53 protein-coding genes and 1 pseudogene (1 of these 54 cut by a window edge) are annotated in these 56,242 nt (G+C 72.0%); 27 read left to right on the top strand and 27 right to left on the bottom strand.

The features are described from left to right. The 6 genes from MTP10_RS29100 to uppS form a co-directional block, all read right to left on the bottom strand. A partial coding sequence (locus MTP10_RS29100) for a hypothetical protein (protein WP_310713091.1) occupies positions 1 to 290 on the bottom strand: 290 nt, incomplete at its 3' end. Positions 291 to 542: 252 nt separating this feature from the next. After that, on the bottom strand, positions 543 to 1,415 hold the full coding sequence (locus MTP10_RS29105) for a CU044_5270 family protein (RefSeq protein ID WP_310713092.1): 873 nt from the start codon (positions 1,413 to 1,415) through the stop codon (positions 543 to 545). Further along, a complete protein-coding gene (locus MTP10_RS29110; protein ID WP_310713093.1) occupies positions 1,408 to 1,959 on the bottom strand; it encodes an RNA polymerase sigma factor in 552 nt (183 codons plus the stop codon). Before MTP10_RS29110 ends, MTP10_RS29105 begins: the two co-directional genes overlap by 8 nt. Before the next feature lie 96 nt (positions 1,960 to 2,055). Beyond that, the gene (locus MTP10_RS29115; protein ID WP_310713095.1) at positions 2,056 to 2,712 is read right to left on the bottom strand and encodes a maleylpyruvate isomerase N-terminal domain-containing protein; all 657 of its coding nucleotides are present in this window, start codon (positions 2,710 to 2,712) and stop codon (positions 2,056 to 2,058) included. A gap of 45 nt (positions 2,713 to 2,757) precedes the next feature. Further along, positions 2,758 to 4,176, bottom strand: coding sequence for an EF-hand domain-containing protein (locus tag MTP10_RS29120; protein ID WP_310713097.1), 1,419 nt, complete (start codon positions 4,174 to 4,176; stop codon positions 2,758 to 2,760). Beyond that, positions 4,173 to 4,910, bottom strand: coding sequence for a polyprenyl diphosphate synthase (uppS, locus tag MTP10_RS29125; protein ID WP_310713099.1), 738 nt, complete (start codon positions 4,908 to 4,910; stop codon positions 4,173 to 4,175). Before uppS ends, MTP10_RS29120 begins: the two co-directional genes overlap by 4 nt. Before the next feature lie 300 nt (positions 4,911 to 5,210). On the opposite strand from uppS, the gene MTP10_RS29130 reads away from it, so the two are divergent. Continuing rightward, on the top strand, positions 5,211 to 6,797 hold the full coding sequence (locus MTP10_RS29130; protein WP_310713100.1) for a hypothetical protein: 1,587 nt from the start codon (positions 5,211 to 5,213) through the stop codon (positions 6,795 to 6,797). Positions 6,798 to 6,975: 178 nt separating this feature from the next. Here MTP10_RS29130 and MTP10_RS29135 read toward each other — a convergent pair whose 3' ends face one another. Both MTP10_RS29135 and MTP10_RS29140 read right to left on the bottom strand, forming a co-directional pair. Further along, a complete protein-coding gene (locus MTP10_RS29135; protein WP_310713102.1) occupies positions 6,976 to 7,461 on the bottom strand; it encodes a MarR family transcriptional regulator in 486 nt (161 codons plus the stop codon). A gap of 36 nt (positions 7,462 to 7,497) precedes the next feature. Then, positions 7,498 to 8,913 (bottom strand): M1 family metallopeptidase, encoded by a 1,416-nt coding sequence (locus tag MTP10_RS29140; protein ID WP_310713104.1) that lies wholly within the window; start codon positions 8,911 to 8,913, stop codon positions 7,498 to 7,500. A 219-nt stretch (positions 8,914 to 9,132) separates the two neighbouring features. Here MTP10_RS29140 and MTP10_RS29145 point away from each other — a divergent pair, with 219 nt between their 5' ends. Genes MTP10_RS29145 through MTP10_RS29155 form a run of 3 tightly spaced genes read left to right on the top strand, consistent with a single transcriptional unit; the run spans position 9,133 to position 12,689 of the window. After that, positions 9,133 to 10,491: a discoidin domain-containing protein gene (locus MTP10_RS29145; RefSeq protein WP_310713105.1), complete on the top strand. Its 1,359-nt coding sequence runs from the start codon at positions 9,133 to 9,135 to the stop codon at positions 10,489 to 10,491. Continuing rightward, positions 10,492 to 11,736 (top strand): MFS transporter, encoded by a 1,245-nt coding sequence (locus tag MTP10_RS29150; RefSeq protein ID WP_310713106.1) that lies wholly within the window; start codon positions 10,492 to 10,494, stop codon positions 11,734 to 11,736. Then, positions 11,733 to 12,689, top strand: coding sequence for a hypothetical protein (locus tag MTP10_RS29155; protein WP_310713107.1), 957 nt, complete (start codon positions 11,733 to 11,735; stop codon positions 12,687 to 12,689). The genes MTP10_RS29150 and MTP10_RS29155 overlap by 4 nt, the downstream gene beginning before the upstream one ends. A 116-nt stretch (positions 12,690 to 12,805) precedes the next feature. On the opposite strand, the gene MTP10_RS29160 is transcribed toward MTP10_RS29155, so the two are convergent. Continuing rightward, positions 12,806 to 13,450 (bottom strand): hypothetical protein, encoded by a 645-nt coding sequence (locus MTP10_RS29160; RefSeq protein WP_310713109.1) that lies wholly within the window; start codon positions 13,448 to 13,450, stop codon positions 12,806 to 12,808. A 177-nt stretch (positions 13,451 to 13,627) separates the two neighbouring features. Here MTP10_RS29160 and MTP10_RS29165 point away from each other — a divergent pair, with 177 nt between their 5' ends. The 5 genes from MTP10_RS29165 (at position 13,628) to MTP10_RS29185 (ending at position 18,267) form a co-directional block, all read left to right on the top strand. Continuing rightward, a complete protein-coding gene (locus MTP10_RS29165; protein WP_310713110.1) occupies positions 13,628 to 14,395 on the top strand; it encodes a GntR family transcriptional regulator in 768 nt (255 codons plus the stop codon). Between the two features lie 69 nt (positions 14,396 to 14,464). Then, complete coding sequence (locus MTP10_RS29170) at positions 14,465 to 14,695, top strand: hypothetical protein (protein WP_310713111.1); 231 nt, start codon at positions 14,465 to 14,467, stop codon at positions 14,693 to 14,695. Then, the gene (locus tag MTP10_RS29175; protein WP_310713112.1) at positions 14,692 to 16,680 is read left to right on the top strand and encodes a GH36-type glycosyl hydrolase domain-containing protein; all 1,989 of its coding nucleotides are present in this window, start codon (positions 14,692 to 14,694) and stop codon (positions 16,678 to 16,680) included. The genes MTP10_RS29170 and MTP10_RS29175 overlap by 4 nt, the downstream gene beginning before the upstream one ends. Positions 16,681 to 16,771: 91 nt before the next feature. Continuing rightward, the gene (locus MTP10_RS29180) at positions 16,772 to 17,578 is read left to right on the top strand and encodes a sugar isomerase domain-containing protein (protein ID WP_310713113.1); all 807 of its coding nucleotides are present in this window, start codon (positions 16,772 to 16,774) and stop codon (positions 17,576 to 17,578) included. Then, a complete protein-coding gene (locus MTP10_RS29185) occupies positions 17,575 to 18,267 on the top strand; it encodes an SDR family oxidoreductase (protein ID WP_310713114.1) in 693 nt (230 codons plus the stop codon). The genes MTP10_RS29180 and MTP10_RS29185 overlap by 4 nt, the downstream gene beginning before the upstream one ends. An 81-nt stretch (positions 18,268 to 18,348) precedes the next feature. Here MTP10_RS29185 and MTP10_RS29190 read toward each other — a convergent pair whose 3' ends face one another. Further along, entirely contained in the window at positions 18,349 to 19,176 is an 828-nt protein-coding gene (locus tag MTP10_RS29190; protein WP_310713115.1) for an alpha/beta hydrolase, read from the bottom strand. A 72-nt stretch (positions 19,177 to 19,248) separates the two neighbouring features. Here MTP10_RS29190 and MTP10_RS29195 point away from each other — a divergent pair, with 72 nt between their 5' ends. Further along, the gene (locus MTP10_RS29195; protein WP_310713116.1) at positions 19,249 to 20,598 is read left to right on the top strand and encodes a M28 family peptidase; all 1,350 of its coding nucleotides are present in this window, start codon (positions 19,249 to 19,251) and stop codon (positions 20,596 to 20,598) included. Between the two features lie 4 nt (positions 20,599 to 20,602). On the opposite strand, the gene MTP10_RS29200 is transcribed toward MTP10_RS29195, so the two are convergent. Both MTP10_RS29200 and MTP10_RS29205 read right to left on the bottom strand, forming a co-directional pair. Then, a complete protein-coding gene (locus MTP10_RS29200) occupies positions 20,603 to 21,793 on the bottom strand; it encodes an MFS transporter (RefSeq protein ID WP_310713236.1) in 1,191 nt (396 codons plus the stop codon). 26 nt (positions 21,794 to 21,819) lie between these two features. Next, complete coding sequence (locus MTP10_RS29205; protein WP_310713117.1) at positions 21,820 to 22,707, bottom strand: MBL fold metallo-hydrolase; 888 nt, start codon at positions 22,705 to 22,707, stop codon at positions 21,820 to 21,822. A 143-nt stretch (positions 22,708 to 22,850) separates the two neighbouring features. Between MTP10_RS29205 and MTP10_RS29210 the strand changes: the two genes are divergently transcribed. Next, complete coding sequence (locus MTP10_RS29210; protein ID WP_310713118.1) at positions 22,851 to 23,279, top strand: MarR family transcriptional regulator; 429 nt, start codon at positions 22,851 to 22,853, stop codon at positions 23,277 to 23,279. Positions 23,280 to 23,322: 43 nt separating this feature from the next. On the opposite strand, the gene MTP10_RS29215 is transcribed toward MTP10_RS29210, so the two are convergent. Beyond that, on the bottom strand, positions 23,323 to 24,159 hold the full coding sequence (locus tag MTP10_RS29215; RefSeq protein WP_310713119.1) for a phosphotransferase: 837 nt from the start codon (positions 24,157 to 24,159) through the stop codon (positions 23,323 to 23,325). 298 nt (positions 24,160 to 24,457) lie between these two features. Here MTP10_RS29215 and MTP10_RS29220 point away from each other — a divergent pair, with 298 nt between their 5' ends. The 4 genes and pseudogenes from MTP10_RS29220 to MTP10_RS29235 form a co-directional block, all read left to right on the top strand. Next, complete coding sequence (locus tag MTP10_RS29220; RefSeq protein WP_310713120.1) at positions 24,458 to 25,876, top strand: hypothetical protein; 1,419 nt, start codon at positions 24,458 to 24,460, stop codon at positions 25,874 to 25,876. A gap of 211 nt (positions 25,877 to 26,087) precedes the next feature. Continuing rightward, positions 26,088 to 26,483: a hypothetical protein gene (locus MTP10_RS29225; RefSeq protein WP_310713121.1), complete on the top strand. Its 396-nt coding sequence runs from the start codon at positions 26,088 to 26,090 to the stop codon at positions 26,481 to 26,483. A gap of 66 nt (positions 26,484 to 26,549) precedes the next feature. Further along, entirely contained in the window at positions 26,550 to 27,293 is a 744-nt protein-coding gene (locus MTP10_RS29230; RefSeq protein ID WP_310713122.1) for a glucose 1-dehydrogenase, read from the top strand. Between the two features lie 23 nt (positions 27,294 to 27,316). Continuing rightward, positions 27,317 to 27,736: pseudogene (locus tag MTP10_RS29235) on the top strand (transposase); the annotation flags it as partial. A 228-nt stretch (positions 27,737 to 27,964) separates the two neighbouring features. Here MTP10_RS29235 and MTP10_RS29240 read toward each other — a convergent pair. After that, positions 27,965 to 28,852: a LysR family transcriptional regulator gene (locus tag MTP10_RS29240; RefSeq protein WP_310713123.1), complete on the bottom strand. Its 888-nt coding sequence runs from the start codon at positions 28,850 to 28,852 to the stop codon at positions 27,965 to 27,967. A gap of 119 nt (positions 28,853 to 28,971) precedes the next feature. On the opposite strand from MTP10_RS29240, the gene MTP10_RS29245 reads away from it, so the two are divergent. The 5 genes from MTP10_RS29245 (at position 28,972) to MTP10_RS29265 (ending at position 34,235) form a co-directional block, all read left to right on the top strand. Beyond that, positions 28,972 to 29,742, top strand: coding sequence for an SDR family oxidoreductase (locus MTP10_RS29245; protein ID WP_310713124.1), 771 nt, complete (start codon positions 28,972 to 28,974; stop codon positions 29,740 to 29,742). Positions 29,743 to 29,939: 197 nt separating this feature from the next. Continuing rightward, on the top strand, positions 29,940 to 31,166 hold the full coding sequence (locus tag MTP10_RS29250; protein ID WP_310713125.1) for a serine hydrolase domain-containing protein: 1,227 nt from the start codon (positions 29,940 to 29,942) through the stop codon (positions 31,164 to 31,166). A gap of 81 nt (positions 31,167 to 31,247) precedes the next feature. Beyond that, positions 31,248 to 31,652: a hypothetical protein gene (locus MTP10_RS29255; protein ID WP_310713126.1), complete on the top strand. Its 405-nt coding sequence runs from the start codon at positions 31,248 to 31,250 to the stop codon at positions 31,650 to 31,652. A 79-nt stretch (positions 31,653 to 31,731) separates the two neighbouring features. After that, entirely contained in the window at positions 31,732 to 33,612 is a 1,881-nt protein-coding gene (locus MTP10_RS29260; protein WP_310713127.1) for a CocE/NonD family hydrolase, read from the top strand. A 110-nt stretch (positions 33,613 to 33,722) separates the two neighbouring features. Then, a complete protein-coding gene (locus MTP10_RS29265; RefSeq protein ID WP_310713128.1) occupies positions 33,723 to 34,235 on the top strand; it encodes a GNAT family protein in 513 nt (170 codons plus the stop codon). A gap of 279 nt (positions 34,236 to 34,514) precedes the next feature. Here MTP10_RS29265 and MTP10_RS29270 read toward each other — a convergent pair whose 3' ends face one another. The 5 genes from MTP10_RS29270 to MTP10_RS29290 form a co-directional block, all read right to left on the bottom strand. Beyond that, positions 34,515 to 34,766, bottom strand: a complete 252-nt coding sequence (locus tag MTP10_RS29270) for a hypothetical protein (protein WP_310713129.1) — start codon at positions 34,764 to 34,766, stop codon at positions 34,515 to 34,517. Positions 34,767 to 34,945: 179 nt separating this feature from the next. Continuing rightward, the gene (locus tag MTP10_RS29275) at positions 34,946 to 36,250 is read right to left on the bottom strand and encodes an aspartyl protease family protein (protein ID WP_310713130.1); all 1,305 of its coding nucleotides are present in this window, start codon (positions 36,248 to 36,250) and stop codon (positions 34,946 to 34,948) included. A gap of 821 nt (positions 36,251 to 37,071) precedes the next feature. Next, positions 37,072 to 39,309: an Orn/Lys/Arg decarboxylase N-terminal domain-containing protein gene (locus tag MTP10_RS29280; RefSeq protein WP_310713131.1), complete on the bottom strand. Its 2,238-nt coding sequence runs from the start codon at positions 39,307 to 39,309 to the stop codon at positions 37,072 to 37,074. A gap of 213 nt (positions 39,310 to 39,522) precedes the next feature. Further along, positions 39,523 to 39,885, bottom strand: a complete 363-nt coding sequence (locus tag MTP10_RS29285; protein ID WP_310713132.1) for a hypothetical protein — start codon at positions 39,883 to 39,885, stop codon at positions 39,523 to 39,525. A gap of 198 nt (positions 39,886 to 40,083) precedes the next feature. Beyond that, the gene (locus MTP10_RS29290; protein WP_310713133.1) at positions 40,084 to 40,431 is read right to left on the bottom strand and encodes a metalloregulator ArsR/SmtB family transcription factor; all 348 of its coding nucleotides are present in this window, start codon (positions 40,429 to 40,431) and stop codon (positions 40,084 to 40,086) included. A 173-nt stretch (positions 40,432 to 40,604) separates the two neighbouring features. On the opposite strand from MTP10_RS29290, the gene MTP10_RS29295 reads away from it, so the two are divergent. After that, on the top strand, positions 40,605 to 41,510 hold the full coding sequence (locus tag MTP10_RS29295) for a zinc-binding dehydrogenase (RefSeq protein WP_310713134.1): 906 nt from the start codon (positions 40,605 to 40,607) through the stop codon (positions 41,508 to 41,510). A gap of 45 nt (positions 41,511 to 41,555) precedes the next feature. Here the strand turns inward: MTP10_RS29295 and MTP10_RS29300 are convergent, their stop codons facing one another. The 3 genes from MTP10_RS29300 to MTP10_RS29310 form a co-directional block, all read right to left on the bottom strand. Continuing rightward, positions 41,556 to 42,122, bottom strand: coding sequence for a GNAT family protein (locus MTP10_RS29300; protein WP_310713135.1), 567 nt, complete (start codon positions 42,120 to 42,122; stop codon positions 41,556 to 41,558). Between the two features lie 70 nt (positions 42,123 to 42,192). Next, a complete protein-coding gene (locus tag MTP10_RS29305; RefSeq protein WP_310713136.1) occupies positions 42,193 to 45,744 on the bottom strand; it encodes a hypothetical protein in 3,552 nt (1,183 codons plus the stop codon). 101 nt (positions 45,745 to 45,845) lie between these two features. Further along, a complete protein-coding gene (locus tag MTP10_RS29310) occupies positions 45,846 to 46,367 on the bottom strand; it encodes a hypothetical protein (protein WP_310713137.1) in 522 nt (173 codons plus the stop codon). Between the two features lie 135 nt (positions 46,368 to 46,502). On the opposite strand from MTP10_RS29310, the gene ligA reads away from it, so the two are divergent. After that, on the top strand, positions 46,503 to 48,605 hold the full coding sequence (gene ligA / locus MTP10_RS29315; RefSeq protein ID WP_310713138.1) for an NAD-dependent DNA ligase LigA: 2,103 nt from the start codon (positions 46,503 to 46,505) through the stop codon (positions 48,603 to 48,605). A 218-nt stretch (positions 48,606 to 48,823) separates the two neighbouring features. Here the strand turns inward: ligA and MTP10_RS29320 are convergent, their stop codons facing one another. Continuing rightward, the gene (locus tag MTP10_RS29320; protein WP_310713139.1) at positions 48,824 to 49,624 is read right to left on the bottom strand and encodes a maleylpyruvate isomerase family mycothiol-dependent enzyme; all 801 of its coding nucleotides are present in this window, start codon (positions 49,622 to 49,624) and stop codon (positions 48,824 to 48,826) included. A 183-nt stretch (positions 49,625 to 49,807) separates the two neighbouring features. Between MTP10_RS29320 and MTP10_RS29325 the strand changes: the two genes are divergently transcribed. Then, positions 49,808 to 50,005 (top strand): hypothetical protein, encoded by a 198-nt coding sequence (locus tag MTP10_RS29325; protein ID WP_310713140.1) that lies wholly within the window; start codon positions 49,808 to 49,810, stop codon positions 50,003 to 50,005. 158 nt (positions 50,006 to 50,163) lie between these two features. On the opposite strand, the gene MTP10_RS29330 is transcribed toward MTP10_RS29325, so the two are convergent. After that, entirely contained in the window at positions 50,164 to 50,478 is a 315-nt protein-coding gene (locus MTP10_RS29330; RefSeq protein ID WP_310713141.1) for a hypothetical protein, read from the bottom strand. Between the two features lie 183 nt (positions 50,479 to 50,661). Here MTP10_RS29330 and MTP10_RS29335 point away from each other — a divergent pair, with 183 nt between their 5' ends. Then, positions 50,662 to 50,991, top strand: a complete 330-nt coding sequence (locus MTP10_RS29335) for an STAS domain-containing protein (RefSeq protein ID WP_310713142.1) — start codon at positions 50,662 to 50,664, stop codon at positions 50,989 to 50,991. 42 nt (positions 50,992 to 51,033) lie between these two features. Here MTP10_RS29335 and MTP10_RS29340 read toward each other — a convergent pair whose 3' ends face one another. Beyond that, positions 51,034 to 51,942 carry a LysR family transcriptional regulator gene (locus MTP10_RS29340; protein WP_310713143.1) on the bottom strand — a complete coding sequence of 303 codons (909 nt, stop codon included), beginning with the start codon at positions 51,940 to 51,942 and terminating at the stop codon, positions 51,034 to 51,036. Between the two features lie 224 nt (positions 51,943 to 52,166). Here MTP10_RS29340 and MTP10_RS29345 point away from each other — a divergent pair, with 224 nt between their 5' ends. After that, positions 52,167 to 53,873, top strand: coding sequence for a SpoIIE family protein phosphatase (locus tag MTP10_RS29345; protein ID WP_310713144.1), 1,707 nt, complete (start codon positions 52,167 to 52,169; stop codon positions 53,871 to 53,873). A 48-nt stretch (positions 53,874 to 53,921) separates the two neighbouring features. On the opposite strand, the gene MTP10_RS29350 is transcribed toward MTP10_RS29345, so the two are convergent. After that, entirely contained in the window at positions 53,922 to 54,542 is a 621-nt protein-coding gene (locus MTP10_RS29350) for a TetR/AcrR family transcriptional regulator (protein WP_310713145.1), read from the bottom strand. A gap of 90 nt (positions 54,543 to 54,632) precedes the next feature. On the opposite strand from MTP10_RS29350, the gene MTP10_RS29355 reads away from it, so the two are divergent. Further along, a complete protein-coding gene (locus MTP10_RS29355) occupies positions 54,633 to 55,340 on the top strand; it encodes an SDR family oxidoreductase (RefSeq protein ID WP_310713146.1) in 708 nt (235 codons plus the stop codon). Positions 55,341 to 55,361: 21 nt separating this feature from the next. Here the strand turns inward: MTP10_RS29355 and MTP10_RS29360 are convergent, their stop codons facing one another. Then, complete coding sequence (locus tag MTP10_RS29360; RefSeq protein WP_310713147.1) at positions 55,362 to 56,018, bottom strand: helix-turn-helix domain-containing protein; 657 nt, start codon at positions 56,016 to 56,018, stop codon at positions 55,362 to 55,364. Positions 56,019 to 56,159: 141 nt separating this feature from the next. Here MTP10_RS29360 and folE point away from each other — a divergent pair, with 141 nt between their 5' ends. After that, positions 56,160 to 56,242: the start of a GTP cyclohydrolase I gene (gene folE / locus MTP10_RS29365; RefSeq protein ID WP_310713148.1), read on the top strand. 559 nt of this gene lie beyond the right edge of the window; 83 of the gene's 642 nt are visible here — the first part of the coding sequence; its start codon is at positions 56,160 to 56,162; its stop codon lies off the right edge, out of view.

A 56,242-nucleotide genomic window follows, 5' to 3' on the forward strand; every position in this document is an offset into this window, starting at 1 on the left:
ACCGTCGCCGTGGAGTCCCAGCGGACGCAGTAGTTGATGGAGCCCTTGTTGGCCATCACCTGGTCCCAGCCGTAGTTACGGAAGCCGTACAGGTCGTTGTACGTGCTCTCCTGGTGCTGCCAGACCTGGTTCAGCGGCGTGACCAGGCTGGCCGGCGGGCTCCAGGTCGCCGGGGCGGCGGCGGTGGCGGCCGGGGTGACGTGGCTCGACGCCGCCTGGGCGGGTAACGAGGGGACGAGGAGCAGACCGAGGAGCAGGAGCGGGGCGATCGACGCCCACCGTCGTCTCACGTTCGGAACCTCCGGGTGCGGTGTGGTAGCGCTAACATTTTTGGTGCCAGCGATATGTCACATTGCTCGGATCTGGGGCACAGTGTTGGCCCGGCCGCCCATCCCTGTCAAGGCTCAGCTCGTCGGCGGTCAAGGATCGCCGTCAACGAGCTGGAAGAATCGCCGGCGGCGTGAAGGTTGCAGAGCGGCCACCGGTGGTGGTCCCGGGCTGTCCGCCACTCCCGGGACCACCGCGTCATCCTGTCCGTCAGCTCATTCGGCGGGAAGGTGGTCGGTCCATTCGGCGTCGATCGTCACCCCGCCGTCCTCGACGTACGCCGCTCCTCCCGTGAGGGGGAACCAGAGGCGGGTGTTGCGGACCCGCGCGGTGTCGGGGTCCACGACCACGGTGTCCGCGCCCGGATGCGCCAGGGGAAGCCGCAGGCGTCGCCCGCCGTCGGTGTCGCCGAGGTCCACCACGCCCGGCCGCGAGGCGAGCGCCCGGTAGGCGGCGGCGCGGACCTGGGGCGACACGGGCGCCTCGCTGATCAGCGAGACCAGCGCCTCGACGGCGAAGCCGTCCTGCTCGGTGGTGGTCGCCGGTCCCCCGCTGGTGCGGAGGTCGCTCTCGGTGACGGCCGACCGTAGCCGGTCGTACAGGGCGTTCTCGTCGTCGGGCAGCCGCCGCAGCTCGTCGAAGGTCATGCGCAGCGGCCCCACCGCGAACGGCTGCGGCTCCCCGGGGAACTTGAAGAGCTTGCCCTGGCCCTTCAGCCCCTTGCCCTTGAGCCAGAAACTGCCGTCTCGCCGGTACCAGTACTCCTCCACCGGATACTTCTCATGGGTGACGGTGATGTGCCAGTACGTCCCGGAGCCCTCGGGGGTGCGTTCGGCCGAGACGGCGGCGACGAGCAGGACCTCCCGCCCGTTCTTCGACGCCGGCGCGGGCTCGCCGGAACCGGCGGGCACGATCACGAACGCGGCCGCGGCGGCCGCGGCGGCCACCGGGACCAGGAGCCACCTCGCCCGTCTCATGGGGGCACTGCGGCGCATGCCGGCGCGGACCTCCTGACGCCGCCGGGCGACCACCTCGGGAGAAGGGTCCGGCTTGGCGAGCAGTGTCCGGATCTCGCGAAGGTCATCCATGGTTGTCCTCCTTGGCCATCGCCTGGTGGATCTTCTTGCGGGCACGGTTGAGGCGGGAACCTACGGTTCCGTAGGAGATGCCGAGGGCGTCGGCCACCTCCTGGTGCGTGAGCTCCGGCAGGTAGACCAGCGTCAGCACGTCGCGCTCGCCCCGGTTGAGCGCGGCCAGGGCCCTGGCCAGGCGAGGCCCCATGCGCTGTGCCGTGACGGAGTCGACCACGCGGCCCTCGTGACTGTCGGCGGGAGGCTCGGCGCTCGTCCGGGCCAGCGCCCGGTAGTGGCGAGCCTCCTTGCGGCGGTGGCGGGCGATCAGGTTCGTGGCGATGCCGAACAGCCACGGCCGCAGCCCTCCGCGGGCGGGGTCGAAGCGCCCACGGTCGCGGAAGGCCAGGCAGAACGTCTCGGCCGCGATGTCCTCCCCCGCCTGGACGTCCAGGCGGCCGGCGGCGTACAGGTACACCTCGCGGAAGTAACGGTCGTAGACGGCCGTGAACGCCTCCGCGTCCGACCGGAAGCGGGCGACGAGCTCTTCGTCGTCGCCCACGTGTTCTCGTGACTGGGTCGCCACACTCTCACCCTCCTGCGAACGGTTGTCACCCTCCCTTCGCCGCATCCCGCAGGAGCTTTCCCACCCAGCGGATCAGCCCAGGACGAGCGGGAGCCGCGCGGCGAGACCGCCCAGCGCGGCGTCCTCCGCGCCGGTCGGCGGGCGCCGTCCGGTGCCGACCAACAACGCGTCCTTGTCGGAGAACGAGGCCGGAAACGGGGCTCCGGCGATCTCCTCCAGCGACGCGCGGGCCGCCGCGAGGGTCGCGGCGGGTGGCTCGGCGGCCGACGGCAGGTGCGCGATCAGGTCGAGGTGGTGCAAGGTCCATTCGAGGACGTACACGGACAGGTAGTCGCCGACGGTCAGCACCTCGTCGCGGGTGCTGACGCGGCCGCCCGGATCGGCGAGTTCGGCGGCGCGGCCCGCGGCGGAACCGACGTCGTCGAGGTGGAACTTGAGCAGCCGCGGCTCACCGTAGGCGGCGGCCAGCCGGGGGATCAGCGCGTCGAGCGGGTCCTCGCCGGTCGGCGGCGTGTCGGCGACGTGCCAGTAGGTCACCGCGTCGCGGGTCGGCTCCGTCGCGGCGGGCGTGACCAGGGTGATCAGGACGTCCTGGGCGTCGAGGACCAGGTGGCACACCAGGTCCCGCACGAGCCAGCCGGTGCAGCCGGACGGCCGCTCGAAGTCCTCGTCGGGGAGTTCGGCGACCGCCGCGCGCAATGCGGTCCAGGAGCGTGAGAAGAGATCCACCGGGGCACGGTAGTGCGGGGCCGGGACGGCGGACAAGCGCCGCGGTCAGGACAGGAGCGTGTCGTAGGCGGTCGAGTGCTGCTGCCCGGACATGAAGGACAGGAACTGCCTGACGAAAGCACTGCGGGAGTAATCGCCGGCGCCCCGGTCGGTCAGGTCCCGGCGGAAGGCCGAGCGGAACAACGTCTGGTACTCGTGGGCGTCGATCGTCTCGTCGTCGTTGACGTCGGTGACGTCGAACAGCAGGTCGGCGACCTTGACCAGGCCGGCGCTGGGCAGGACGGCGGCCGAGGCGGCGTACTCCTGGCGCGTGACGCGGCCGTCGCCGTCGGCGTCGAGGTTGGTCTGCAACTCCCGCCACCAGGCGGCGTAGGCGTCGTACAGCCGCTCCTCGTCCTTCTCGTCCAGGTCGAGCCGGGTGGCGATCTCTCTGGCCATGGCCGCCAGGTCGGGCCAGGTCAGGTGGCCGTCGCCGGTCTGGTCGAGGACCTCGGCGAAGAACCGGTCGGCCGAGCGGGTGACATGGCCGGCCTCGTCGGGAGCCGGGGTGATGAGGCGGATCATGGCCGCGGCCTGGCCGGCCTTGCGGCGTACGCTCTCCCACGGTCCGGCGTCGCCGGCGTGGCCCGGGTCCAGCAGGCTCATGAACGAGCCGACGCGTGTCCAGCCGTCCGGCAGCAGGCGGGTGGCGCAGCCGATGGCGAGGTAGGCCGCGTGCATGAGGGTCCGCGTCCCCGGCAGGTCGGGCAGGGCGAGGCGCCGGCAGAAGGACTCCGGCAGCGACGCGATGGTGATCGCGGCGGCCACCGGGCCCGCCACGGCCCGGCCCGCGGCCCACACCGCGGGGTGATCGCGCAGCAGGGGCGGCGCGGGCACGTCGGCGAGGAGCCGGTAGAGGATGACGCGCACCGCCTCGGTGTTCTCCAGACGGTGGTCGATCATGTCGTCGAAGTAGGGCCAGAACTCCCGCAACGTCGCGGGGAGGTGGGCACTGTCGCCCTCGATCACGGCCAGGACCATGCGGAACTCGCCGTAGAGCCGTTCCAGCGCGGGCCCGTCGAGCGACTCCCCGCTCAGCCGGTACATCGTCACCGCCGACTCGAACAGGGTCGCCACCACCCAGGCGCGGGCTTCGGCGTCCGTCGCGTCGTAGCGGCGGCCCTGCGGGTCGGTGCCCGAGATGCGGGCGTGCAGGCGGTTGAGGCGCGCCGCCTCCCGAGTGCGAACGCGGTGGTCCGGGTCAAGGATCCGCTGCGTGCTCACCAGCGTGTTGCGCAGCCGCCGCCACGGATGCGCCACGAACGTCGAGTTGCCGATCAGCGCCGCGCCGATCTGCGGGTGCGCGGCCTCCAGAACCGTGGCGCGGGTCACCGCGAGGCCCCACCGTGCCTCGTTGACGAGGCTGCGCAGCATCGAGTCCGGCCCGAAGACGTCGGCGGTCTCCTCTGCGGCGGTCTGGCTCATCGAAGTCCCTCTCCTGTGGTGGTGGTCGATCGGCGGACATCGCCGAACCGGCGCTGGCGCCGCCGGTAGAGGTCAAGGCATTCCCAGAGGTGGGTCGCGCGGAAGTCCGGCCAGAGCACCTGCGGGAAGACCCATTCGGCGTAGGCCACCTGCCAGAGCATGAAGTTGGAGATGCGCTGCTCTCCGGAGGTACGGATGACCAGGTCGACGTCGGGCGTGTCGGAGTAGGGCAGGTGCCGGGCGAAGGTGTCCTCGGTGACGTGCTCGGCGGACACGTCGGCGCGGATCAGCGAGCGGGCGGCCTCCACGATGTCGCGGCGTCCGCCGTGGTCGAAGGCGACCGTCAGCGTCATCCTCGTGTTGTCGCCGGTGAGCGTCGTCAGATCGGCGATGTCCTGGGCCAGGGGTGGCGGGATCCGCGGATCGGACATGCCCAGGAACCTGCACCGGACGCCTCGCGCGTGCAATGCCGGCGCGTGCTTGCGGATGGCCCGGCGCACCAGCCGCATCAGGAGCTCGACCTCGCCCGCCGGTCTCCGCCAGTTCTCCGTGGAGAAGGCGTACAGGCTCAGCCACCTGATGCCGGCCGACCGCGCCGCCTCGATGACGTCGATCACCGCGGCCTCCGCCGCCTCGTGGCCCGCGGTGCGCGGCAGCGACCGCTGCGCGGCCCACCGGCCGTTCCCGTCCATCACACACGCCACGTGACGTGGCAATCCGCCGATGATTTCCATAGCTCAACGTGACTCTACCATTACGGAACGTAGGACAAGTCTCGCCGAGCGCGCCTCGCTGTCTCCCCCGGCCATCGCCCAGGCTCGGGGGCGCGCTGTTCACCCTCCCGACCGCACCACCGCAGGACCTCAGCGAGGACGCGATCCGAAGCGTCGCCCATGCCGTCGTCCGGGGCGCGCCGGGCGAGGCCCCCGGGTGGTGAGCCGGTCCTCCTCAGCAGCCCCACACCCTGGCTCAGCCCCTGCCGGCCGTTTACGATCATCTGTACCCCCGTCCACGGCGATCCTCTGGAGGCCACGGTGCCGGTCGGCGTTGCGCGTTCGAGAGCGTTCCCCGGCATCCGGTCAGGGGCGCCGGCGGTGATCGCCCGCCTGCTCACCGCCGTCGCCCTGGTCCTGGGAAGCACCCCGGCTCCGGCGTCGGCGGCGGCCGGCGGCGTGTGGCTCGGCCGCTACGAGGAGCTCGCGGCGCGAATCGGCGACAGCCTCCTCCAGGACGGCGACAGCGCCACCCTCGCCTGGGGCGAGAGCTACGTCATGCGCAGCCACCTCGACATCTACCGCAAGACCGGGGACGCCACCTGGCTGGACACCTTCGTCCGGCACGCCGACGCGGTGATCGGGCATGCCGACGACATCGACGGAGATGGATACCTCGGCTGGAGCACCAGCCGCTACTCGCCGGTCGAGTCGCTCAACCCCGGCTTCGAGACCGCCGCGAGCGGCGACGCCACGCTGCCCGCCGGCTGGACCCGCTTCCAGGACTCGGGCAGCCATGTCCACCGCACCACCGACGTGCCGTCCGGGACCGGGACCCGGTCCGTGCGCGTGGTGTCCGACCTGACCAGGTGGAAGAAGCTCCACCAGCCCGTCAACGCCCGTTACGCCGGCGGGACCACGCACGTCCTGCGCGGCTGGGGCAAGCGGACAGGATCGGTGGCCGGCCGGATCGTGGTGCGGGACGGCTCCACCACGCTCTGCATGCTGGAGTACACGACAAGCACGTGGACCTACAAGGAGACCTCCTGCGTCCTGCCCGCCGGCCGCTCGCCGGAGGTCTGGCTCGAACACGACACCTACAAGGTGAGCGGGTCGGCGTACTTCGACGACGTGAAGCTCAGCGGGCGCTTCCCCTACATCGTCCACGACGCCATGATCGGCATCCCGATCGCCGAGTTCGTCCGGCTCGTCGCGCAGGACGCCGCCCTGTCCCGGTACGGCGCCAAGGCGGCGGCGTACCGCGCCTTCCTGGAGAACCACATCGTCCCCCGCTGGGAGTCCAGCACCTACCTCGGCGACACCTGGCGGCCCCTCGGCGCCGCTGAAGGCGTCTACCTGCAGTCACCCAAGCTCGACACCCTCAGCCATACGAGGCCCAGCGACGAGCTGCCGTACAACATGGCGCTGGCCTTCGCCAACCTGCTCCTGGTCCTGCACAGCGTGAACGGCGACGCCGCCTACCTCGACCGGGCCACCCGCGTCGCCCGGTGGGCCAGGAACGATCTGACCACCTCGGGCGGCGCCTACACCTGGAACTACGCCACCTACACCACGACCAAGGAGGACGTGTCCCACGCCAACGTCGACCTGTCGGCGTTCCTGGAGTTCCAGCGGCAGGGGTACGTCTTCACGGCGTCGGACATGGCCGCCTTCAAGAACACCTTCAAGACCAGGATGTGGAACGGCTCGACGACCGCCCCGGTGTTCAGCCTCCGGGTCGACGGCACCGGGAACGCCGACGGCGCAGACTCCTACCTGCACTCCTGGCTGGAGCTGACGGACTGGGATCCCCAGGTGAAGGACCTCGTCGCGGCGAAGTACACCGGTTTCACCGCCACCAACGCCGGCCACCTGATCACGCTCGCCCGCCTCGCCGCCCGGGAGTGACACCGGCCGGCAGGGCCCGCCCGGCGGTCCGGCCGAGGTGCGGCAGCGCCGCGGGATCCACCTCGCGGACGTACCCGCCGGCGCTCCGCTCCCCCGCAGGGGCGCCCGTTCCGGGTGGAGACGATGTGCTGCTGGTGCGGCCCGAGGGCGTGGCCGGGGTGGCGTTGCCGGACGGAGGTCAGGCCCAGGACTCCAGCAGGCCGCGCAGGATCCGGTCCAGCGCGGCGGCGTCCTCCGGTCCCAGGGCCGCGCCGAGATCGGCCAGGTTCGCCGCGTGCTCGGTGAGCGTCTCGTCGATCACCGACCGGCCCTTGTCGGTCAGGAGGATCCGAAAGCTGCGCCGATCAGCCGGGTCCAGCCTCCGCTCGACCAGCCCGGCCTGCTCCAGGCGGTCCAGCCGGTTCGTCATGCCGGCCCGCGACATCATCAGCACCGCCGACAGCTCCGACGGGATCATCGTGTACGGCGGCCCGGACCGGCGCAGCGCCGCCAGCACGTCGAACTCCCCTGGACGCAGGCCATGACGGACGAAGACCTCCTCGACCGCCGCCTCGACCATGCGGGTCACCCGCCCCAAGCGCGCGAAGACCCCCATCGGGGCAAGATCCAGATCTGGCCGCTCGCGCCGCCACTGGCCGAGAATCGCATCGACCGCGTCACCCATGTCCAGCACTATATTCGACCCAGGATAATCGCCGATCTAACTACCGCGCGGGCTGGTCCTGGAGTCGAGCCAGGTGTCGATCAGCTCCGTGAAGTCCTCACCCGTGTGCTGGTTGACCCAGGCGGTGAAGGACGCCCGGTCCTGGCTGGTGTTGCGGTGCTCCTGGACCCACGCGCGGGTCATGGCGAAGAACCGCTCGTCGCCGACGCGCTTCCTGATCTCGTGCAGCATCAGGGCGGGGCCGTAGTAGACGTTGGCGCCCGCGAACCAGTCCCGGCGGTAGTCGCCCGGCGGGCCCATCTCCTTACGCATCGCCTTCTCCCGGCTGCGGATCTCGGCCATGTGATCGTCCATCGAGCCGGGGCTGTGGTCGGCGGTCCACTGGATCTCGAAGTACATGGCGAAGCCCTCGTTCAGCCACACGTCCTGCCAGGTGCGCGGGCTGACGCTGTTGCCGAACCAGTGGTGCGCGAGCTCGTGCAGCACCACCTCGGGGCGCAGGAAGTCGTCGCCCATGGTGATCATCTGCTGGGTCTCCATGCCGGACCGGCTGGTGACCACCAGCCCCGCGCTGGGGAACGGATACGGCCCGGCCTTCTGCTCCATCCAGCGCAGCAGCTCCGGCAGCCGGCGCGCCACCGGCAGGTCCCAGCGGTCCTCCCGGCGCACCCAGTAGGTGATCGGGATGCCGCGCGGGCCCTTCGCCCGATACATCCGGTACCTGTCGACGGTGAACAGCGTCACGTAGCAGGCGACCGGGTCGGCCGACTTCCAGTGGTAGGTGGCCGTGCGCCCCTTCTCGGTCCTGCCCCGGTACGTGCCGTGCGCGACGCCCGCCCAGCCCTTGGGGACGGTGATGGCGACGTCGTAGAGCGCCTCGTCCGACGGATGGTCGTTCACCGGGAACCAGGTGAACGCGCCGAAGGGCTCCTGCAACGCCCAGGCCGACCCGTCGGCGGCCGAGCGCAGGCCGAGCAGCGCGAGGTCCTGGCGCTGCTGCCCGGACTCGTACGGCATCGGCACGCCGTGGTAGCGGACCACCACCCGGGCGCCGTGATCGGCGGGCAGCGGGGCGGGCAGCGGAATCGTCAGGTCGTCGAGCCGGTGCCTGGCCTTGGCGGGCCTGCCGCCGACGGTCACCTCGTCGATCTTCAGGGCGTGGCCGAAGTCGAGCCTGATCTCGCTGATCGGCTTCGTGGCGCGGAGCGTGAGCGTGGCGGTGCCCGTCAGGCTCCGACGGGCCGGCCGCCAGGCCAGCTTCAGGCCGTAGTGAAGCACGTCGATCGACGGGTTGCCGTGTGCGGGGAAGATCGGATCCTTGACCGGTTCCGAGCGTCCCTTCGCGTAGGGCGCCAGGTCCACCGGCGGGAGGGGTGCGGTGGCCGCCGAGGCGGCGCCGCAGCAGGTGGCGGTGAGCGCCGTGACCAGGACGAGCAAGGAGAGCCTCCGCATTCGCGACATCATAGGGAGCTTCGCCGGCACAGAAACTAGTTAGGAAACCTTCCTAACCCGTTGACATTTCTCCGTACTCGCTGAAAGCTGGCCGGTGAGCGGCTTGGCGCGGCGTCCACGAGGGCGTGACGCGCTCAGTGACCTGCACCTGCTGACCCGGCCGCATGCCGCGCGGTGCGCTCCGAGCGCCGCGTCCCTCCCCGCTCCAGGAGACAGCGCATGTCCTCAGCGATCCGCCGATCCGTCCCCCGCCGCGCGCTCGCCGCGCTGGCGACCGCCACGACCCTGACCGTCGCCCTCACCACGGGTGGCCTCGTGGCCGCCGCCGACCGCGCCGAAGCGGCCGAGACACTCCTCTCCCAGGGCCGCCCGGCCACCTCCTCCTCCACGGAGAGCTCCGCCTACGGCGCGGGCAGGGCCGTCGACGGCGACCTCACCACCACCCGCTGGGCCTCCGCCGAGGGCGGTGACCCGCAGTGGCTCCGCGTCGACCTCGGCCAGGCGCGGCGGATCTCCCGCGTCGTCCTGCGCTGGGAGGCCGCGTACGGCAAGGACTACGAGATCCAGGTCTCCGACGACGCGTCGTCGTGGACCAGCGTGCGCTCCACCGTCTCGGGCGACGGCGGTGTGGACGATCTCACGGTGTCCGGCTCCGGGCGTTACGTCCGCGTGTACGGCACCAAGCGCGGCACCTCGTACGGCTACTCCCTCTGGGAGCTGCAGGTCTACGGCGACGACGGCGGCTCCCCCTCGCCGACCCCCACCGTCTCCCCCGGTGAGTCGTTCACCGTCGCCGCGGCGGGCGACATCGCCCAGCAGTGCACCGCGAGCTCGTCCTCCTGCGCGCATCCGAGGACCGCCGCCCAGGTCGAGGCCATGAAGCCCGCCTTCGTCATCACCATGGGCGACAACCAGTACGACGACGCCCGGCTCTCCGACTTCACGAAGTACTACGACAAGACCTGGGGCAGGTTCAAGAGCCTGACCCACCCGGCGGCCGGCAACCACGAGACCTACGACCCCGCGGGCGTCTACGCCGGGTACAAGGCGTACTTCGGCTCCCTGGCCACGCCGCAGGGCAGGACGTACTACAGCTTCGACCACGGCGACTGGCACTTCGTCGCCCTCGACTCCAACGCCTTCGACGACGCCGCCCAGCTCTCCTGGCTCAAGGCCGACCTGGCGGCCACGACGAAGCGGTGCGTCGCCGCCTACTTCCACCATCCGCTGTTCAGCTCGGGCGAGCACGGCAATCAGCCCGCCGGCAGGGCCGCGTGGAGCGCGCTCTACGCGGCCAGAGCGGACCTGGTGCTGAACGGCCACGACCACCACTACGAGCGCTTCGCCCCGCAGAGCCCCGACGGCAGGGCCGACTCCCAAGGGCTGGTCGAGGTGATCGGCGGCATGGGCGGCGCGTCGCCGTACGACATCGAGAACGTCCAGCCCAACAGCCAGAAGCGGCTGAAGGACGTCTACGGCGTGCTCCGGCTGCGGCTGGCGCCGGGCTCGTTCTCCTGGGACCTGGTCGGCGTGGACGGCGCCGTCAAGGACACCAGCCCCGTCTACACCTGCCACTAGATGTACGTCTCCGCGAACGGGACCGCGGGCGGCCCACGCCCGCGGTCCCGGCTCTCCTGGCGGGTGCCGGGGAACGTGCTCGCGCTCGGCGCGGTCAGCCTGGTCACCGACGTCTCCTCGGAGATGGTCACGGCCGTGCTGCCGCTCTACCTGACGCTCTCGCTCGGGCTCAGCATGCTGCAGTTCGGCGCGCTGGACGGGCTGTCCTCGGGGGTCACGGCCCTGGTCCGGCTGGCCGGCGGCCAGGTCGCCGACCGGTGGCGGCGGCGCAAACCGGTCGCCGGGGCCGGGTACGCGCTGTCGGCGCTGTGCAAGCTCGGGCTGCTCGCCGCCGGCGGGTCGGTGCCCGCGCTCGGCGCGGTGATCGCGGCCGACCGCACCGGCAAGGGACTGCGGACCGCGCCGCGGGACGCGCTCATCTCGCTGAGCGCTCCCCCGGACGCGCTCGGGTACGTGTTCGGCGTGCACCGGGCGATGGACACCTGCGGCGCGCTGCTCGGGCCGCTCGCCGCGTTCGCCGTGCTGTCCGCGACCGGCGGGGCCTACGACGCGGTGTTCGTGACGAGCTTCTGCGTGGCCGTGCTCGGCGTCCTCCTCCTCGTGCTGTACGTGCGGGAGCCGCGCGACCCCACGGGACCGCGCCTGCCCGCGTCGCTCAGGGCCACGGCCCGGCTGCTGCGCCTGGCGCCGTTCCGGCGGGTGTGCCTGGCGGCGGCGCTGCTCGGGCTGGTCACGATCGGCGACGCGTTCGTCTACCTGCTGCTGCAGCGCCGCGCCGGCCTGGACGCGGCCGCCTTCCCGCTGCTGCCGGTCGGGAGCAGCGCCGCGTACCTGCTGCTCGCCGGGCCGGCCGGGCGGCTGGCCGACCGGCTGGGCCGGACGCCGGTCTTCCTGGCCGGGCACGCCGCGCTGGCCGCCGCCGGCCTCGTGCTGCTCGGGCCGGGCTGGCTGGTGCCCGTGCTGCTGCTGCACGGGGCGTTCTACGCCGCGACCGACGGCGTGCTCATGGCGGCGGCGGGGCCGATGCTGCCGGCGCACCTGCGCGCGAGCGGCCTGGCGCTGCTCCAGACCGGGCAGGCGGTCGCGCGCACGCTGTCCTCGGTGCTGTTCGGCGCGCTGTGGACCGTCTGGGGCGGCGGCCAGGCGCTGGCGGTGATGACCGGCGCTCTCGCGGTGTGCGCGCTCGCCGTCGTCCCCGTGCTGAGGTCCGCCGCGTCGCTCCCGGCCGGGGAAGGCGCGCCGTGAGGCGGGCCGGGCGCACGGCCGTGCTGGCCGCCGCCGTCGTGCTGCTGGGTGGCGGCGCCACGGGGTACGCGGCGTGGACCGACCGGCGCGAGGCCGCCCCCGTCCGTGAGGCGCCCGCCGCCGTCCGGCCGGGGTGGCTCATGTTCCGCGCGGCGGACGGCCGGGTCGGCCGGGTGCCCCTCGGCCACCCCTCGGGCCCTCGGGTCGTGGACGGGCCCCGCTGCGACCGGTTCTCCACCGGCGGCGGAGTCTCCGTGTGCCTGGTCTCCCGGCCTGGGCCGGTGACCACCGCCGAGGCGATGATCCTCGACCGCTCGCTGCGGGTGACCCGCGGGATCGAGCTGGCCGGGATCCCGAACCGGGCGCGGGTGTCGGCCAGCGGCCGGATGGTGTCGTGGACGGTGTTCGTCACCGGCGAGTCGTACAGCCGGGGCCGGTTCTCCACCTGGACCGGCATCCTCGACACACGCACGGGCTACGCCGTGACGAACATGGAGGACATCCCGCTCACCCTCGGCGGCCGCCGCCACCACGCGCCGGACGTCAACTACTGGGGCGTCACGTTCGCCCCGGACGACAACCGGTTCTACGCGACCGTGGCCACCGGGGGGAAGACGTACCTGGTGGAGGGCGACTACACCGGCTGGCGGGCCCGCGCGATCAGGGAGAACGCCGAGTGCCCCTCGCTGTCGCCCGACGGGGCCCGCCTGGTGTTCAAGAAGCGGGTCTCCGCCGGCTCCGACCGGCCGTGGCGGCTGTACGTGCTCGACCTCGCCTCGATGCGCGAGACGCCGCTCGCCGAGACCGCCGGCATCGACGACCAGGCGGCCTGGCTCGACGACCGGACCGTGATGTACGCCAAGGGGCACGACGTGTGGTCCGTGCCCGCCGACGGCGGCGGCTCGCCCGCCCTCCTGGTACGTGACGCGTCCTCACCGGTGGCGGTCCGGTGAGGACGCACGGGTTCAGCTTGCGGGCCCGGCCTCGGTGAGCGCTTCACGGGCGTGGTGTGCCCGGCGGTGGGAGCCGCCGGGCACACCTCTTCACGCACGGGCCGCGGCCCGCCTGATCAGATGGTGCCGTTCTCGATGGCCTGCTTGAGGCCCGCCTGCGTCTGCTGGTGGGCGGCGGTGCCGTTGGCCGCGACGAAGTCGATCAGCGTGGCGTCCGCGTCGAAGGTGAGGTTCTCGGTGACCACCGTCCTGCCCGGGGCCAGCACCCGGAACGTGATCTTCTGGTGGGTGACCACGGCGGGCTCGGACCAGGTGTCGGTCTCGTAGGAGAAGCTCGCGGTGTTGAGGCGCTGCTGGGCGTACACCTTGTTGGTGACGGTCGCGCCCTCGTACGGGATCTCCTCGATGGCGGTGAGGTTGACGTACCGCGTGGTCTCCTGCCGCCATTCCTTGTGGGTGGCGACCCGCTTGAGGAACGGGTTGGGGCCGATGTGGTTGTTGATGTTCGAGTAGGCGGTGAACACCTGCTGGATGGGCCGGTCGATCTGGATGGAGATCTGGCTGGTGGCCCGGCTGCGGCCCGAGTCCGGGGCGGGCGGCGTGGTGTCGTAGAACGCGTGGGTGTCCCAGGCGGTCTGCCACTCGGCGGCCAGTTCGGCGTCGGTCTGGGTGGTGTCCGCGTTGGCGGGCCCGGATGCGGCGCTGACGAGGAGGGCCCCGGCGAGCACGGGAGCTGCGGCGAGGCGAAGGAAGTGCTTCACGTACACCTTCAGGTAGAAGCGATGGTACGGATGTCCTTCTATCGCAGATACGCGTCCTTTTTCCGGTACTTCACCGGAATGATCAAATTGTGAACATCTTCCGGCATGCCGGGCTGTTGACACCATCGAGCTCGGACAGAAAAGATACGGTCGTCCGTACAAATAAGGATGGACGACATGACCGACTGGGAACGCCGCCTGACCCTCGACCCGTCAGCCGCTGTGCCGCTCTACTTCCAGCTGCGCGAGCGTCTGCGGGCCGTCATCCGCGACTGCGAGCCCGACACCCTGATCCCGGCCGAGAAGGACCTCATGGTCTACGCCGGCGTGAGCAGGGCCACGGCTCGCCGGGCGATCGGCGACCTCGTCCAGGAGGGGCTGCTGGTCGCCCGGCAGGGCAGCGGCACCTACACCGCGCCGATGGTCGTGGCCCCCGAGCTGGGCGCGCGTCCGGCGGGGTTCACCGAGACGATGGCGCGGCTCGGGCGCAGGCCGACGACGCGGGTGCTCAGGGCGCACCGGCAGCCGGCCGGCGCCGACGTCGCCGTCGCGCTCGGCCTGGGCGAGGCGCAGGAGGTCGTCTTCGTCGAGCGGCTGCGGCTGATCGAGGGCACGCCGTGCATGGTGGAGAGCGCCCATCTGCCGGCCGACCTGGTGCCGGGCATCCTGGAGGAGGACCTGACCGGCTCGCTGTACGACCTGCTCCGCATGAAGTACGGCCTGACCCCCGCCAACGGCAGGGAGACGATCGGCGCCGTCAACGCGGACTACCGGCTCGCCGAGCTGCTGCGCGTGCCGATGGCCGCCGCCCTGCTGGTCACCGCCCGCAGCACCGGCACCGACAGCGCGGTCCCGCTGGAGTACACCATCCGCCACGCGCGCGGCGACCTCGCCGTGTTCTCCGTGGAGCTCAACGACGCCAAGAACGCCCTGATGGGCCAGTAACCCCCCTCGCCGGATCCCGGGGCGGCGCCGCCGCACCGGTGGCGAAGCGCTGCCTTCCGGAGGTCCAGCATGACCATGATGCCCCGGTGCCACCCGCTCGGAGCCGCCGCGCCGACCACGGCGGCCGGCCTACTGTCCGCCTGCGGCTCCGGTCCGGAGGTGACGGTGCCGGCCGACGGCGTCCCGCGGGGGAAGATCTCCGCCTGGCTGCACCAGACCAAGGCGTACGACCTGGTGTTCACCTCCCCGCTGCAGCGCCACCACGTGGCCGGGCTGACGCTCGGGGGAGTGCAGGAATGAGCGCGTTCGGCACCTGGACCACCGCGCACGGACTGCCCGCCTTCTCCTACACGATGGACCAGGACCGGGATCCGCGTGCCGAGTGGGACCCCGTCCTCGACCCGCCCACCCGGCGGCACGCCGTCCACCTGGGCAACCGGCGGATCACGCTGGTGGCCGACAACTACGGCCTGAGCGGCCTGTTCGACGAGCACACGGGCCTGAGGTGGCTCACGCGCGACACGGGCGTCACCCGGGTGGGCGGACTCTCGACGGACATCTCGGGATCCGAGCGGATCTTCGGGCCGACGTTCGTGATCGTCCGGGTGGCGGATGACCGGGTGTCGCTGGAACGCACCGTGCTCTGCCCCGAGGGCGAGGCGCCGTGGGTGCTGATCCGGCTGCGCGTGCGCAACCTGCTCGGCGAGCCGGCCCGGCTGACGCTGACCGAGGAGTGGACGGCGAGACCCGCCGAGGTCCGGCTCCTCACCGGCGCGGAGCCGGGCGAGGATCCCGGGCTGGAGCTGGAGGTCGTCGGCGGGGCGGAGCCGTGCCGGACCCGATCCGGCCGGGTGGCCGTCCCCCTCGTCCTCGACGCCCATGGTGAGCGGCTGGTCGAGCTCAGGTACGGCCTGCTGGACGACGCGAAGGCGTCGTTCGGCCGCAGCCTGGCCGCCCTGCGCGACCGGCTGCCCCGGGCGTCCGCCCCCCGCGCGCCCGAGGCCGAGCGGGAGATCCCGTGGCACGCGGCGCTGCTGACCGGCGCCGCCTGCGCGGACGGCGTGCTCGGCGGGCACACCCTGGACCAGGGGTCGTGCTACTCCTTCCGGCACGGGTTCAACGGCGCCGCCCGCGACCCGCTCCAGCACGCGCTGCCGCTGGTCTACACCGAGCCGGACCTGGCCCTGTCCGTGCTGCGCAACACGTGTGCCTGGGGCAGCCCCGACGGTGACCTGCCCTACGCGCTCGGACCGGACAAGCAGCCGTGGACCGGCCTGTTCCGGCCGTCGGACCAGAACCTGTGGGCCCTGTGGCTGGCCGCCGAGTACCTGTCCGCCACCGGCGACGAGGCGGCGCTGCGCGAGCCCGTGCCGTACCACCCGGTCCACCGGGCCGAGCCGGTGCCGCTCGGCGAGCACCTGCGCCGGCAGTTCCGGTTCTTCGCCGACGTGGTCGGCCGGGGTGAGCACGGCCATGTGCGGATGCTGAACGCCGACTGGAACGACATGGCCATCACCGAGAGCGGGGTCGATCGCGGGCTGATGATCGCGCGGGGCGAGTCCGTCCTGAACTCGGCCATGGCCGCCTGGGTGCTGCCGCGGTACGCGGTGGTGGCCGAGCGGCTCGGCGATCTCGCGACCGGGATCGAGGCGCGCAAGGTCGCCGAGGAGCTTCGCGGGCTGGTGGCCGAGGAGTGGAACGGCCGCTGGTTCCGGCGCGCCTACGGCCCCGGAGCCGTCGTCGGGGACCGCGACATGTGGCTGGAGGTGCAGCCATGGGCCATCCTGTGCGGCGCCGCCCCGGCCGGCCGCGCGGCGGAGCTGTTACGCAGGATCGAGGCCACGGCCGCCGCCGGCTCGCCGCTGGGCGCCCGGCTGCGCTGGCCCGTCCGGGAGCACTACGGCCCCGGCGGCGTCGGCACGATCTGGTACGCGATCAACATGACGCTGATCTGGGCCGCCGCCGACCACGTTCCCGAGCTGGGCTGGCAGTGGTGGCGGCGGATGTCCCTGGCGGCGCACGCGGCCGCCTACCCGAACGTCTGGGAGGGCACCCTGTCCGGGCCCGACGCCTACCTGGCGCCCGAGACGGACCGCCCCGGCCGCACCTGGGACCTCGCCGGCCTCGGCATCGCCATGCAGGCGTATCCCGTCGCCAACCTGCACAGCCACTCCCAGCCGCTGCTGGCCTACCTGCGGCTGCTCGGCGTCGAGCCCTTCCGCAGGCGCGCGGGGGCACGGGACGGCGCCCGGTTCGTCTCGCGCGTCCTGACCGCAGGCCCATGACGCGGTCCGGGGACGTCCGACGTGCTGTTCGCCGTTCTCGGCACCGGGATGGGCGGCGCGGTGGCGCCGCGCTCAATGGAGGGAGATCTGGATGAAGTGGATACGGCGGGCGATGGAGCTGCTCGGCGAGATCGAGCGAACACAGGAGGAGGCCCTCGCGGCGGCGGCGCGCATCGCGTACTCCGCCATCGGCGGCGGCGGCGTGGTGCACACGTTCGGCACCGGCCACTCGCGGATCGGCGTGGAGGAGATGTTCCCCCGCTACGGCTCGTATCCCGGCTTCCATCCCATCGTGGACCTGTCGACGACGTTCTACACGCAGGTGGCCGGGTCGAACGGGATGCGGCAGGCGATGTTCGTCGAGCGGGTCGAAGGGCTGGCCGACGCCATCCTGGCCAACTTCGAGCTCCGGCCGACGGACGCGGCGATCATCTTCAGCGTCAGCGGGCTCAACGCGGTGCCGATCGAGATGGCGATGGGCCTGCGCGAGGCGGGACTGTCCGTGGTGGCCGTGACCTCGATGCGGGAGACCACGGCCGTCGAGCCCGGCCACCCCAGCGGGACGCGGCTCGCCGACCACGCCCACGTGGTGATCGACCTGTGCACCCCGGTGGGCGACGCGCTGTGCCCCGTGGACGGGCTGGCCGAGCCGGTCGGCCCCGGCAGCACGCTGGCCGCGGTCTCCGTGGTCAACGAGATCAAGGTGCGCACGGCGGAGCTGCTCGTCGCGGGCGGCTGGACGCCGCCGGTGATCTCCAGCGCCAAGCTCGTCGGCGGCCCGCGCTCCGAGGAGCTGTTCGAGGCCGCCTACCTGGAGCATGCCCGCCGCGCCGCCGACGTGCTCAGAAAGCCGGCCGACGCGCTCAGGAAGCCGGCCGACGCGCCCGGGAAGCCATGAGCGCGGTTCTGGTGGCCGGCTCGGAGGGCGGCATCGGCCGCGCCTGCGTCGAGGCGGTCGAGGCGTCCGGCGTGCCCGCCTTCGGCGTGGACCTGGCCGGCGGGATCGACATCACCCGGCCCGGCGGGGCGGAGAAGGCGCTCGCCCGGGCGACGGCCGCGCACGGGGCGGTCTCCGGCGTCGTGCACGCCGTCGGCATGTCCGGCCGGGCGCTGGGCGACGGCGGCGTGGCGGACTGCACCGACGCGGCGTGGAGCGAGGTGCACCGGGTCAACCACGAATCGGTCTTCCGGCTGCTGCGCGCGGCCATCCCGGCGATGCCGCGGGGCGGGTCGATCGTGGTGATCGGCTCGGCGCTGGGCACGTCGATCGACGACGACTTCCGCACCGTGGCCTACGCCTCGGCCAAGGGCGCGCTGATCCCGCTGATCAGGACCGCGGCGCGCGAGGCGGCGCCGCACGGGGTGCGGGTCAACCTGGTCTCCGCCGGGCTGGTGGCCACCCCGATGAGCCGCCGCGCCCAGACCTCCGAGGCCATCCAGGCGAGGCTGCCCTCGCTGATGCCGCTCGGCGCCCGGCTGTGCCGGCCGGAGGAGGTGGCCCAGGCCGTGCTCTGGCTGCTCTCGCCGTCGTCCGGGCGCACCACGGGCGCGGTCATCCCCGTCGACGGAGGGTGGCACCTTCGATGAACGCGCTGCGGGAAGGCGACGTGGCCACGGCCGCGCCGACCGGGAACCCGGGCGCCGTCGCGCCACGTCGCCAGAGGCCGGCTAGGGCAGGTTCTTCTCCGCCTGGTTCTGCCAGCCGGCGTTGGTGTTGAGCTCCGGGGCGGCGCCCGCGAAGGCGCCCCGCGCGTAGGTGTCGTCCTGGAGCCGGTACATGAGCCAGGCCGTCAGATAGCCGAGGAAGCCGCCGCCCGTGCCCTGGATCGTGTTGTGGTCGGCGCCCTTGAGCAGCGCCTTCGCCGCGGCGTTGGGCACCTGGCCGTAGTACGTCTGGATCGCGGAGTGGGGAGAGATGATCACGTCGTTGGCCCCGCTGAGGAACAGCACCGGGCAGGCCAGCTTGCTGACGGAGAACGCGTCTCCCGGGCTCACCCAGATCGGCGCGGGCAGGGAGATGGGGACGACGGTGTCGATGAGGCCGCTGGTCTTGATGGCGGTGTTGACCGAGCCGCCGGCGCCCTGGGAGTGGCCGACCGCGCCCACCTTGGTCACGTCGAGCTTGCCGTAGAAGACGCTGGAGGCGTCGGCGTTCCTGTCGGCCAGGTACTGCGCCGCGGCGATCATCTCCGAGCCGGTGCCCGTCGTGGTGTCGGTGGACGCGACCACGGCGAAGCCCCAGGAGGCGAGCTGGGTGAGCACGCCGGAGTACTGCGTGGGCACGGCGTTGGTGCCGTTGCCCCAGGTGATGATCGGATGCTTGAAGCCGCCGGCGCCGAGGTCGGCCGGGTAGGTGAGGCGATAGCCCGGCACGTCTGCCGTGGCGACCGCCCAGGGGCCGGCCGTCCGGTAGTGCGCCTCGATGGTGTCCGCCGCCCGGGCCGGTGCCACGACGACTCCCAGGACGAGTAAGACGACTGCGGCGAGGAGCCTCATACAGCCTCCCTCAGATATGTACGGATGACCGGAACTCTCGCTTCACACGCGTCCCTTGTCAATGGTTGGATCATGGTCATGGAACACGTGCCCTCGGCCGCGGAGATGCTCGGCTGGATCAAGACCGTCGTGTCGCGCGGCATCCGCCGTCCCGGCTATCCGGCGGACGTGTGGACGGAGCGGTGGCTGGCGGACCGGCTGGCCGCGTTCGGGCTCGACGTCTCGCTGGAGCCGGTGGAGCTCACCCGCTGGCAGCCGGGCGCCGGAGTCCTGCGGCTGCAGGACGGCACGGAGTTCGCGGGCATGCCGCTGCCGTTCACCGCGCCGACCGGCGGACTGCGCGCCAGGGTCGCCCCGCTCGGCGACGCGCGGCCCGGCGACATCGCGGTGGACGAGCTGGCCTTCGCCGAGGTGCCGCAGTCATTCGTCAGGACGCTCGCCACGTCGGCCTACGATCCGGAAGGGGTCTTCGACACGCTGGTCCAGACGATCCCGTTCGGGCCGCGGATGATGCGGGTCGTGGAGCCCGCCCTGGAGGCGGGCGCCGCCGGGTTCGTGGGCGCGTTGACGGGCGTGCCGTGGGAGACGCGCGACTACTACGTGCCCTACGATGCCGTCGAGCGGCCGATCCCGGGGCTGTGGCTCTCCGGGTACGACGCCCGGCGGCTGCTGGCCCGGCTGCCCTGCCAGGGCGAGCTGGTCGCCGAGGCGGTCCGCGAGCCGGTGACCACGCACAACGTGGTCGCGACGCTGCCGGGCGCCTCGCCGCACTGGGTGATCGTCGCCTCCCACCACGACGGCCCGTGGGCGTCGGCCGTCGAGGACGCCTCCGGCGTCGCGCTGGTGCTGGCCGCCGCGCGCCACTGGGCGCGCGTGCCCGCCGCGGAGCGGCCGCACAACCTGATGTTCCTGTTCACCTCCGGGCACATGGCCCATGCCGCGGGCACCAGGGCCTTCATCGAGCGGCACCGCTCCCTGCTCGCCGACGTGGTGCTCCAGGTGCATCTGGAGCACGCCGCGCTGCGGTGCGAGAGCGTGGACGGCATGCTGCGGCCGACTCCGGACCCCGAGGTCAGGTGGTGGTTCACGACCCGGGCGCCCCGCCTGGAGAGTCTGGTCGCCACGACGCTGGAGGCGGAGCGGCTGCGCCGGTCCTTCGTGCTGCCGCCGGACGCGTTCTCGCCGATGCCGCCGACCGACGGCGCGTTCTTCCATCCCGAGGGCGTGCCGCTGGTGCACTTCCTGTCGGCGCCGATGTACCTGTTCGACTCGGCCGACACCCTGGACAAGGTGGACGTGGCGGGGCTGGAGCCGCTGGCCCGCGCGGCCGTACGCATCGTGGCGGGCACCGCCGGCTGGACACCGGACACACTGCGGGAGGAGGACGAGGCCGGAGGCGGCCGGAGGACGGCCACGGCCTGAGCCGTCACCTTTCGCCGAGGCGCCGGGACAGCAGCGTTCCGGCGGTCATGGACGCGGCCGCGGCCAAGGCGGCGGTGGCGGCGAGGAGAGCCGATCCGGCGTAGCCGAAGGCGTCGGACAGCGCGGCGAAGGCGTACGGGGCGATGGTGGCGCCGGAGTAGACGCCGATCTGGACGGTGTGCCCGGCGTTCTCCGCCTGGTGGGCGACCAGCCGCAACGTGGTGGCGAGCAGGAGCCCGGTCCAGCCCCACCCGGCGGAGAAGGCCAGTGCGGCGCCCAGGACGAACGTCACCGGCGTTCCGATCGCGATCAGTACAAGCCCGAGGGCCCCGGTGAGCATCATCGCGATGATCACCGCCGGGTTGCGGTGCGGGGCCCGATCGGTGAGCGCACCCGCGGCGAGCCGGACGGCGACGGCCAGCAGGGCGCTGAGTGACAGCAGGTTGCCCGTGACGGTGGCGGGCAGCCCGGAGTGGGTGCCCAGCTGGACGAAGTAGGTCGCCACCGCGTTGTTACCGGTGGCCGACAGCGCGGCCGCCAACGCCCACAGCACCAGCACGCCCCCCGTCCCCCGAGCGGTGGCGCCCCGCTCCACCCGTTCCGGGGAGGGGCCGGGCGGGAGACGGGTCAGCGGGGTGAGCAGGACCGGGACGAGGGCGATCAGCCCGGCGGCCACCATCGCCGTGCGCCATCCGTGGACCGGCAGGACCAGGGCGACCAGCAGGCCGGGCACGATGGTGGCCGCCCCCAGCGCCGCGCCGATCGTGCCGGCGGCCAGCGAGCGCCGGCGAACGGGGACACGCGCGGCGATCAGCCTGCCCGCCACGGGCTGGACGAGCCCGTTGCTCAGCCCGCCGGCCACCAGGGCCGCCGTCATCGTGGCCAGGTCGTCCGCCTGGGAGACGACGAGCAGCACGGCACAGGCGGCCACCGCCGCGACGGCGAGCACCACGGGTGCGGGCAGACGTGCCGCCGCGCGCTTGGCGATGGGTGAGCCCAGTGCCGTGGCGGCGTAGAAGGCACTGATCATGAGCCCGACGGCGGTACGGGAGACGCGCAGGTCCTGCTCGATCGCCGGGCCGAGGGCGCCGACGGTGAAGCCGGGCATCACCGTGACCGTCGTCGTCAGCGCGGCCGCGACGATGCCCGGCCAGTAGCTGGTACGCGCCTTCGCGGGAAGCCCGCGCGCGATCATCGTTGTCACCGTTCGTTCCGGATGGCTCAGGCGTCGAGAGGGCGCCAGGCGGGGCCGTCGCCGTCCCGCCGGACCCGTCCGAACACCACGTCGGCGAAGTGGCCGCCGAACCCGATCGTGCCGGGCTCCTCCAGCTCGGCGACGAGACGGCGGCGGTGGTCGGCGGCCCGGACAGGGTCGTGGTCGTAGACGCAGGACCATTCGGGGTGGTCGACCTGGATCGGTGAGTGCAGGGCGTCGCCGAAGGCGATCAGCCGCTGCCCGCCCGAGGTGATGACGTATTCGGCATGACCCGGCGTGTGACCGGCGGCGATCCGGACCCGCACGCCGGGGAAGATCTCCTGCCCGTCCACGACCGTACGGACGCGCGGCGCCAGGGCGGCGATCTCCTTGGTCATGCCCTGAGCCTCCAGCAGGTGGTGCTGAGCCCATTCCGGTTCGGACACCAGGTAGCCGGCCTGGGCGAACGCGGGCCGGTCACCGCCCGGAGCGGGGTGCCAGGCCCAGCCGAGGTGATCGGCGTGCAGGTGGGTGAAGGCCACCGCCTCGATCTCCTCCGGCCCGCGGCCGAGTTCGGCCAGACCGTCCAGCAGCGCGCCACCGTGGATGGCGCCGTTCGGCTGTCCCGGCGCGGCCGGCACTGACTGCGGGCCGAACCCCGCGTCGATCAGCAGCGCACGGTCGCCGTTCTCCACCAGCAGGCCGCCGATGCTCGCCACGAGATGACCGGAGGCATCCAGGTACTCCGGATGAGCGGCCCAGACGTCATCGGTGGTGTCCGGCAGCCAGGCGAGCGGCCTCCCCTGCACAGCGCCGTCCGGCACGAAGGACACCTTCGTAGCGCCCAGCCGCACCGAGCGGATCCCCGACGGCCGGCGCAGCCGCTCGCTCAGATCAACCGTGGAGTTCGTCATGATCCCATTCCTTCGGTGGTCAGGTCGTCGCCGCGCCCTTCGGCGGCGACTACGCCACCGTAAACGTACAGCTAGAAATATTCAAGCTTGAAATGTATCCGCTTGAAATGTGCTGACTTGATGGAGTTGCTAGGATGGGCCGTATGACGACGTCCCCGGAGCCTCAGACCATCGCCGAGCGTGAGCTGTGCGGTCTGGTGAACGGACTGGCCCAGCAGATCGCCGACCACGTACGCGTACGCGCCGTCGCCGTGGGTCTCACCGCGGCCCAGGCCACCGCGGTGCGCGAGATGACCGGGCCGATGACCATGCGCGAGCTGGCCGAACGCATGAGCTGCGAGCCCTCCAACGCCACCTTCGTCGTCGACAAGCTCGAAAAGCAGGGGCTGATCGAGCGCCGCGCGCACCCCACAGACCGCCGCGCCCGGCAACTCGTGCTCACCGCCCAGGGCATCGCTCTCCGCGAACGGCTCCTCGAACTCCTCACGCAGGACTCACCGCTGGCCGGCCTCAGCCCTGAGCAGCAACGCGCCCTTCAGGGCCTGCTGGAGCAGGCCATCACCCGCCCATGACGGCCGTGCCGCCGGCCTCCGGCGGGCGGACGGTCACCAACGGTCACACGGCGTGCAGCGCCGCGTCGATGGCCACGGCGTTGCGCTCCAGCCACGCCTCACGCCGTTTGATCTTGTCGCCGACGCCCTCGTCCCACATCCTCGCCCAGCCGCCGCCCCGCTCCTCGGCGATCTGCTTCATCGAGAACCACGACCGGCGCGCTCGCAGCAGGGCCACCTCGACGAGACGGGAGCGGTCGACGTCCGACATGCCGTAGGCGTCGGCGAGGATCCGGCAGCGGCGCGGCACGTCCACCTCCCGCAGTGGCGGGTCGGCGTCGGCGGGGTCGCCCAGCGGCGCCCAGTACAGCATCGCGTTCAGCGCCTCCTCCACCCTCGCGACCGGCTTCGCCATGTCGAAGTCGATCAGTGCGGCCGCCCTGCCGTCCCGGAACACGATGTTGTCCGGCGTGTAGTCCATGTGGCCGACCACCTCAGCCGGGTACGACGGCTTGGGCGGCATGCCCGGCGGCTCGGAGACCCCGTAACCCGGCCGCACCCCCGCGGGGACGACAAAACCCGCGACGGCCTGGTCGTAGTCGCGCACGAGACGCCCGACGGAGGCCAGCCGCTCCTCATCGGCGATCCACGCCGGCCTGGGCCGTCCGGCGACCTCACCGGGGACGAAGGTCAGCACCTCGCGCCCGGCCGCGTCGATGCCGAGGAACCGCGGCGCGCCCGCGAACCCGACCTCCTCCAGGTGGCGCAGCAGCGCGTGGACGAGCGGGGCGTTGGGGCCGACCGGGCGGCGCACCGTGTCGCCGACGCGCACGACGCCCTCGGTGACGTCCCCGCCGGCGAGCGGGATCTCGGGATGGGCCTCGGATGGTTCGACGTACATGAAGGAGTTCACCTTCCCTGCGCAGGCGAGAACTGGATCTTATGTGAGCGCCGGCCGCCGTCACCAGCCCGAGGGTCAGCACGACGGCCGCCGTCACCGCCTTGCCGTGCCGGTCGAGGCGAGGACGGGGCCGAGTCGGATTCGTGACCGAGGGAGTGCGGCGAGAAGACAGGAGACGCTGGACAAATCCGCGCTGCCTGCGGAACATGATCTACGTTCGGCGGTCGTTCCCCAACGAGCTCCGGATCCTCGCCCAGCACCGCCTCGCCCCCGACATCCCCCAACGTGAGGACCGAGGATGACCCGTTCAAGGGCCCTGCTGTCCGTACTCGCCATGGCCGCGTCCGCGCTGACGATCAGCGGGAACGCGCAGGCCGACGCGGACCTGCCGTTACCGTCGGCGATCTTCCGCGCCACGCACAACAGCTACTCCGGCGACGTCGCCGGCGCCAAGAAGTCGATCACCTACCAGCTCGACCACGGCGTGCGCTTCATCGAGCTCGACGTCCACGACAACGGGTACGCGACCGCGCGCGACTACGCCATCGGCCACGACTCGCCCGGTGACCAGGTCGACCACTCCGGCAACCCGGCTTCCAACCTGTTGCGCGACTGGCTGAACGTGATCAACACGTGGTCCGCGCAGCACCCGGCCGCCGCCCCGCTCGTCGTCATGCTCGACCTCAAGGACGACCTGACCGACAATCCGTCGTTCGCCGCCGGCAACCTGGCCGCGCTCAACCAGGAGCTCGTCTCCGTCTTCGGGCCGCGGCTGCTGACGGCCGCGGACTACCCGGCGAGCCCGCCGTCGGTGGACACGCTGCGCGGCCGCGTCCTGACGCTGCTCTCCGGCAACGGGAAGAGCCGCGCGGAGTACAAGCGCGACATCGGCAGCGACCCGGCGATCGCGATCAACGCGAAGGGGCAGGTCGTCGAGGTGCACGACTCCGGCTCGGGCGTGCTCTGGTACTGGACCGGCAGGTACGACGACGGCCGGGTGACCTGGCTGCGCCATGGGCGGTACGACAACGGCAGGACGCCCGCCGTCGCGCTGAACGACAACGGCGACCTGGTCGAGGTCCACCAGTCCCAGAGCGCGACCACGCTGTGGTACCGCGTCGGGCGTCTCGGCGCGGACGGCGAGATCACCTGGTCGGCCAGCCACCAGTACGACAACGGCGTCCTGCCGACGGTCGCGTTCACCAGCCCGGCCGGCACGCAGCTGCGCGAGATCCACCGGAGCCAGAGCAACACCCAGAACTGGGAGTGGAACGGCGCCCTGAACACCGGCACCTCGACGGTGTCGTGGAGCGGGAACGCGAAGACCTCCGACGCCCGCTTCGACAAGACCACCTCGGCCCGCGGCACGTCGAGCGTCCACGTGTGGACCGGGGCGGACGGCCCGACCCCGGCGCAGACGCTCCGTGTGGACACCGACCGGTTCACCGGTGACCGCATCCGTTACCCGCAGACGGCCTTCGACGAGTTCCAGAAGGGCGACAGCGCGGAGCTCCAGCAGGGCGCCCTGTTCTACGCCGCCCCGGCGAGGGAGTCCGCCTTCATCGCCTCGGCACGGCAGTCGGGGAAGCTCGCGCGCGGCTGGGACTTCGACGCGGCGGACATGGCCACCACCCCCCTGGCCAGCTACCCGGCGACCAACCACCCCTACGACGCCTGGTACGAGAACCTCCTGACCCGTTCCGGCGCCGTCCAATAACGGCTGCTCCTAGCCGGCTGTCAGCTCGTCCGGAAGGACGAGCTGACAGGACCGCGGCGTGGCGCCGACGACGTTCGGCTGCGCCAGCTGCGACCCTGTGCCGGCGCGGTGGCGCTTCGCGGGCGGGCCGTCGATCCTTGCGTAGGGACGCGCGCCCGCCCGCCCCGCCTGCCCGCCCCGCCTGCCGGCGACGCCGACCGGCCCCGCCGGTGTGGCCGACACCAGCGTCTACCGCCGCCTTGCGCAGTGTCTGAGTCAGCATCTTCTTGCTGACCCCCCGTCCCGGAGGGACCTGTCCGGCGACGCGCTGAGCGACCTGCAGCGGCCGTTCGGCGGGCTCCGCGACCCCGAAGAGATCTTCCGGCGAGATGTCATCGACCGGCACCGGCTGCCCGATCATGCGTCCGGCACGACCAAGGCCGAACCGGACATCGCACCGAGCCCGCAAGCGGTGGCCGCCGACCGCGAATGGCTGGTGCAGATGACGGCCGCCGCCGCTCAGCCCCGGAGTCTCCCTGTCGCGATGCGCCTTCGCCCTCGGTCGCGGCAGGGCCCGGTGCCGCTGGCCCCTTTCCCGGATTTTCTTCGGCGCGGATGTCAAGACTGACACCGGTGTCACGACTCTGCTGTGAGGGGCTCCCATCAGGGGAGCCGCCGACGGCAAGGAGTTGGCATGGGAACGTTGGACAACAAGTCGGCACTGGTGACCGGCGGGTCCCGCGGGATCGGGCGAGCGATTGTGGTGAGACTGGCTCGTGAGGGCGCGGCAGTGATCTTCAGCTTCAGGCGCGACCAGGCAGCGGCGGAGGACGTGGTGGCTGAAGTGGCGGCCTTTGGTGGGCAGGCGATCGCGGTACGAGCGGACCAGGGGCGCCTGGAGGACGTGAAGTACCTCTTCGGCGAGGTCGACCGGAACCTGGCCGGTTTGGACGTGGTGGTCAACAACGCGGCGATCAATCCGATGGGGAACATCTGCGACGCCACCGAGAGCGACTTTGACGAGGTGATGACCGTCAACACCAAGGGGCCGTTCTTCGTTATCCAAGCCGCTGCCGAAAGGCTCAGCGAGGGTGGACGGATCATCAACATCTCCTCTGCCGGTGCGGTGCCGGGTCTGGCCCTGTACTTCGCCAGCAAGGCGGCGCTGGAGTCGATCACCGCAGTCGCCGCCCGCGAATTCGGTCCCAGGGGCATCACGGTCAACAGCGTGTCCCCTGGTGCCACCGACACAGACATGATGCGCGCCGCTGCCGGGGAGCATCTGGAGCAGGCCATCGAGCACACTGTGGCCCTGACGCCACTGCAACGGCTGGGACGCCCGCAGGACATCGCCAACGTCGTTGCCTTCCTGGCCGGGCCCGACTCACAATGGATCACTGGTCAGAACCTGCGGGTCTCCGGCGGCCTGATGATCTGACCGGCCGCCGGCGGCGAGCCGGACGAAGGCGGCTACGACGCCGGCACCGGTTCCGGCTGAAGGCGGCCAAGCTGGGCCGCTCGCGAGGTGGCCTGACCAGCAAGCCGCATCTGTCGGCCGACCGTCGATGCCGTCCGCTGCCCTTGGTCCTGACCGCCGGCCAGGCCGGAGACAGTCCGCAGTTCCGCGCCGTGCTGGAGCGCATCAACATCCGCCTGCCCATCGGCCGTCCGCGGACCCGGCCGGGCGCGGTGGCCGCGGACAAGGCGTACTCCTCCCGCGGCAACCGCGCCTATCCACGCCGACGCCGGATCAAAGCGGTCATCCCGGAGAAGGTCGACCAGGCCGCCAACCGCAAGAAGCGCGGCTCCCGCGGCGGCCGGCCCATCATCCATGATCCCGATCTCTCCAAGCAGCGCAACGCGGCCGAACGCTGCAACAACCTGTGACGTGGATCGCTTGAGGTCGTGATTGGCGGTGTGGGGGTTTTGTGCGGGTCCTGCCCATGATGAGCTGCAGCGGGATTTCGGCTTCGCCGAGGTGGCTGGCGGCGCTGTGGCGCACCTGGTGCAGGTCGAGGCCGGCGTAGCTCTTTCCGCGATCGAGCTGTTCCAGCACGGCCCTCTCTCACCCGCTCGTCCCAGAGCGACGCGGCGTGCCCGGTGGGCGGCTCAGGGGGCGAGAGGGCCGAGGTCGGCGGCGACTCGGGCGAAGGCGCGGATGAGGTCGTTCTCGGTCTCGGTACGCCACACCAGGGCGTATCGCAGGAAGTCGATGTCCTGGACGGGCAGGTAGGCGATGTCGGGGCGGTTCCAGTAGCGCCTCATGTGGCCGGGGAAGAGGTTGACGAGCTCTCCGGTGCTGGCCAGGGTGAGAACCTCTTCGGTGTTGCGAACCAGCGGGCCGCGTTCGATCCGGCGCCCCGAGCGGGTGTGGGACGGGACGTAGCCGTCGGCCCAGTAGTCCGGCCATCCTGGGGCGTTCGCGTGCTGGAAGTCGGCGAGCATCTCCAGCGAGATCGAGGTGAGCCGGGTGAGTTCGTGCTCGGCGGCCACGGCCAGCACGCGCGGCTCGCCGAGCAGGACCGGGCCCACGGTCAGGTCGGGTTCTTCGACCGGCAGCCAGCAGACCAGGACGTCGACATCGCCATGGCGCAACCCGGCGAACGGATCGACGAAGGAGGCGTGCTGGATCTTCAGCTGCCACTGCGGGTGGCGGGTGCGGAAGGTGTCCCAGAAGGGGCGCAGGTCCTGGATGTTGATGGGGAGCATGCCGACGCGCAGCACGGCGGTGACGCCCCGGGCGGCGAGCTTGGCGCGGCGCATACCGTCCTGCAGTCCGGTGTAGACGGGCCAGAGGTCGTCGCGGAGCTGCCGGCCGAGCGGGGTCAGCCGGACCATGCGGTTGGTGCGCTCGAACAGCGGGGCGCCGATCTGGCGTTCCTGCTTCTTGATGGCCTGGGTGATGCGGGCGGGGGTGACGCACAGCCGTTCGGCGGTCCGTCCGAAGTGCAGCTCTTCGGCCAGGGTCAGGAAGATCTCGATGTCGCGAAGTTCCACGATCCTCCTTCGCGTTAATGTAGCGGTTAATGCAGCCTTGCGCAGGTTGTCGTTGTTGCGAGCGGCTGCTCGCGCCGATCCTAGTGGTGGGAAGAATTGGACCACTTTTGGGATGACGAGTGACGCCATTGACGGGCAAGACGGCGCTGGTGACCGGAGCTTCGCGGGGGATTGGGCAGGCGATCGCGCGGCGGCTGGCGGCCGACGGGGCCCTGGTGGCCGTGCACTATGGCAGCAATGACAGGGCCGCCCGCCAGACCGTGCACCTGATCGAGAAGGACGGCGGCCGGGCCTTCCCGGTCCGGGCTGAGCTGGGGGTGGCCGGGGACGTGGACATCCTGTTCGCCGCCCTGGAGATGGGCCTGCTCGCGGGGACCGGCCAGGGGCGGCTGGACATCCTGGTCAACAACGCCGCCATCACCGCCGACTCGATCGAGGCGATCACCCCGGAGGCGTTCGACCGGCTGATCGCCGTCAACACCAAGGCGCCGCTGTTCATCACCCAGCGAGCCCTGCCGTTGCTGAACGACGGCGGCCGCATCATCAACCTGTCGGCCGCGGCGACCAGGATCGCGATGCCCGAGCAGCCGTACGCGATGAGCAAGGCCGCCATCGAGGTGCTCAGCCGCTCCTTGGCCCAGGTGGTCGGCGAGCGGGGCATCACGGTCAACGCCGTGGCGCCCGGTCCGACGGTCACCGACATGAACCCGTGGATGCTCGACAACCCCGAGGTCCAGCAGCTGGTGGGCAGCGGCAACGCCATTCCCCGGGCCGGCCGGCCCGCTGACGTCGCCGATGTGGTGGCCTTCCTGGCCTCCGAGGCGGGCCGCTGGGTGACCGGGCAGATCATCGACGCCTCCGGCGGCTGCTTCCTCGGCCCCCGGATCTGAGCTCTCTGGCTCGGGACGACGTCGTACGCCTGACACCTCGCCCAGGGGCGGGCCGGCCGCGCGGCGTCGTGTCAGCGGTGGCGTCAGGACGGCGACGGCCCGCCGTCAGCGCGGTCGGCGACGGTGGATCCCATGAGCGGTCCAGCGAACCGGACCTACCGGACTCGCACTATCGAACAACGTATGCAAGGAGATTCATGATGAGTGCTGACGGCTTCTCCAAGCCCGGACTGTACAAGCTGCGTGAGGTGCTGGAGCGCCATGTCGACTCCGGACGGATTCCCGGAGTCGTCGCCCTGGTCAGCCGGGGCGGCCATACGCACGTCGAGGCGCTCGGGACGATGCGGCATGACGGTGGCGCGCCGATGCGCCGCGACACGATCTTCCGGATGGCCTCCACCTCCAAGCCGGTCTCGATCGCGGCGGCGATGGTATTGCTGGATGAGTGCCGGCTGCGGCTGGACGACGTGGTGGATGAGTGGCTGCCCGAGCTGGCCGGCCGGCGAGTGCTGACGCGGCCCGACGGCCCGCTGGACGACACGGTGCCGGCGCGCCGGCCGATCACCGTGCGGGACGTGCTGACCTCCACCTTCGGGCTCGGCATGGATTTCACGGCGCTGGGCAAGCCGATCATGAACGCGGTCTTCGAGCAGGGCCTCACGCCCAACCTGCCGGTGGAGATGCCCGAGCAGGATGAGTGGATGCGCCGCCTGGGCGAGCTGCCGCTGATGTACCAGCCCGGCGAGCAGTGGCAATACCAGATCAGCAGCGACCTGGTCGGCGTGCTCGTCTCTCGGGTCAGCGGCCAGTCGTTCGAGGAGTTCCTGCGCGAGCGCGTCTTCGAGCCCCTCGGGATGGCCGACACCGGCTTCCACGTGCCCGCCGAGGAGATCGACCGGCTGCCGACCCTATACGCCCCCGACCCGGGCAGCGGCGAGTTCCTCGCCTGGGATGAGCCCGAGGGCGGACGGTGGAGCCGGCCGCCGGCGTTCCAGGGTGGCGGCGGCGGGCTGGTCTCCACCGCCGACGACTACCACGCCTATTTCCAGATGCTGCTGAACGGCGGCACGCACCAGGGCAGGCGGATCCTGTCCCGGGCAGCCGTGGAGCTGATGACCACCAACCGGCTCACCCCCGAACAGAACGCCGCCCGCACCGCCCTGGCCACCAACAACGTCCATATCTCCTTCGGCCAGGGGCAGCAGGGCGGCTGGGGGATGGGCATGGCGGTGCGCACCTACCGCGGCGACTACGCCCCCATCGGCCAGTTCGGCTGGGACGGCGGCAGCGGCACCTCGGCCTACGCCGACCCGGCCAACCAGCTCACCGGCATCCTGCTCTGCCAGCTCGGCTACTCCGTCCCCAGCCCGGCGCACCTGATGAACGACTTCTGGACCACCCTCTACCAGGCCATCGACGACTGACACCACGCCCACCCCCCGGTGGGCACGCCCGAGGGAAGTGCCCACCGGGACGTCAGAGACACCTTCAAGGAGCACCCGACCATGTCCATCACCCTGACCGACCAGGACAAGTCCACCCTGCGCACCGCCGCGTACGGCGCCATCTCGCTGATGTCCGCCGCCGACGCCGCCGGCAGACCCCACAAGGTGGCCACCCACGGCTCCATCGCCTTGTCCTCGGCCACCGGCGCGATCGGGCACGTGCTCGCCGCCAAGACCAAGGACATCAACCTGGACGGCAAGTCCGTCGCCGAACTCGCCGACCACGTGCTGCCGGCCCTGACCGCGGCCATGACCCTGCTCAAGCAGCAGGACCCGGCCGAGGCCGGCAACTTCCGCAACACCGTCCTCGTCGCCGTCGAAGCCGCCGCCCGCACCCAGGGCTCGCCCAGCCCCACCCTGGCCGACATGACCCGGAAGATCACCGAAGCCCTCGACGCCGCCTGACGGGCTTGTCGCGAGGTTCTCGTCAGCCGCGAGCCGCGGCGCTTCATCCATAGCCAGTCATCAGCCTCATGGAGGGCACATGTCCAGTTTGAACCGGCGAGGGTTACTCGCCGCAGTCGTCGTCGCAGCTCCGCTCGTGGTCGCCGGTGTTCCCGCCGCGTCCGCGACGGCGAAGCCGGCGATCTCCGGCGGGCTCACGCAGCCCGTCTTCTCCTACGCCGACGCCATCCGTGAGCACGTCCGGGTGCAGTCGCCGGTCGACAGCGACGGCGACGGCAAGAAGGACCTGGTCCGGGTGGACATCATCCGGCCCAAGGAGAGCGATTCCGGGCTCAAGGTCCCGGTGATCATGCATGAGAGCCCGTACTACGACAACCCCGGCGTCGGCTACGAGCTGGATCACAAGACGTACGACGCGAACGGGAACGTGACGAAATTCCCGCTGGCCTACGACAACTACTTCGTCCCCCGCGGATATGCGTTCCTGGCCGTCGACATGATCGGCACCAGGCTGTCCGAGGGCTGCCCGAGCTCCTATGGCGCCTCCGACGTGCTGGGCGGCAAGGCGGTCGTCGACTGGCTGAACGGCCGGGCCAGCGCCTACGACGACCAGGGCGAACCGGTCAAGGCCAGCTGGACCACCGGACGTACCGGGATGATCGGCCACTCCTATGAGGGAGCGCTCGGCGCCGCCGTCGCCGGCACCGGCGTACGGGGGCTGGAGACGATCGTGAACATCTCCGGCTACACCAGCGGATATGAGAACTCGCGCATCAACGGCACCCTCAGCTGGTTCGCGGGCCAGGCGTCCTGGCAGGCCGAACGGGTCGCCGCCGATCCGGGCAGATGCGCGGCGGTGAGTGCGAAGCTGCTCGAAGACTCCGACGATGCCACCGGCAACTACAACGCCTACTGGGACGAGCGCAACTACCGGACCGGGACGGTCTCCAAGGCGCGCAACGTCCGCGCCAGCGTGTTCTCGGTGATGGGCATGCACGACCGCAACGTGGTGGGCAGCCAGTTCTCCGAGTGGTGGGCCGCGCTGCCCCGCGACGTGCGGCGCAAGGCGTGGGTGACGCAGTACGGGCACGTCGACCCGTTCTGGGCCCGGCGCGAGGTGTGGATGGACACCCTGCACCAGTGGTTCGACCACGAACTCATGGGCGTCGCCAACGACATCATGCGGCAGCCGCGCGTCGACGTACAGCTCGGCCCGGACCGCTGGATCACCCAGGCCGACTGGCCGGCACCGACCCGGACGGCGACCCTGCGACCGCAGCGGGACGGCTCCCTGGGCACCAAGCCCTCGACCGGCACCGGCAGCTACCTCGACCTGGCCAAGAGCGAGGTCGCGATGGCCACCGACCCCGCCACCACCAACCCGAACCGGCTCGCCTTCCTGACCCCGCCGCTGCAGAAGGCGACCCGGCTGTCCGGAACGCCGTCGGTGAGCCTGCGCCTGAAGCTGGACAAGCCGACCGCCAACCTGGGCGTCCTGCTCGTCGACTACGGCACCGACACCCGCATCACCCACGAACGCACCGCGACGGCCGCGGAAGGCCTGAGGTTCATCGGCGGCGAAGACTGCATCGGCCAGGCGAGCGCCGATGACGACGGCTGCTACCGCAGGGCCGCCGACAACACGGCGACCTCCGACTTCCAGGTGGTCACCCGCGGCATCCTGGACGCGCAGAACCACAAGTCGCTGAGCCGCTCGACACCGCTGACGCCGGGCAAGTCGTACCGGATCACCTGGAAGATGCTGCCGCAGGACTACGAGTTCAAGGCCGGGCACCGGCTGGGTCTGGTGCTGACCGGCGCCAACGACGACTTCAACCTCGACGAGAGCGGCAACGGCTCCGGGACCGACGTCGAACCCGGCACCGGGGCCAACGTCAGCATCGACCTGGCCGGCACCTCGATCTCACTGCCGTTGGTCACCGGCACACCCAACATGTAACGGCAAGCTGTAGCCGATCATCAAGCGAGACCCCGCAGACGTCCGCGCGACCGACCGACCACCACAGCAGAAAGGACGGCAGAACACCCGTGAGCTCCACGTTGATCCGCTTGATCGAGCCCTCCGACGGCCCCGCACTCGCCGGCCTGCTCTCCCGGGACAAGCAGGCGTATGCGCGCTGGCTGCCCGGCCGGCCCGCGGCGTTCTACACGCCCGACGGGCAGGCCTCGGTCATCGAATCCCTTCTGGTCTCTCATGACAAGGGGCTCGCGTGGCCCGGTGTCGTGGTCTCCGACGAGACCGTCATCGGGCAGGTCACCATCAGCTCGATCCTGCGTGGCCCGTTTCAGAAGGGATTCCTCGGCTACTGGGTCTCCTGCCTCCATCAGGGGCTCGGCCACACCAGCCGTGCCGTCGGCCTGGCGCTGCGGATCGCCGACGACGAGCTGAACCTGCATCGGCTGGAGGCGCACACCCAGCTGGAAAACCTCCCGTCCCAGGCGATCCTGCGCAAGCACGGGTTCAGTCCCTGGGGCATCGCCCATGAGCACTCCTACGCCGACGGCGCATGGCGCGATGAAGTGTTCTGGGAAAGGAAATCGGCCGGCAGGCACACTCCCTAGGCATGCAGTCGTCGCGAGCCGTCTCGGCCACCCGGCCGAACCAGCCGGCCGCTGTGAGCAGGAACGCGGCGCCCAACGCCTTGAGGCGGCCGGTCCGGCCCTAAGAAATAGCCCCAGACTTGTGCGACACGAGATCACAGTGCGCCGTGAGGCGCTGGAAATCGAAGGAGGTGTGAGACCTGCTCGCCGAGCTGTCGCAGCAGTTCGGTGGGAGCTGGGTGCAGCCTGATCCGGGAGACGCTGTACGAGAGGAACCAGTGGTGAAGTTCCGTAAGCGTGTCACCGGCTCAGATCTGGTGGATATGGGCCGGGGAGCAGGGCACGGCCGCCCGATCCGGCCTCGCGGATCTTCGTCTTCGGTTGCCGGGGCAGCGTCCTGTCCTTGTTCAGATGTCCGGCTCGGCCGCCGATCCGGTCGCGAAGCTCGCCGTAACGCTGCCGGCCGCCTCCCAGGCCGAACACCACGACGACCGACCAGGTGTCAGCCACCAGGTTCAGCGTGGTGCGGGCGGGGCAGTCGGCGAGGAACACGTCGTGCTCACTCGTACAGCGCCCTCATCCGACCCCGATCTCCGTACCTGGCACAGGATGCCGACAGGTGGGTAGCTCGTGATCGCTGCGATCGACGAATGGCTCCGACCACCTTTGGTACAGGCCCTGGCGACGCCCTGTCACTCGGGGTGGCGGGATTCCGCTGCGGGTCGCGGTGATCAGGTGGCCTTGCCGCGGGCGACGTAGAGGTTCATGTGGGTGAAGTCCAGCGTGACGTTGTAGGGCTTGAAGAAGCAGTGGAAGAAGGCGGCCGGCACATCGAACCCCAAGGAGGCGAGCTCGGCCTGTGGGTGCGTCTCGCAGTAGATCTCCTTGGCGGCGGCGTCGCCGAGGCGGATCTCCTTCGGGTAGCAGGGGTAGGTGACGGCTGGGTGGCTGTGGGCGAAAGTCCCGATCGGGCGGTCGTAGTCGCTGCGGATCCCCAACCGCTCGGCCGTGTCCCCGAACACGACCGCGGCCATCTCGCCCCTTCCGCCGAAGTTCACGCCCACCACCCCTGTGCCGGAGCCGTCGACGCCGGCGATGCCGCCCCTGCTGTGCAGATACTGCTCACGGGCCAGCCACAGCGGCAGGGGCTCCGCGCCCGCCCGTGCGGCGGCGGCGCGTGCCGTCCTGGCCGTCTCGGGGGTTCTGCGGCGCAGGATCAGCGACCGGCCCGCGTAGTCGAAGGTGGTCAGCAAGTGGTAGAAGACCCACGTGCCGATCAGGCCGTCACTGTCGGTGTCGACATCTCCGCCCGACTCCGTCGACGACCAGCCCACGGGGACGTTGCGCAGTTCGATGCCGCCCAGCTTGAAGGAGTCCAGTATCCCGTAGTACGCCCAGATGGAGCCGTTCTCGTACTCGATCTTCTGGCTGGCGACGGGGCTCAGCCCGGCCTCCTTGGCCACCGACGCGCGCATGCTCAGACTCGGGGCGCCGGTGTAGAACGTGAAGCGCTTCGGCGGCCCGCCGTTGACCGAGGCTTCTACCAGCGGAATCGGGTCCATCTGCTGGAACGGCACACGCGCGATGTCGCCGTGGACCTGATACGGCTCGCCGCGGACCGCCGCGAACCAGGTGGCGTAGGCTTCCTCACCGGCCGCTCTCCAGCGTGGTGCGGCGAGGGAGAACTTGTCCTGCCGGATGTAGCAGTCGGCCAGGAAGTAGTTGGCGTCCCTGTCGCCGGGCGCCAACTCGATGGCCATCCTGAGGTATTTCTCGGCGTCGGGGAACTGGTTGCCCAGGAGCCCGACGAAGCCGCGCCGGCGGGCCGCGTGCAGGTTCTTGGGGTCCTTCTTCAGGATCGCCTCGTACGCGCGGCCGGCCTGCTCGAACTTGCCGGCCTTGAACAGCGCGTCCGCGTCACCGCTGCCGGCCAGCGCCGTGGCCGCCCCGCCCAGCAGCGGCGCGGTCGCGGCCGCACCGGCCAGCCCCGCGGCGCCCCGCAACACCGAACGCCGATCCCATTCTCCGTCATTCACCAACGTCTTCTCCCTTTCATGATCACCTTCGCCGGACCTTTCGTCCACGGGACGGTCCCAGCAGCCCCGGCCGGCTCATCTCGCCCTGCCTGATGAGAGCGACACCGGAGCCATTGGGGCCGGCCGGGCCGGGACGGCACGACATCGACCCGATGCCGGCGGCCCGGACCGGTGGCCTCGCGCCGGGCAGGGCCACCAGGATGGCCGGCCCGTCCGGCTTCGACCGGCCGACCGATACCGTCACCGTGTCGCGGTCCACGCCTGGCCTGTCCGGACACGGCTTGTCCGGACACGGCTTTCCGTCCGCAGGGACGGTCCGGGCGCAGGCCGGCTCAAGGCCCTCCCGCACGGCCGGGTCATCCCCGATCGACAGCCCTCACGACACGCCGCCGGGTTTCACCGCGCGCTCGGTGACTCACCCGCCGACCCCACCCACTGTCGGCCAGCCTTGTCCCCGCCCCGTCCGCGCCCTGTCACGGTCGTGTCACAGCCGCAACCGACGGTGGCAGCCGTCGAGAACCCGCGGCATGCGGCAGACGGCGCGCGCACATCCGGGACCGATCGTGGTTGGTGATGAACCAGCCATGCACCTTTCCGCCCCGGCTCCGGGACCGGATGTACGCGGTCAGCCGGTGCTCGCCATGCTCCTGCTGGTCCCGGTCGAGCGGAACGCGCCACGCCAGGCGGCGCGGGCGAGGGAACGCGAGTGGACGTCACACACCCCTGCACCAGTAGGGCATACGACTCCGCGCGACCGCGGCGCACGCGGGTCCGGGCCACGCGAATCCCTGCGCACGGCCACCGGGGGGCGTGGCTCGGGGTCAGTCCTTGACGACCTCCACCCAGTAGCGGCCCTCGCCGTCGCGGTGGGCGCCGTGGATGTCGGTGGCCAGCTCCGGGAAGGCCCGGTCGAAGTCCTCCAGAGCCCGCAGGTACGTCATCAGCGGGCCGTCGGCCGGGCCGGTCGCCTCCCCGGGCATCAGCATGGGGATCCCGGGCGGGGTGACCACCACCGTGGCCGCGGCGACCCGATCCGGCAGGCCGGTCAGCGGGACGCGCTCGGTGCGGGCCCGGATCATCGCCTGGTAGCAGTCGCCCGGAGTCGTGACCGGCTCGGGCAGGGTGGTGAAGACCTGGTCGAGAAGCTTCCCGACCCCGGAGTCACGCAGCCTCTCGTGGACCAGGGTGCAGAACTTCTGCAGCGAGATCGCGGGCGGCCCGAAGCCGGGCAGCACCTCCGCCAGCGGCAGGTCGTTGTCGTAGGCGTGCTTGAAGTCGGTGAGCGCGTCGATCAGCGTGCCCCACTTGCCCTTGGTGATCCCCATGGAGAACAGCACCAGCAAGGTGTGGTCGCCCGTCTTCTCCACCACGATGCCTCGCCGCTCCAGGTAGGCGGCCACGACGCGGGCCGGGATGCCCCACGCGAGCGTGCCCGTGGCGGCGTCGGCGCCCGGGCAGGTGATCGTGACCTTGACCGGGTCGAGCAGGCAGTAGCCCTCCGACATCCCGTCGAAGCCGTGCCACGCGGCGCCCGCCTCCAGGGTCCAGCACCGGGGCTCGGCGCACAGCAGCCCCGGATCGGCGTCGGCGAAGGAGACGGTCCGGCCGGTGCTCGGGTCGGTGACCGCCGGGGGCTGCCAGACGCCGAAGAACCAGTCGGGCCGCAGCTCGTCCTCGCGGATGCGGGCGGCCAGCCGTACCATCGCCTGCCGGAACCGGACCGCCTCGACGATCGCCTCCCCGGTGAGGAACGGCCCCGACGGGCCGTCCATCATCGCCGCCGCGACGTCCAGCGAGGCGATCATCGGGTACAGCGGTGACGTGGAGGCGTGCATGAGGTAGGTCTCGTTCAACGCGTCGTAGTCGACCGGCGCCCGCTCGGCGGGGCGGACGTGCAGCATCGCCGCCTGCGACAGCGCCGCCAGCAGCTTGTGCGTCGACTGGGTGGCGAACACGGTGGGGCGGTCCGGGCCGGGCAGGGTGCGCTCGTCGATCGCCATGCCGTACCGGCCGGCGTAGAGCGGGTTGAACCGGGCGTAGGCGAACCACGCCTCGTCGAAGTGCAGCCGGGGCACGCTGGCGCCGAGCAGCTCGCCGACCCGCACCGCGTCGTAGCACACCCCGTCGTAGGTGGAGTTCGTGACCACCGCGTACGACGGCTCGGCGGCGGCGAGGGGGTGGGCGGCCAGCCGCTCGCGGATCGCGCCCGCCTCCAGGGCGGCGGGCGGGATCGGGCCCGCCAGGCCGAGCCCGTTGCGCTCGGGCACGAGATAGACCGGGCGGGCGCCGCTGATCGCCAGCGCGTGCTGGACCGACTTGTGGCAGTTGCGGTCCACCAGGACGGTGTCGTCGCGGGCGATCGCGTGGTGACCGACGATGCGGTTGGCCGTGGAGTTGCCGTTGACGACGAAGAAGGTGCGGTCGGCGCCGAAGATGCGGGCGGCGTTGCGCTCGGCCTCCCCGATGGGGCCGGTGTGGTCGAGCGGCGATCCCAGCTCGGTGACGGAGATGGACAGGTCGGTGCGCAGCAGCCGCTCGCCGTAGAAGTCGAAGAACGCCCGCCCGACCGGGGACTTGAGGAAGGCCACGCCTCCGGCGTGCGCCGGGGTGTGCCAGGAGTAGCGATGGTGGTCCTGGAGTCGGCGCAGGGCGCCGAAGAACGGCGGAAGGATCTTCTCGGCGTACTGGTCGGCGGCGTGGGCGATGCGCCCGGCGATGAACTGCGGAGTGTCCTCCAGCGGGAAGACGTAGCCCTGGATGACCTCGTACACCCACAACGGGAGCTCCTGCTCCTGGGTCATCAGGAAGACGGGCAGGCCGCGGAACCGGCGGCCCACCGCGCCCAGCAGCTCCTCGGCCCCCGGCCCGTCCCACGCCGCCAGCACCGCCGTCAGCGACGCGTCGGACCCGACCACCGCCAGGGCGTCGCCGGGTCGGTGGGTCCAGCGCACCTGGAGCCCGAGCTCGTCCATCGCCGCGCACACGCGGCGGATCTGCTCGGCGAGCGCCGAGTCGGCGTCGGGACGTTCGGTGACGGCGGCCAGAACCGTTCGCTCCATGCGGCGCTCCATGCTCGGGGGGAAAGGGGCGGTAAGGAGGATCCCCAGCCATGGTAACGCTCCGCTGTCAGATGGCAACTTCAGGTCACGACCACGCCGACCACCGTGACGCGACCTGGAGGACGGCCTGCCGGACGCGGTCACCCCCGGTCCGGGCGCCGGACATGGCGCCGGCCCCGGCCGTGGAGCGACCGGGGCCGGCGGAGCCTGAGGTCAGTCGGCGCAGATGGCGAAGACGCTGATGCCGACGTCGTTGTAGCCGTCCTGGCGGCCGATGCCGATCCAGCCGCGGCCGTCATCGGTGGGGAACGACCCGACCAGGATCGCCCGGTTGCCGCGCGCCTCGGCGCCGCCGCCGAGGACCTTCTTGGCGCCGGGGCAGTAGAGCGTGCGGCGCTGGAAGTTGGGGACGTTGGCGTTGGGCAGGGTGACGAGCTGGTAGCCGGGAGGAAGCGCTGACGGACGGGCGGCCGCGGCGACCGGAGCGGGCGCCGCGCTGGCCGCGGCGGTCGTCGTGAGGCACGCCACCGCCGCGAGGACGGTGAGGGGGAGGGCCAGGAACCTCTTCGAATGCATCGTTCTCCTTCTGTCCTGTCCCCTGACGGGCACGACTCCGGGCAGCACACGGCACGCCGGCGAATGCGGTGCTGGCAGTGGTGAAGTGATCGCAGGAAACAAAGGGGGCTGACACGTTGAGTATCGTGTCAGTCACGCAGCGTGTCCATACGTATCTGTGTTCGGACGTCGCCCGGCCGTGCCGCCCGCGGGCCCCGGTCACCCTTCGGCGGCCTCGGCGTCGGACGCGTAGGCGTTCACGATGGCGTCCAGGAGACCGGGAAAGCGGGCGTCGAGGTCCTCCAGGCGCAGGGCGGTCCAGCGGCGGTTGCCGTCCTCGCGCTGGCGGATGAGGCCGGCCTCGCGGAGCACCCGGAAGTGGTGGGTGAGCGTGGACGGCGCCACGTCCACCGGGAAGGTGCCGCAGGCCCGCTCGGGCGCGGCGCGCAGGGTCCGTACGATCGTCATGCGGGTGGGGTCGGCCAGCGCGTGCAGGATGTCGAGCACGTCGAGCGCGTCGGCGTCCGGGTGGACCAGGGCTGGGCGGCGGCTGTTCGATCGGGGCATGTCGTGTCTCTCTTTCGACAAACGTCGTACAACCATGATACGACTTTCGTTGTACGACGAACATCGAAAGAGAGTGGGCCGGGATGCGTGCCTTGGTGATGACCGCGCCGTCGGCGGGATCGGACCGCACGGAGGTTCAGGAGATCGGCGAACCACGACCGGGCGAGGGAGAGGTGAGCATCGACGTCGCCTGGGCCGGGATCAACTTCATGGACGTGATGGCCCGCCGCGGCGATCCGGGTTACGCGCCTGCCTGGCCGTACGTGCCCGGACTCGAGGTGGCCGGCACCGTCCGGGAGACCGGCGCGGGCGTCGGCGGCCTGGTGGCGGGGCAGCGGGTGGTCGCGTTCACACCGGGAGGCGGCCTCGCCGAGGTGGCGATCGCGCCGGCGGCGCTGACCGTGCCGGTGCCGGCGGAGATCCCGCTGCCGACGGCGGCGGGCACGCCGATGGTGTTCACCTCCGCGCTGCTGCTCCTGACCGATGCCGCGCGGTTCACCCCCGGCGAGAGCGTGCTGGTGCACTCGGCGGGAGGGGGCGTGGGGGGTGCTCTGGCTCAACTGGTCCCCGCGCTGGGCGGCGGCACGCTCATCGGCACCGTCGGCCGCCCGGACAAGGTGGATGCCACCCGGCGGAGCGGCTACGACGTCGTCCTCCCCCGCGGCGACCAGCTCGCCGAGGCCGTACGCGCCGCCGTCGGCGGGAACGGCGTGGACGTCGTCCTGGACCCGATGGGCACCAGCCTGCTCGACGTAGACCTGGCGATCACGTCGCCGGGCGGGCGGATCGTCATCTTCGGCAACGCGGGCGGCGGGCGGCCCGCTCCCCTGCCGGCGGCGGGACGGCTCATCGGCGGCAACGTCGCGATCGGCGGCTTCAGCATCACGAGCCTGAGCCGGTCGGCTCCCGAACGGGTGGCGGCGGGCCTGCGGCGCGTTCTGGATTTGGTCGGAGCCGGCCGGCTCGATGTCGCGCTGACGCGGGTCGGCTCGCTGGCCGACGTGCCCGCCGTGCACCAGCTGCTCGCCGACGGCCGCGGCAACGGCAAGTACGTGGTGCGCGTGGCGGACGTGGACTAGGGCTCGCGTTCGGGAGCCGACCGGCTCAGGCCCGGGACGCGGACGTCACAGGGCCCCGCGACGCCCGCCCGCCCGCCACTCCGGCGCGAGCACCGACCAGACCTCCATGTCCTGCCGCTTCCCCCGGTACAGGAAGCTCTCCCGCAGGACCCCGTCCTTCGTCATCCCCAGCCGCCGGGCCACCGCGATGCTGGCCTCGTTGGCCGCCGAGACGTGCCACTCCACGCGGTGGACGCCCCGTTCCTCGACGGCCCAATCGATGATCACGCGGGCGGCCCGCGTCACCAGGCCCCTGCCCACGGCCGACGGCTCCAGCCAGCAGCCCACCTCGGCGGTGCCCTGCGCGACGTCCATCGTCCGGAAGAGGACTCCGCCGACCAGCTTCCCGTCCGTCCAGATGCCGTAGATCCGCCCGGCGTCGGCCGCGGCCTTGTCCGCGTACGCCTGGAGGAACCGGCGGGCCGACTCCAGGTCCGTGACGATGTCCCCCAGCGCCACGTGCTGCCCGACGAACTCCCGCCCCCGGTCCATGTGGGCCAGGAACTCCTCGGCTCGCCACGGCTCCAGCGGCCGCAGCTCCGCGCCGTCGTCACCCAGCGATGTCGCGAACATCGATCCCCCTCCACACTCCGAACTCGTACATATGCGGATGGATCTTCTCACGGCCGGGTCTCCCCCCGACTCAGCCGGGGAAGGTGTCCCAGGCGTCCTGACGGACCTCGAGGTGCGGAGAACTCCGCAGGTCGTGCAGGAGCTCCTCCCACGGCGCCGCCCACTCGGCACGCTCCCCGCAGACCCGCGTCAGCGCGAGCGCGAACAGGGCCCCGGCGAGATCACCGCGATCCATCAGCCGCCGAGCCATGACCGGGACGGCCGCGGTCGGCATCGGCCACCGCCTGCGGTACCTGCCGAACACCTCCGAGACGACCCTGACGGCCGTGCGAGCCGCCAGGACCGGCCGGTCGTGGAGCAGGTCGGCCAGCGCGCACAGCTCATCGCCGAACGACGGTGACTCCCCCTCCTCGTCCGCCGGGAGCAGCGCCACGGCGAGCCGCACCGCCTGGGTCAGCAGCAGCGGCCGGCCGGCGAGCAGGTCCACCGCGTCACGGGCGAGCCGGCGCCGCCACGGCTCGGCCACGACCTTCAGGTCCTGCACCCTGGCCAGCTCCTCCACGAGGCCGGCCACCCGCGCCCGCGCCGGCGTCCGCAGGCTCTCACCGGGTACGGCGGCGGCCAGCCGGGTGAGCACGTCGAGCGCCTGGGACCGGATCGTCTCGGCCCGCAGCAGCGCCAGGAACACCTCCATGGCCTGCTCGCCCGACCCCGGGTCGGCCGCGGCCTCGATGATCTCCTCGAGGCCGCCCCGGTACCAGCGCGCCCACAGGGCGAACGCCTTCGACGCGCGGAAGCGCACCCCCGGCAGGTCGGCGGCCAGGAGCAGCCGCCGTACCAGGTCCGCGTAGCGGGGACGGACGTCGGGGGCGTACTCCAACGGATGAGCCGCGAGGAGCTCGCGCAGCATCGGCTCACCGGCGTGCCGGCCGGCCGCGTCCCCCAGCGCGTCCAGGGCCCGGGCATCCTCGGGCATGCCACGCAGCACCGACGCCACCGCCACCCGTACGTCCCGGTGCAGCCCCGGGTCCGCCCACGCCCGCAGCAGAACGTCCACCGCGCCCGGCGGCCGGTCGCGCCCGAGCCGGCGGACCGCCTGCTTGCGCAGGACGACCTTGCTGTCCGAGGCGGTCAGCGCCCTCTCCATGAGCGGGCCGAGCAGCGACGGCGGGACCGCCCCGCAGCGGCGAGCCAGCGCCGCCACCGCGACCCGGGACGCCCGCCCGCCGGCGTGCTCCAGGAGCAGGCGCACCGCCCGGCCAGGCTCGTCGGCGTCCGCCATGGCCGCGATGGCGGCCTCGGCCAGCACCACCTCCTCCCGCCTCGCCCAGGCAGCCAGGAGGTCCAGCCCGCCGCTGATCCGGCCCGTCGCCCGGACGGCGGCCACCCGCAGGGCGATGGGCAGCCCCTCGTCGTGAACGGCGTCCGCGAGCACGGCGCGCACCCGGTCGAGCTGGCCGGGCGTCCACCGGCCGGCGTCCCCGGCACTCACCGGCGGCACCCACGCGGAGCCGGCGAACCGGCCGCCGCGGTCACTCTCCAGCAGTGGCGGGAGCAGGTCGGTGCGGCGCCGGGCCACCGTGCGCCAGACGGCGGGCAGCACCACGGTGGACGGGTCCTCGCGGACGAGCTCGGCGACCCGCCGCTCCCGCTCACCACCCGCCGCGTACGCCGGGCGCCCGCCTCCCGGTGGCCGCTCCGGTCCCGGAGCACGGACCGGCCGGAGCGTCCGCCGACGACGGTGCGGGCGGGTCAGCCACAGCCCGGCGGCCTCGCGGGCGAGCGGCTCGGGCGCCACACGTACGGCGGCCCGCAGGTCGTCCTGGAGCTCGGCCAGCGCCCACGAGCGACGGCCGAGCGCATGGGCGAGGGCCACGGCCAGGGCGAAGTCCCCCCGCTCGCGCGCCGCGCGAAGGTGCGGGCGCAGCAGCGCGAGCAGATCATGCTCCTGACCCGCGCGCAGCACCCGGTCCAGAGATTCCGGCACCGCGGGCGTGTCGGACGCGTAACGGCGGCGGCGGCGCGCGGGGACGGACCGGGACACCCGCCCGGGCAGACCGTCCGCGCCGTGCCGGGCCACCAGCCCTCCGTACACGCCGAGCGCCCATGCGGTCAGCGCCGGCGCCACGGCCGGATCATGGTGCCGCAGGGTCCGGCCGGCCAGCCCGTGCAGCGCCTCCGCGGTGGCCAGGGAGGAGTCCGGCGCCTCCAGCGCGTCGGTGGCGATGCGATCCAGTGTCCCGGCGCAGGAGTCGTCGAACAGCCCCGGCGGCACCTCCCGCAGAGCGGTCAGCAGGTCCCGGCGGAGCGGGTCCTGTTCGTTGACGGTACGCGCCGCCAGGTCCGCCAGCAGCGCGTGGAGCTCCGCCCGGTCCCCGGCGCGGACGGCGCACCGCACCAGCAGCGTCCTTGCCAGTCCCCGCCGCCGCGGGTCCCCGCCCACCGCGGCCTCCCGCAGCGGTCCGGCCGCCTCCTCGTACGGCAGGAAGGAGGTGAGCCGCAGCGGGATGTTCGGATCGTCCAGCCGGGCGCGGGCGGAGTGCCACACCGACTCGTGCCAGTCGAGCATGCGCCTGGCTTCGGCCGCCGCCGGCCCGGCGGGCAACCACCCGAGCACGTCCAGGGCCCACATGCCGGTGGATCCGCCCCGCTTCCCGGCGACCGCCTCGAAGATCACGACCCGGCGGGCGGGCGGCAGCCACCGCAGCACCGGGCCGAGCCCTCGATCCGCGTGGGCGAGACGCATGATCTCCGCGTCCGGAACCGACCGCAGCCGGCGGAGCAGCGCCTTCGGCGGCGCCGACCCGCAGCTCGACCAGGCGTCGGCGATCACCCTCGTGGCACGTGCCACGTCCACTCCGAACAGCGCGTTCAGAGCCGTGACGGGGAGCCTGACGACGAACGGACGCAGGTCCCGCCGTTCCAGCAGGGCCAGCAGCCGCGCCGGCTCGCGCAGCGACGCGAGCGCCACGCCGGCCCCGCGGCGACGCCACCAGGTCCACGCGTCGGCACCCGAGGACAGCTCCTGCTCGGCCACCGCCATGACGGCGTCCGCGTGCCGTTCGGCCAGGGCCGTCCAGGACGTCACCGCGTGGGCGACCCGCGGCAGCCACTGCCCGGCGGTCGTCGCACCGCAGGCCGGCAGCAGCGCGGCGGCCTCGCGGTCACCCCACCGGGCATGCACGCGCGGCAGCAGGCTCTCGGCGAGGGTCTGCCGCCGGGCGTGCGCCAGCGTGCGGTACAGCGCCAGCCGCAGGTCGGCGGGCGCGTCCTGGAGCGCGGCGGCCCCCGCCGCATCGGATACGGGGAGCGTGCGCACCGCGCGCAGCGCCGCCCGTCGCAGCCCCATGTCGGGGCCGGCGAGGACATCCTGGACGAAACCGAGGTCACGGGCCGCCATGGCGACGTGCAGGGCCGTACGCCGGGCGTCCCGGTCTCCCGCGGACAGCTCGCCCAGGAGGACGCGCAGCCGCGAGGTGCCCGCCAGGCGGCGGGCGAGCAGCGCCAGCGCCCGCATGCGCCGCGGGTACGGCAGAGGTTCGAGAAACGCCGGCAACGCGGCGCCGGGAATGTCGGTGGGGATGTCGTGGGCCGGCTCCTCGGCCGGCTCCGTGGGCCTCAACGGCCTGGGCGGAGAACGCCCTTTCCACTAGTCATGCCGACGATGGTGACGGATCATGCCGTTCTCCGCAACTCCCTGCGCCGGACACGGCCGGCGCGGCGTCAGGCGCTCTCCCCCATGCTGCGCTCGTTCCAGTTCGCCAGCTCCACCAGCAGCCCGTCGGCGGCGCCGCCGAACATCTCGCCCAGGACCTGGGGCCTGTCGACGATGACGACACTGTCGAGCAGGGTGGCGCGCAACCTGGCGGCTCGCGGGTCGCCGGCGCCGTCGGGGTCGAACGCGGTCGCGGCGAGGAACAGGCCGCCGACGCCCGCGGACGCCGCGGCGTCGGCGGCCGCGGTGCCGGTCACGCCGGAGGCGTCGTCGGGGACGGCCGGCAGTGCGGGCCGGCCGTCGCGGGCCAGGAGCGTCAGCGGCCGCGCCGGCGTGGTCTCCGGGAAGCGGCCCTCGGGTACGTGTGTCTCCCCCGTGACGAGCCGCACCTGGTCGCGGGGACAGCCCCATGGCCGGCCGCCGGCCTCGTCGCCCAGGCCGGCGCGGGCGAACAGGCCGCCCTCGGCGTCCAGGACCAGATCACCCGGTTGCCACTGCTCGCCCTCGATCGGGTGGTGCGCGTCGCTCATACGGGCACGTTAACCACCACCACCGACAATTAACGTCAGGAGCAGCGCCGGCCGATGAACGAAGATCCGGTGGCTTCGCCCGCCCGGACCGCCGCGCGGCGGAGAAATGTCGGAGCCGCCCGGCACGATGAGCGCATGATCGACGCTCCCCCCCACACCGAGCTCTCCGACCAGGCCGCCTACGCCGCGGCCGTGCAGCTCGCCACCGACGCCGCGGCGGCCTACTACGGCCAGGGTGACTCCTCGCTCGACGACGACGCCTACGACCAGCTCGTGCGCGGCATCGCCGCGTACGAGCGCGAGCATCCCGAGCACGTGCTGCCGTCCTCGCCCACGGGCAAGGTGGCCGGCGGCGCGGTCACCGGCGATGTGCCCCACACGGTGCCGATGTTGAGCCTGGACAACGTGTTCGGCCCCGAGGAGCTGGCCGACTGGGCGGCCTCACTGGAGCGCAGGCTCGGCCGGGGGGTGACCTCCTGGAGCGTGGAGCCCAAGCTCGACGGCCTGGCGATCTCCGCCCGCTACCGCGGCGGCCGCCTGGTCCAGCTCGTCACCCGCGGCGACGGCACCGCCGGTGAGGACGTGTCCCACGCCATCGGCACCATCGTCGGCCTGCCCGGCCGGCTGGCCGACGCCGTCACGGTGGAGCTGCGCGGTGAGGTCATGATGACCGCCGAGCAGTTCGAGCAGGCGTGCGCCAAGCGTCAGGCGCACGACGGCAGCACGTTCGCCAACCCGCGCAGCGCCGCCGCCGGCACCCTGCGCGCCCAGGACCGGCCGTACACGTGCGAGCTCACGTTCTTCGGCTACGGCGCGCTGCCCGATCCCGGCGACGACTCGGAGCAGGCGGTGCGGCTGCGTGAGCTGCCGCACAGCGAGATCATGGCGTGGGTCGCGGAGCAGGGTGTGCGGACCACCGCCGACACGCCCGTGGCCGGGATCGTCGCCGTCACCCTGGACGAGGTTCAGGCGCGCGTGGAGCACATCGCCGCCGAGCGGGCCGAGCTGCCGTTCGGCATCGACGGCATCGTGATCAAGTGTGATCTGGCGGGCGACCAGCGGCAGGCGGGGTTCAGCTCGCGGGCGCCCCGCTGGGCGATCGCCTACAAGCTCCCCGCCGTCGAGAAGATCACCAAGCTGGTGGGCGTGGAGTGGAACACCGGCCGCACCGGCGTCATCGCCCCGCGCGCGGTGCTGGAGCCGGTCGAGCTCGACGGCAGCGTCGTCACCTACGCCACCCTGCACAACGTCGCCGACATCACCCGGCGCGGCCTCATGCTCGGTGACAGCGTCGTCGTCTACAAGGCCGGCGACGTGATCCCCCGCGTCGAGTCCCCGGTCGTGCACCTGCGCAGCGGCGCCGAGCAGCCGATCGTCTTCCCCGAGGTGTGCCCGTCCTGCGGTGACGCCATCGACAGGTCCCAGGAGCGGTGGCGGTGCGTGCGCGGCCGCGCCTGCCGCGCGATCGCCTCGATCGGCTACGCCGTGGGACGCGACCAGCTCGACATCGAGGGTCTGGCCGGCAACCGCATCCAGCAGCTCCTCGACGCGGGCTTGATCGCCGACTTCGCCGACCTGTTCTTCCTGACCAGCGAGCAGCTCCTGACGCTCGAGCGGATGGGCCGGACCAGCACCGACAACCTCCTGGCCGCCATCGAGCGGGCCAAGAGCCGGCCGCTGAGCAGGGTGTTCTGCGCGCTCGGCGTTCGCGGCACCGGCCGGTCCATGAGCCGCCGCATCGCCCGCCACTTCGGCAGTATGGACGCCATTCGCGCGGCCGACGCCGAGGCGATCCAAGCGGTCGAAGGCATGGGCCCGGAGAAGGCGCCAGTGGTGGTAGCCGAGCTGGTCGAGCTGGCGCCGCTGATCGACAAGCTGGTGGCAGCCGGAGTCACCATGACCGAGCCCGGCTGGAGGCCACCCGTCGTCTCTGGCACCGACGTCGCCCTCGATGCGCAGACGACTTCGGAGGTGGGTGGCACGTCCGAGTTGCCGCTGGTGGGGATGTCCGTGGTGGTCACCGGATCAATGAGCGGTGCGCTGGAGGCGCTGACCCGCAACCAGATGAACGAGCTGATAGAACGCGCTGGAGGCAAATCCTCCTCCAGCGTCTCGAAGAGGACCAGTTTGCTGGTGGCCGGGGAGAATGCGGGCTCCAAGCGCGCCAAGGCTGAGAGCCTGGACGTGCGGATCGTCGGCCCCGAGGAGTTCGCCGACCTCGTCGGCGCGTTCCTCTGATCGGCGCCGGAGCTATGGAAGCGGGGACTGGAGAGCAGATCGGCGGCGATAACGGTCAACCGCAGGTCGTTCAGCTTGCCGCGCCGGGGGCGCCGTTCCCAGGCAGCCACGCTCGGCTGAGGCCACCTCGCGGATTTGAGCCCGATGCCGCGACTGACGAACCTGGCGAAGAGTCGTGTCCTACCGGCTCGAGGCGCGGCCAACCGCCCCGCTACGTCCTACTTCTCCTCAGGCTCCCAGGCGCGGAGCAGGTCGAGCAGCCCTGCGTCTCCGTCAACGTGCAAGGAGTCGGCCGGGATACGGTCGTACAAGTAGAGGACCAACTCACTGGCCGTGCCATGGACGGAGGCGCCGGCTGCGTCCGAGTCCTTGCCGGTCGCGGCAGTGGGCGCGGGGATGCGGGTGGAGCGTGCGCCGTCGCCGTCGACCGTGAGGCGCCAGGAGCGGCCCTCGGCGGCGTGGAAGTCGAAGGCGGTGGGCTTGTGCGGCCAGGCACTCGGCGTTGCGCAGACGGTGAACAGGAACTCCTCCACACCGTCGAGTGCCACCTCGACCGGCAGCGGCTGCGGGGTGCCCCCGGTGAGCTGGGCGTCGTACGTGTGCACCGCGGTCTCCTGGGCCCGGTGCCGGGCGACACCGCCGGCGGTTTGCGGTGACTGCGACGCAGGCCACCACGTCCAGCAACCGCTCTCCGGTCCTGCCTCGCGCAGGGCGCTCAGCAGAAGCTGCGTCGACGCGGCCAGCCAGGCCAGCAGGGCCTCACGCTCCCGCGGCACTTCCAGAGCGGCGCGCGCAGCGGTGGCCTCGGCCGGGGGAGCGTCGGCAGGCCCCGCGCCGACGATGGCGGCCCAGAAACGGTCTCCCCCACCCAGATGCTTCACCAGATCGAACAGCGTCCACTCGGGGCAGGTCGGCACCTGTGCGTCGAGACTGGGCGCGGCGGCGACCGCGGCGCGGAAGGCGGTCGACCGTTCATCGATCAGTCGCAGCAGGTCAGGGAACTCAAGATGCTTTTCCACGCCGAATGTCTATCACCGTGCTCCGGTGATCGGACAGCGATTTTCACAGTCGCCGCCGGTTGGCCCATTGCGGACGTCGTCCTCGCCGCCCACCGCTCGGGTGACAAGCTGCGCACCACTGCGAGGACGCTGGTGGTGGCGGTACGCCCGGCGACGTGATCCCCCCGCGTCGAGTCCCCGGTCGTGCACCTGCGCACCGGCGCCGAGCAGCCGATCGTCTTCCCCGAGGTGTGCCCGTCCTGCGGTGACGCCTTCGACAGGTCCCAGGAGCGGTGGCGGTGCGTGCGCGGCCGCGCCTGCCGCGCGATCGCCTCGATCGGCTACGCCGTGGGACGCGACCAGCTCGACGTCGAGGGTCGGTCGTGGTCACCGGGGCGATGACCTGTCGCTGCTGGTGGCGGGCGAGAAGGCCGGCTCCAAGCGGGCCAAGGCCGAGAGCCTGGGCGTGCCGATCGCCACCCCCGAGGAGTTCGCCTGGACGGTCGAGCGGTTCCTGTAGGGGGGCGTGGACCGGGAGGTGCGGTCCACGCCCGCGTGGCTCAGCAGCCGTTGGTCACGTAGCAACCCTTCACGTACCACTTGCCGCTGTAGTAGGCACCGCTGGTGGCCTTGCTCGTACTGCCCACGTAGACCAGGTTGCCCGGCACGTACGAGCAGGACGAGGTGGAGCAGAAGTAGCCGTAGACCCGGAAGTAGGTCTCAAGCCCGCTGGTGCACCTGACGCTCACCGAGTGGTCGGAGCTCGCGGTCTTGGAACAGCTGCTCACCGCGGCCGCGGGGGAGGCGGTACCGCCGATGAGGGCGGCAGCCCCGAGAGCGATGCCGGCGACGCTGGAGAAGATCTTTTTCGTCATGAGTGTTCATGATCACCGGCAGGGCCGTCCTTGGCAACCGGAAAAGGGGAATGCCAGGACCGAGTGCTTGTCCGCCGGCCGGGCTACGATGAGGACCATCCCTGCTGATGTCGTCGTATGCGGCAACGGCATTCGACTCAGGCGCAGGAGCGTGCGGGCATCGTCACCCCCTTGGTCATCAGCGTGCGACGACATTCCGGCGTGGACGTGGTCCGGCTGGTGGGAGAGCTCGACGGACACACCCTCGGCCGGTTCGCCGCGGCTCTGGAGCCACTGCTGGCGGCTCCACGGCCCAGGGTGGTGGTGGACGTGACCGGGCTCGGCTTCTGCGATTCCGGCGGGCTGCGCGAACTGCTCGGCCTCCAGCGCCGGGCCGAGAGCGCCGGCGGCGCGCTACGCCTGATCGGTGTGCACGGCAGCCTCGCCCGGCTGCTCACCGTCGCTCAGCTGGTCGACCGGTTCCCGCCGTACGACAGCCTGGAACACGCCTGCAGCTGGCCGGCCACCGCCTGAGAGCCTCGGTCCGGCACCCGCTCGGCGCCGGCCGTGCCGGCCCTACTCCGTCGCCTCACCCGCTCCAGCGCCTCGCCCGACCGAGTCCGCGGCGGCTTGGGCCAGGGCACGGACCAGAGGGCTCTCGCCGGCGGTGCGCCACACGAGGGCCCATCGGCAGGGGGCGGCGTCGCGGATGGGCACGAAGGCGAGGCTGGGCCAGGAGTAGTAGTGAGCCGCCTCGGCCGCGACCCCGGCGACGGCCTCGCCGGAGGAGACGACGGAGAGCACCTCCTGCCAGGTGGACACCTTGGGAGCGTGGCGAATGGGGCGGCCCGACGGCGTGTGGAAGGGGGCGAGAGTCTCCTCCATGTACGGGGGGATCGACGTGCCCGCCGCCACGACGCAATCGGCGAGGTCTTCCAGGCAGATGGAGTCGTACCCGGCGTACCGGTGGCCGGCGGGGACCATCAGCATCACCTGAGAGGTGTGGGTGATCGGGCCGACGGTCAGGTCGGGCTCGCGGATCGGCAGCCACAGCAGCGCGACATCGACCCCGCCGGAGCGGAGCAGTTCGAGCGGGGAGGGCGGCTGGACTTCGCGGTGTTGCAGCCGGACACCCGGGTGGCGGGTCTTGAACAGGTCGAGGATGGCGCCGATCTCCAGGGACAGCGGGCCCATCGTGCCCAGGGTCAGCGTTCCCACGGTGCCGCGGACGGCGCTCCTGGCGGCCTCGATCCCGTCCATGATCTGCCGGTACCCGGATCCCACGTCATGCAGCAGTTGCTCGCCGAGCGGGGTGAGGCGGACCGTGCGGGAGGTGCGGTCGAACAGCGTCGCACCGATGCGCCTCTCCTGCTTGCTGATCACCTGGCTGACCCGGGACGGGGTGATGTGCAGCCGCTCGGCCGTCCGGCCGAAGTGCAGCTCCTCGGCCAGCGTCAGGAAGATCTCGATGTCCCTGAGCTCCATCACCCGTCCCGATCGTCAACCTGAGACTCAACGCATCGTTGAGCCCACGCTCAACGATGGTGAATCTACCGCTCGACGACGCGTCGCGGGGACCTGCCTGGTCGACGCCCGCACGGCCGGGCGCGCTTCTGGACGTCATCGCGGTCACTCTGAGGCACGAACAACCCAAAGGGTGATAGAAGAGACCATCAGCCAGCAGGTGCGATGACGGAGGGAGCCCGGTCATGGAGGTGTCAGGTCAGGATGCCGGGCGCTCCTGGACCATGTCGGACGGAGGTTTGGGGCGGCTGCAGGATCTCTGCGACGCGGGGGCGTACGTGGCGGACGACCGGGGCCGCATCATCGAGGTCACGCCTCAGGCCGAACGCCTGCTGCGCCGCACCGCCGGGGAGATGCTCGGCCGCGACGCCCACGACCTGCTGCACCGGGGAAGGTACGGTGAGCCCCTGCCGCGGAGCCGGTGCAGGATGAGGCGGCCGCTCATCACCGGCAGGACCGCGCAGGGAGAGCAGCAGTGGTTCGTGCGCGGGGACGGCGTGCTGATGCCGGTCTCCTGGATGGTCGCCGCCTGCCGGCTCGGCGAGGGCACGCGGGGAGCATTGGTGATCTTCCATGAGACCGCCTCCTCCGCGTCCGGCGCGCAGGAGCCGGCCGGCGCCGCCGCCTCGATGTCGGAGCTCGACCGGCTGGCCCTGCTGGCGGAGACCACCTCGACGCTCACCGCGAGCCTCGACGTGGAAGAGACCCTGCGTCAGCTGATGCGCCTGGTCGTCCCGCTGCTGGCCGACTGGACGGTGGTGGACCTGCTCACCGAGGAGGGCGGGGTGTCGCGGGCCGCCGTGGTGCACTACGAGGACGGCGCCCTGGTGCACCATGAGGAGCTGGAGGGGCCGATGCCCCCCGTCCCGCAGGAGTCCCCCATGCCCCTGTCGCGGGCATTGCGCGGAGTCACCGCGACGCTGGCGGGCCCGGAGACCTACCAGGGGCCTCCCGACTCCGGCATCGCGGTCGCCCAGCAGGAGCTGTTCCAGGCGACCGGCATGCACTCCGCGTGCATCGCGCCGATCCGCGGCGTGCGGGAGGTCGTCGGGGCCCTGACGCTGGGGCGCTCCGATCGGCCCGGCGCGTTCACCACCGCCGACCTCCTGCTGGTCGAGGACATCGCCCGCCGGGCGGGGCTCGCGCTGGACAACGCGCGCCTGTACGAGCGGCAACGGCGGGTGGCCGAGACCATGCAGCGCCACCTGCTGCCGCAGCTGCCGATGGTGCCCGGGCTGGAGATGAGCGCGTCCTACCGGCCCGCGCCCCACGCCTCGCAGGTCGGCGGCGACTGGTACGACGCCTTCGTCCTGCCCGACGGCGCGACCGCCCTCGTGATCGGCGACGTGGTCGGCCATGACCTGGACGCCGCGGCCGGCATGGCGCAGGTCTGCAACATGCTGCGCGCGTACGCGGGCGGCCAGCAGGACCGGCCGAGCGTGATCGTGGACCGGCTCGACCAGGCGGTGGCGCGCATGGCCGAGACCACGATGGCCACCGTCGTGTTCGCCGGGCTGGAGTCTCGGGAGGACGGCGGATGGCGGCTGCGCTGGACCAACGCCGGCCATCCGCCGCCGCTCCTGGTGGAGCAGGACGGGCGCACCCGCTTCCTGGAGTCCGGGCACGGCCTCCTGCTGGGCACCGGCATACGCATTCCCCGGGTCGACGCCACCATCGAGCTGCCGCCCCGGTCCACCCTGGTGTTCTACACCGACGGCCTGATCGAGTCGCCCACCCACTCCATCGACGACGGGATGGCCCGGCTGAGGCGGCACGCCGCCTCGATGGCCCAGCGCCCCGTCACCTCCCTCGGCGACGCGCTCCTCGACCGCGTCCGCCCGGCGGACAACGACGACGACGTCGCCCTGCTCATCGTGCGCGTTCCCGGCTGACGCCGTCGCGGCGTCGCCGGCCGCTCCGCAGTTCGGCAGGCGGGCCGGTCACGCGGGCAGGCCGGCGCCGTCCAGCAGGGCGCTCGCCGTCGCGACGGCGAGGCCGTCGAGGCCGCACGCCTGCACGACCGCCCGCGCGCTCGACCCGTCGAACACGACGGTCAGCTGCCGGGCCAGCAAGGCGGGGTCCTCCGCTCCGCCGCGCTCGGCCTCCTGCTGGAAGAACGCGGTCAGCGCGTCCTTGCGCCGGCGGGCCACCACGCTGGCCGGGTGCTCGGGCGACTTGACCTCCACCGCCGCCGACACGAGCGGGCAGCCCCGGAAGTCCGGTGCCGCCGCGGCCTCCTCCAGGCGTTCGAACACGTGCATGATCCGCGCGCGCGGCGGCCGGCCGTCGGCGGCGGGGGGCAGCAGGTAGGCCTCGTAGGCGGGCGCGGCGCGCTCGAGGCTCGCCGCCACCACCTCGTCCTTGCCGGCGAACAGCTGGTACATCGAGCGCTTCGACACCCCCGCCGTACGGCACAGCGTCTCGATGCCCACGCCGACGCCCTCCCGGTAGAAGAGCTCCGCCGCGGCGTCGAGCAGACGATCACGGGTGGAGGCGCGAGGTGCCGGCGTGGCCGCCGCCGGGGACGGCGTGGTGGTCGGGGCCGGCGTCGGATCGGTCATGCGCCAAGGCTACATCCCGGTTTGCACTTTGGAAACCGAACGGTTTACGCTGCGAGGAAACCGATCGGTTTCCAAAGCGAGGAGTACCTCATGACCAGCATCAAGGGCTCGGTGGCGATCGTCACCGGCGGCAGCCGCGGCATCGGCAAGGCATTGGTGGAGACGCTCTACCAGCGCGGCGCCGCGAAGGTCTACGCGACGGCCCGCGACCCCCGCACGGTCACCCACCCGGACGCGGTCCCGCTGGCCCTGGAGGTCACCGACCCCGCCTCCGTGGCCGCGGCCGCCGCCCAGGCTCCGGACGTGAACATCCTGATCAACAACGCCGGAACCTCGTCCGGGGCCACGTTCCTCGACTCCCCCGTCGACGACGTCCGACGCGAGTTCGAGGTCAACTTCTACGGGCCGCTGCTCGCCACCCGCGCCTTCGTCCCGGTCCTCGAACGCAACGGCGGCGGCCACATCCTCAACATCCACTCGGCGCTGTCCTGGATCACGATGCCCGGAGTGGAGGCCTACAGCGCGTCCAAGTCCGCGCTGTGGTCGCAGACCAACGCGCTGCGCCTGGTGCTGCGGCCCCGCGGCATCAACGTCAGCGGGCTGCACGTCGGCTATGTCGACACCGACATGACCACCGGCATCGACGCTCCCAAGGTCTCCGCGCAGAGCGTCGCGGAGCAGGCGCTGGACGGCATCGAGGCCGACGCCGCCGAGATTCTCGCCGACGACCTGAGCCGCCAGGTCAAGGCGGGTCTCTCCGCCGACCTCGCCGTCCTGTACTCCCAGTTCACCGGCTGAGAACGGCGGGCGGCACCGATGTCAGGCGGCCGGCTCCATGATCACGCAGCAGTTGTCGGGGCAGGGCCGCAGCCGGGCGGTGAACTGCCCGGTCGCGTCCAGGCCGTCGAGGTAGCCGTGGGCCAGCGCGAGGTTGACCGAGCAGACCAGGTCCGTGTTCACCGCGCGCATCCGCTGGAACGGGCAGTTGGTCAGCAGCACGGTGCCGCCGTCCGCGGCGGGCTCGTAGCCGAGGCTGCCGAGCAGCTCCCACAGAGTGTCCGGAGCGGGGTGCCCGGCGGCCAGCTGACGGCCGCGCCGCACCGCCACCCGGGTGGCCGCCTGGGCGAAGGATTCGGGCGGCCGGTGCTCCTGCGCCGCCTGCAGCAGGATCTCGGCGAGCAGCTCGTAACGCCGCGGCGGCACGGAGGCGCTCAGCTCGCGGGCGGTGGCCCGGTAGCGCTGGGCGGGGCGGCCCCGGCGACCGGTGCCGGCCGCGTCGGCGACCACCTCGACGAGGCCGGTCTGTTCGAGCTTGTCCAGGTGGAAGGCCGCGAGGGTCCGCCCCATGTCGAGGGCCTGGCAGATCTCCTGACGGGTGCACGCACGGGCGGCGCCGGCCAGGAACGCGTAGATGCGCGCCCGCTGCGGCTCGGACAGCAGGCCCAGCGCTTCGAGATCTCCCGGCATGGCCCCCATGCCAACCACCGTAGCCCACCGGAGCATTTTTGCCAATGATGGTTGACTAAAATAGGGCCGGACGGAATATTGAGCATGAGTGTTGGCGAAAATGCCGGCGCACCGGACCTCCCACCGTCCGAGCAGAGCAAGGAGAGAGCCATGACCGTGCTGGCCTGGGACGGCAGCGACACCACGACCGAGCCATCCCCCCTCGACCACCCCACCGGGGACGCGCCGGAGGT

This window comes from Nonomuraea sp. 3-1Str, from assembly GCF_031570565.1.
Lineage (GTDB): Bacteria > Actinomycetota > Actinomycetes > Streptosporangiales > Streptosporangiaceae > Nonomuraea.

Bases quoted from the DNA above. Each gene is read 5' to 3' on its own strand.
- MTP10_RS29280 (WP_310713131.1), bottom strand. From the start codon at position 39,309: ATGGAGCGAACGGTTCTGGCCGCCGTCACCGAACGTCCCGACGCCGAC.
- MTP10_RS29185 (WP_310713114.1), top strand. From the start codon at position 17,575: ATGAGCGCGGTTCTGGTGGCCGGCTCGGAGGGCGGCATCGGCCGCGCC.
- MTP10_RS29120 (WP_310713097.1), bottom strand. From the start codon at position 4,176: ATGAGCCAGACCGCCGCAGAGGAGACCGCCGACGTCTTCGGGCCGGAC.
- MTP10_RS29180 (WP_310713113.1), top strand. From the start codon at position 16,772: ATGAAGTGGATACGGCGGGCGATGGAGCTGCTCGGCGAGATCGAGCGA.
- MTP10_RS29255 (WP_310713126.1), top strand. From the start codon at position 31,248: ATGTCCATCACCCTGACCGACCAGGACAAGTCCACCCTGCGCACCGCC.
- MTP10_RS29260 (WP_310713127.1), top strand. From the start codon at position 31,732: ATGTCCAGTTTGAACCGGCGAGGGTTACTCGCCGCAGTCGTCGTCGCA.
- MTP10_RS29190 (WP_310713115.1), bottom strand. From the start codon at position 19,176: ATGAGGCTCCTCGCCGCAGTCGTCTTACTCGTCCTGGGAGTCGTCGTG.
- MTP10_RS29345 (WP_310713144.1), top strand. From the start codon at position 52,167: ATGGAGGTGTCAGGTCAGGATGCCGGGCGCTCCTGGACCATGTCGGAC.
- MTP10_RS29135 (WP_310713102.1), bottom strand. From the start codon at position 7,461: ATGGGTGACGCGGTCGATGCGATTCTCGGCCAGTGGCGGCGCGAGCGG.
- MTP10_RS29220 (WP_310713120.1), top strand. From the start codon at position 24,458: ATGACCCGTTCAAGGGCCCTGCTGTCCGTACTCGCCATGGCCGCGTCC.
- MTP10_RS29360 (WP_310713147.1), bottom strand. From the start codon at position 56,018: ATGGGGGCCATGCCGGGAGATCTCGAAGCGCTGGGCCTGCTGTCCGAG.
- MTP10_RS29290 (WP_310713133.1), bottom strand. From the start codon at position 40,431: ATGCCCCGATCGAACAGCCGCCGCCCAGCCCTGGTCCACCCGGACGCC.
- MTP10_RS29145 (WP_310713105.1), top strand. From the start codon at position 9,133: ATGTCCTCAGCGATCCGCCGATCCGTCCCCCGCCGCGCGCTCGCCGCG.
- MTP10_RS29285 (WP_310713132.1), bottom strand. From the start codon at position 39,885: ATGCATTCGAAGAGGTTCCTGGCCCTCCCCCTCACCGTCCTCGCGGCG.
- MTP10_RS29230 (WP_310713122.1), top strand. From the start codon at position 26,550: ATGGGAACGTTGGACAACAAGTCGGCACTGGTGACCGGCGGGTCCCGC.
- MTP10_RS29165 (WP_310713110.1), top strand. From the start codon at position 13,628: ATGACCGACTGGGAACGCCGCCTGACCCTCGACCCGTCAGCCGCTGTG.
- uppS (WP_310713099.1), bottom strand. From the start codon at position 4,910: ATGGAAATCATCGGCGGATTGCCACGTCACGTGGCGTGTGTGATGGAC.
- MTP10_RS29340 (WP_310713143.1), bottom strand. From the start codon at position 51,942: ATGGAGCTCAGGGACATCGAGATCTTCCTGACGCTGGCCGAGGAGCTG.
- MTP10_RS29355 (WP_310713146.1), top strand. From the start codon at position 54,633: ATGACCAGCATCAAGGGCTCGGTGGCGATCGTCACCGGCGGCAGCCGC.
- MTP10_RS29350 (WP_310713145.1), bottom strand. From the start codon at position 54,542: ATGACCGATCCGACGCCGGCCCCGACCACCACGCCGTCCCCGGCGGCG.
- MTP10_RS29205 (WP_310713117.1), bottom strand. From the start codon at position 22,707: ATGACGAACTCCACGGTTGATCTGAGCGAGCGGCTGCGCCGGCCGTCG.
- MTP10_RS29250 (WP_310713125.1), top strand. From the start codon at position 29,940: ATGATGAGTGCTGACGGCTTCTCCAAGCCCGGACTGTACAAGCTGCGT.
- MTP10_RS29210 (WP_310713118.1), top strand. From the start codon at position 22,851: ATGACGACGTCCCCGGAGCCTCAGACCATCGCCGAGCGTGAGCTGTGC.
- MTP10_RS29300 (WP_310713135.1), bottom strand. From the start codon at position 42,122: ATGTTCGCGACATCGCTGGGTGACGACGGCGCGGAGCTGCGGCCGCTG.
- MTP10_RS29200 (WP_310713236.1), bottom strand. From the start codon at position 21,793: ATGATCGCGCGCGGGCTTCCCGCGAAGGCGCGTACCAGCTACTGGCCG.
- MTP10_RS29195 (WP_310713116.1), top strand. From the start codon at position 19,249: ATGGTCATGGAACACGTGCCCTCGGCCGCGGAGATGCTCGGCTGGATC.
- MTP10_RS29170 (WP_310713111.1), top strand. From the start codon at position 14,465: ATGACCATGATGCCCCGGTGCCACCCGCTCGGAGCCGCCGCGCCGACC.
- MTP10_RS29175 (WP_310713112.1), top strand. From the start codon at position 14,692: ATGAGCGCGTTCGGCACCTGGACCACCGCGCACGGACTGCCCGCCTTC.
- MTP10_RS29330 (WP_310713141.1), bottom strand. From the start codon at position 50,478: ATGACGAAAAAGATCTTCTCCAGCGTCGCCGGCATCGCTCTCGGGGCT.
- MTP10_RS29150 (WP_310713106.1), top strand. From the start codon at position 10,492: ATGTACGTCTCCGCGAACGGGACCGCGGGCGGCCCACGCCCGCGGTCC.
- MTP10_RS29105 (WP_310713092.1), bottom strand. From the start codon at position 1,415: ATGGATGACCTTCGCGAGATCCGGACACTGCTCGCCAAGCCGGACCCT.
- MTP10_RS29140 (WP_310713104.1), bottom strand. From the start codon at position 8,913: ATGCGGAGGCTCTCCTTGCTCGTCCTGGTCACGGCGCTCACCGCCACC.
- ligA (WP_310713138.1), top strand. From the start codon at position 46,503: ATGATCGACGCTCCCCCCCACACCGAGCTCTCCGACCAGGCCGCCTAC.
- MTP10_RS29215 (WP_310713119.1), bottom strand. From the start codon at position 24,159: ATGTACGTCGAACCATCCGAGGCCCATCCCGAGATCCCGCTCGCCGGC.
- MTP10_RS29310 (WP_310713137.1), bottom strand. From the start codon at position 46,367: ATGAGCGACGCGCACCACCCGATCGAGGGCGAGCAGTGGCAACCGGGT.